General features: G+C 48.0%; 45 protein-coding genes (2 of these 45 running past the window's edge). 31 read left to right on the top strand and 14 right to left on the bottom strand.

Annotated features, from left to right (window positions below; all coding sequences use genetic code 11):
* On the top strand, positions 1-184 hold the end of the coding sequence (locus MHI37_RS27700) for a GntR family transcriptional regulator (protein WP_076336717.1). Its footprint begins 953 nt before the window's first position; 184 of the gene's 1,137 nt are visible here — the last part of the coding sequence; its start codon lies off the left edge, out of view; its stop codon occupies positions 182-184.
* A gap of 113 nt (positions 185-297) precedes the next feature.
* Here the strand turns inward: MHI37_RS27700 and MHI37_RS27695 are convergent, their stop codons facing one another.
* Together MHI37_RS27695 and MHI37_RS27690 are read right to left on the bottom strand one after the other, a co-directional pair.
* Positions 298-1,287: a zinc-binding dehydrogenase gene (locus MHI37_RS27695; protein ID WP_076336716.1), complete on the bottom strand. Its 990-nt coding sequence runs from the start codon at positions 1,285-1,287 to the stop codon at positions 298-300.
* Positions 1,284-2,264 (bottom strand): zinc-binding dehydrogenase, encoded by a 981-nt coding sequence (locus tag MHI37_RS27690; protein WP_076336715.1) that lies wholly within the window; start codon positions 2,262-2,264, stop codon positions 1,284-1,286. Before MHI37_RS27690 ends, MHI37_RS27695 begins: the two co-directional genes overlap by 4 nt.
* Before the next feature lie 262 nt (positions 2,265-2,526).
* Between MHI37_RS27690 and MHI37_RS27685 the strand changes: the two genes are divergently transcribed.
* From MHI37_RS27685 to MHI37_RS27645, 9 genes are all read left to right on the top strand, one after another.
* A complete protein-coding gene (locus MHI37_RS27685; RefSeq protein WP_076336714.1) occupies positions 2,527-3,390 on the top strand; it encodes an AraC family transcriptional regulator in 864 nt (287 codons plus the stop codon).
* A gap of 84 nt (positions 3,391-3,474) precedes the next feature.
* Positions 3,475-4,185, top strand: coding sequence for a GDSL-type esterase/lipase family protein (locus tag MHI37_RS27680; RefSeq protein WP_076336713.1), 711 nt, complete (start codon positions 3,475-3,477; stop codon positions 4,183-4,185).
* Between the two features lie 52 nt (positions 4,186-4,237).
* Positions 4,238-5,638, top strand: a complete 1,401-nt coding sequence (locus MHI37_RS27675; protein WP_076336712.1) for a sialate O-acetylesterase — start codon at positions 4,238-4,240, stop codon at positions 5,636-5,638.
* Positions 5,639-6,001: 363 nt separating this feature from the next.
* Complete coding sequence (locus MHI37_RS27670) at positions 6,002-6,844, top strand: aldolase (RefSeq protein WP_076336711.1); 843 nt, start codon at positions 6,002-6,004, stop codon at positions 6,842-6,844.
* On the top strand, positions 6,844-8,010 hold the full coding sequence (locus MHI37_RS27665) for a Gfo/Idh/MocA family oxidoreductase (protein WP_076336710.1): 1,167 nt from the start codon (positions 6,844-6,846) through the stop codon (positions 8,008-8,010). The genes MHI37_RS27670 and MHI37_RS27665 overlap by 1 nt, the downstream gene beginning before the upstream one ends.
* Positions 8,007-9,221 (top strand): carbohydrate kinase family protein, encoded by a 1,215-nt coding sequence (locus MHI37_RS27660; RefSeq protein WP_076336709.1) that lies wholly within the window; start codon positions 8,007-8,009, stop codon positions 9,219-9,221. Before MHI37_RS27665 ends, MHI37_RS27660 begins: the two co-directional genes overlap by 4 nt.
* Before the next feature lie 35 nt (positions 9,222-9,256).
* Positions 9,257-9,811 (top strand): D-lyxose/D-mannose family sugar isomerase, encoded by a 555-nt coding sequence (locus tag MHI37_RS27655; protein WP_076336752.1) that lies wholly within the window; start codon positions 9,257-9,259, stop codon positions 9,809-9,811.
* Between the two features lie 194 nt (positions 9,812-10,005).
* Complete coding sequence (locus MHI37_RS27650; RefSeq protein ID WP_076336708.1) at positions 10,006-10,776, top strand: DeoR/GlpR family DNA-binding transcription regulator; 771 nt, start codon at positions 10,006-10,008, stop codon at positions 10,774-10,776.
* Positions 10,777-10,924: 148 nt separating this feature from the next.
* A complete protein-coding gene (locus MHI37_RS27645; RefSeq protein WP_179090206.1) occupies positions 10,925-11,092 on the top strand; it encodes a hypothetical protein in 168 nt (55 codons plus the stop codon).
* 249 nt (positions 11,093-11,341) lie between these two features.
* On the opposite strand, the gene MHI37_RS27640 is transcribed toward MHI37_RS27645, so the two are convergent.
* Positions 11,342-11,473 (bottom strand): hypothetical protein, encoded by a 132-nt coding sequence (locus MHI37_RS27640; RefSeq protein WP_256710507.1) that lies wholly within the window; start codon positions 11,471-11,473, stop codon positions 11,342-11,344.
* A 380-nt stretch (positions 11,474-11,853) separates the two neighbouring features.
* Here MHI37_RS27640 and MHI37_RS27635 point away from each other — a divergent pair, with 380 nt between their 5' ends.
* Positions 11,854-13,413 (top strand): glycoside hydrolase family 28 protein, encoded by a 1,560-nt coding sequence (locus MHI37_RS27635; protein WP_256710511.1) that lies wholly within the window; start codon positions 11,854-11,856, stop codon positions 13,411-13,413.
* On the opposite strand, the gene MHI37_RS27630 is transcribed toward MHI37_RS27635, so the two are convergent.
* From MHI37_RS27630 to MHI37_RS27610, 5 genes are all read right to left on the bottom strand, one after another.
* A complete protein-coding gene (locus MHI37_RS27630) occupies positions 13,410-14,252 on the bottom strand; it encodes an AraC family transcriptional regulator (RefSeq protein WP_076336707.1) in 843 nt (280 codons plus the stop codon). The genes MHI37_RS27635 and MHI37_RS27630 overlap by 4 nt on opposite strands.
* 110 nt (positions 14,253-14,362) lie before the next feature.
* The gene (locus MHI37_RS27625; RefSeq protein WP_076336706.1) at positions 14,363-15,871 is read right to left on the bottom strand and encodes an ABC transporter substrate-binding protein; all 1,509 of its coding nucleotides are present in this window, start codon (positions 15,869-15,871) and stop codon (positions 14,363-14,365) included.
* 121 nt (positions 15,872-15,992) lie between these two features.
* The gene (locus tag MHI37_RS27620) at positions 15,993-16,880 is read right to left on the bottom strand and encodes a carbohydrate ABC transporter permease (protein ID WP_076336705.1); all 888 of its coding nucleotides are present in this window, start codon (positions 16,878-16,880) and stop codon (positions 15,993-15,995) included.
* A gap of 12 nt (positions 16,881-16,892) precedes the next feature.
* Positions 16,893-17,849: an ABC transporter permease subunit gene (locus MHI37_RS27615; RefSeq protein ID WP_083676232.1), complete on the bottom strand. Its 957-nt coding sequence runs from the start codon at positions 17,847-17,849 to the stop codon at positions 16,893-16,895.
* A 361-nt stretch (positions 17,850-18,210) separates the two neighbouring features.
* On the bottom strand, positions 18,211-20,472 hold the full coding sequence (locus MHI37_RS27610) for an AraC family transcriptional regulator (protein WP_076336704.1): 2,262 nt from the start codon (positions 20,470-20,472) through the stop codon (positions 18,211-18,213).
* A 197-nt stretch (positions 20,473-20,669) separates the two neighbouring features.
* Here MHI37_RS27610 and MHI37_RS27605 point away from each other — a divergent pair, with 197 nt between their 5' ends.
* From MHI37_RS27605 to MHI37_RS27555, 11 genes are all read left to right on the top strand, one after another.
* Positions 20,670-22,241, top strand: a complete 1,572-nt coding sequence (locus tag MHI37_RS27605; protein ID WP_076336703.1) for a glycoside hydrolase family 43 protein — start codon at positions 20,670-20,672, stop codon at positions 22,239-22,241.
* Positions 22,242-22,274: 33 nt separating this feature from the next.
* Positions 22,275-23,171, top strand: coding sequence for a pectinesterase family protein (locus tag MHI37_RS27600; protein ID WP_076336702.1), 897 nt, complete (start codon positions 22,275-22,277; stop codon positions 23,169-23,171).
* Between the two features lie 33 nt (positions 23,172-23,204).
* The gene (locus tag MHI37_RS27595; protein WP_076336701.1) at positions 23,205-24,254 is read left to right on the top strand and encodes an alpha/beta hydrolase family protein; all 1,050 of its coding nucleotides are present in this window, start codon (positions 23,205-23,207) and stop codon (positions 24,252-24,254) included.
* The gene (locus MHI37_RS27590) at positions 24,254-25,384 is read left to right on the top strand and encodes a glycoside hydrolase family 88 protein (RefSeq protein ID WP_076336700.1); all 1,131 of its coding nucleotides are present in this window, start codon (positions 24,254-24,256) and stop codon (positions 25,382-25,384) included. Before MHI37_RS27595 ends, MHI37_RS27590 begins: the two co-directional genes overlap by 1 nt.
* Before the next feature lie 494 nt (positions 25,385-25,878).
* On the top strand, positions 25,879-27,681 hold the full coding sequence (locus tag MHI37_RS27585; RefSeq protein ID WP_076336699.1) for a sensor histidine kinase: 1,803 nt from the start codon (positions 25,879-25,881) through the stop codon (positions 27,679-27,681).
* Positions 27,678-28,880, top strand: coding sequence for a response regulator (locus tag MHI37_RS27580; RefSeq protein ID WP_076336698.1), 1,203 nt, complete (start codon positions 27,678-27,680; stop codon positions 28,878-28,880). Before MHI37_RS27585 ends, MHI37_RS27580 begins: the two co-directional genes overlap by 4 nt.
* A 194-nt stretch (positions 28,881-29,074) precedes the next feature.
* A complete protein-coding gene (locus MHI37_RS27575; RefSeq protein WP_076336697.1) occupies positions 29,075-30,337 on the top strand; it encodes an extracellular solute-binding protein in 1,263 nt (420 codons plus the stop codon).
* 74 nt (positions 30,338-30,411) lie between these two features.
* Complete coding sequence (locus MHI37_RS27570) at positions 30,412-31,305, top strand: sugar ABC transporter permease (RefSeq protein ID WP_076336696.1); 894 nt, start codon at positions 30,412-30,414, stop codon at positions 31,303-31,305.
* On the top strand, positions 31,302-32,138 hold the full coding sequence (locus MHI37_RS27565) for a carbohydrate ABC transporter permease (protein ID WP_256710506.1): 837 nt from the start codon (positions 31,302-31,304) through the stop codon (positions 32,136-32,138). Before MHI37_RS27570 ends, MHI37_RS27565 begins: the two co-directional genes overlap by 4 nt.
* A 7-nt stretch (positions 32,139-32,145) precedes the next feature.
* Positions 32,146-34,287 carry a DUF5054 domain-containing protein gene (locus tag MHI37_RS27560; RefSeq protein WP_076336694.1) on the top strand — a complete coding sequence of 714 codons (2,142 nt, stop codon included), beginning with the start codon at positions 32,146-32,148 and terminating at the stop codon, positions 34,285-34,287.
* 215 nt (positions 34,288-34,502) lie between these two features.
* Positions 34,503-38,870 (top strand): glycoside hydrolase family 2, encoded by a 4,368-nt coding sequence (locus MHI37_RS27555; RefSeq protein ID WP_076336693.1) that lies wholly within the window; start codon positions 34,503-34,505, stop codon positions 38,868-38,870.
* Between the two features lie 147 nt (positions 38,871-39,017).
* On the opposite strand, the gene MHI37_RS27550 is transcribed toward MHI37_RS27555, so the two are convergent.
* The 4 genes from MHI37_RS27550 to MHI37_RS27535 form a co-directional block, all read right to left on the bottom strand.
* Entirely contained in the window at positions 39,018-39,860 is an 843-nt protein-coding gene (locus MHI37_RS27550) for a sugar phosphate isomerase/epimerase family protein (protein ID WP_076336692.1), read from the bottom strand.
* Between the two features lie 12 nt (positions 39,861-39,872).
* Positions 39,873-40,688: a carbohydrate ABC transporter permease gene (locus tag MHI37_RS27545; protein WP_076336691.1), complete on the bottom strand. Its 816-nt coding sequence runs from the start codon at positions 40,686-40,688 to the stop codon at positions 39,873-39,875.
* A gap of 18 nt (positions 40,689-40,706) precedes the next feature.
* The gene (locus MHI37_RS27540) at positions 40,707-41,591 is read right to left on the bottom strand and encodes a sugar ABC transporter permease (protein ID WP_076336690.1); all 885 of its coding nucleotides are present in this window, start codon (positions 41,589-41,591) and stop codon (positions 40,707-40,709) included.
* Positions 41,592-41,669: 78 nt separating this feature from the next.
* Entirely contained in the window at positions 41,670-43,007 is a 1,338-nt protein-coding gene (locus MHI37_RS27535) for an ABC transporter substrate-binding protein (protein ID WP_076336689.1), read from the bottom strand.
* A gap of 187 nt (positions 43,008-43,194) precedes the next feature.
* Here MHI37_RS27535 and MHI37_RS27530 point away from each other — a divergent pair, with 187 nt between their 5' ends.
* The 8 genes from MHI37_RS27530 to MHI37_RS27495 all read left to right on the top strand — a co-directional run bounded on the left by MHI37_RS27530 (position 43,195) and on the right by MHI37_RS27495 (position 54,005).
* Positions 43,195-45,015, top strand: coding sequence for a sensor histidine kinase (locus MHI37_RS27530; RefSeq protein ID WP_256710505.1), 1,821 nt, complete (start codon positions 43,195-43,197; stop codon positions 45,013-45,015).
* Entirely contained in the window at positions 45,012-45,767 is a 756-nt protein-coding gene (locus tag MHI37_RS27525) for a response regulator (protein WP_076336687.1), read from the top strand. The genes MHI37_RS27530 and MHI37_RS27525 overlap by 4 nt, the downstream gene beginning before the upstream one ends.
* Positions 45,768-45,958: 191 nt before the next feature.
* Complete coding sequence (locus MHI37_RS27520; RefSeq protein ID WP_076336686.1) at positions 45,959-48,076, top strand: DNRLRE domain-containing protein; 2,118 nt, start codon at positions 45,959-45,961, stop codon at positions 48,074-48,076.
* Positions 48,077-48,108: 32 nt separating this feature from the next.
* On the top strand, positions 48,109-48,906 hold the full coding sequence (locus tag MHI37_RS27515) for an inositol monophosphatase family protein (RefSeq protein WP_076336685.1): 798 nt from the start codon (positions 48,109-48,111) through the stop codon (positions 48,904-48,906).
* Positions 48,907-48,910: 4 nt separating this feature from the next.
* On the top strand, positions 48,911-49,627 hold the full coding sequence (locus tag MHI37_RS27510) for an MgtC/SapB family protein (protein WP_256710504.1): 717 nt from the start codon (positions 48,911-48,913) through the stop codon (positions 49,625-49,627).
* A 193-nt stretch (positions 49,628-49,820) separates the two neighbouring features.
* Positions 49,821-50,849 carry a LacI family DNA-binding transcriptional regulator gene (locus tag MHI37_RS27505; protein ID WP_306010670.1) on the top strand — a complete coding sequence of 343 codons (1,029 nt, stop codon included), beginning with the start codon at positions 49,821-49,823 and terminating at the stop codon, positions 50,847-50,849.
* 4 nt (positions 50,850-50,853) lie between these two features.
* The gene (locus MHI37_RS27500) at positions 50,854-50,988 is read left to right on the top strand and encodes a hypothetical protein (protein ID WP_256710503.1); all 135 of its coding nucleotides are present in this window, start codon (positions 50,854-50,856) and stop codon (positions 50,986-50,988) included.
* An 80-nt stretch (positions 50,989-51,068) separates the two neighbouring features.
* Positions 51,069-54,005 carry a DUF4832 domain-containing protein gene (locus tag MHI37_RS27495; RefSeq protein ID WP_076336683.1) on the top strand — a complete coding sequence of 979 codons (2,937 nt, stop codon included), beginning with the start codon at positions 51,069-51,071 and terminating at the stop codon, positions 54,003-54,005.
* 133 nt (positions 54,006-54,138) lie between these two features.
* Here MHI37_RS27495 and MHI37_RS27490 read toward each other — a convergent pair whose 3' ends face one another.
* Positions 54,139-55,425: a Gfo/Idh/MocA family oxidoreductase gene (locus tag MHI37_RS27490; RefSeq protein ID WP_076336682.1), complete on the bottom strand. Its 1,287-nt coding sequence runs from the start codon at positions 55,423-55,425 to the stop codon at positions 54,139-54,141.
* Between the two features lie 25 nt (positions 55,426-55,450).
* Entirely contained in the window at positions 55,451-56,989 is a 1,539-nt protein-coding gene (locus MHI37_RS27485; RefSeq protein WP_076336681.1) for a glycoside hydrolase family 31 protein, read from the bottom strand.
* A gap of 240 nt (positions 56,990-57,229) precedes the next feature.
* On the opposite strand from MHI37_RS27485, the gene MHI37_RS27480 reads away from it, so the two are divergent.
* Positions 57,230-57,671 carry the 5' end (the start) of a sugar ABC transporter substrate-binding protein gene (locus MHI37_RS27480; protein WP_076336680.1) on the top strand. The gene runs 881 nt beyond the window's last position, so only the first 442 of its 1,323 coding nucleotides appear in the window; the start codon lies at positions 57,230-57,232; its stop codon lies beyond the right edge, outside the window.

Below are 57,671 nucleotides of genomic sequence, written 5' to 3'. Positions count from 1 at the left end.
CCTGATGATTTCCAGAGTAGGTAGAGTTTCGCTAACGACCGTAATGAAATCTCCAGAACAATTAGGCAAAAAAGCTTTTGGCTTACTCCTGCAGAAGATGGCCTCAGAGGGTAGCAGAATTGAAAGCGTTAAGCTTCCTACCCAGATTATTGAACGTGGAAGTGTTCGGAAATTGAACATGTAATTAACAAACCCGCCAATGTAACATGGCGGGTTTGTTGTTGTGTAGCTATAAATACAATGGCTTATGAATTCAGCCAGATCGATTAAGATGACCATTGCATGTGTTGCTCCCGATCAAATCCAATCTAAAACAACGCCAAGCTTCGCCTGTTTCGAATCCAATAGTAAATCCCATGCTTCCTTTGCCTGCTCGGTAGGAAAGCGATGAGTAACAAGCGATGTGGTTTGAAGCCAACCTTCTGCGATCCCTCGCAAGGTCGCATCCATATCTTCTTGGCTCCAGCCGGATGGACAATGCAAGGTGACCTTTTTGGTACGGAGCATTTGGATATCAATCCGGCCATCCTCGCCGAGAAATCCAGCCGAAACCAAGTGGCAGCCGTACTGCGCGAAAGAAATTAATTCCGTTACCGTTGCTAATGATCCCACCGTATCCACTATAATCGAGAAGGTATCCCTGACATCCTGAAGGGCTTCCTTCATAGAAGATACTTTCGTGTTTACTTTGCGAATACCTTCAGGAAGCAGGTCCAAGCGGTTATTATGTCTACCAAGTACAATGACATGAGCTCCGCGATGCATTAGCGTTTGGGCAGCCCATTGCCCAACCATTCCATCTCCAATAACGACTGCATAATCGCCCTTTTTAACGGGTGGACACATGCCACAGCTATAACCAACCTGAGTCAATACGAGCCCTGAATAAGCAATGGGTTCCGCTTCAGCCGGTAGCTTCCAAACCTGGCTTTCATGGGTGACAGCAGGACTGACATGTCCTCCAGTAGAATAAAACATCCCATTCACCTTGCTGATCGTAGCAAAGACTCGATCGCCAACTGCAAAGCCTTGTACGCCTTTTCCCAGAGAAGTGATTGTGCCAACCTTTTGATACCCTGCTACCTGCGGAAAAGGAAGCGGATCACCGTCCCTGAACGGTGTTTCCCCATCGGTTCTCTCCCCACGGAGAAACGAGGACTCCGTTCCATTGCTAATCCAAGAATGCTCGACGTCTATCATAACCTCATCATCCTGTAGATCGGGAATGCTGACATCTTGATAGGCTACCTTCAGTTTCTCAGTAAAAACGACCCCTTTTCCTATCATAGGGAATCACCGTTAACGGAAGCTTCTTCGAAGTCCTCTTGGGGGTGGAAATAAACCTTAAGCGCTTTTTGCTCTCTTAGTAGCTGCACCGCTTCATCATATTTAGTAAACCAACCATGATGGGTTTGGAGGCACTCCATGTTTAAGCCTTTATTCGCCACCAGATCTATCAACAGATCATGATCTCTTTGAATGAGTCCCCGATATTTGTAAGACTCCAGCTTAAAGCCTTTAAACCATAAATGGTCGGCGTATTTCAATTCCCCTCTTAATACGCCAAAAATAACGATATGCTCCCCTACGAAGTTGAATAGATTTTGCACGGAAGGTGCTGCTCCCACACAGTCGTAGCCAAAGTCGAACTTTTCATCGGTCAAATCGCTAACTAGCTTGGCTTCAGCAAGACCAAGATCATGGATAAACTGAACGCGTTCTTGGTTCAAGTCTATCCCTACAACACGGGCGGCTCCCCATAATTTAGCCATTTGTACGGCCAGAATCCCTGCAGGTCCAAGCCCTGAGATAAGTATGGTTTTCCCTTTCAAATCCCCAAGCTGCAGCATTCCGATCATGACGCATTTAAGCAGCTCGAATGAAACCGCTTGTTTATAAGTAATCGAATCGGGCAGCTTCAGTAAATCCTCTTCTCTAAAGCAAACATATTGCGCATAAGCACCTGGAGCATCGCCAATATGTTCAAGCGCCGCAACACGATCACCCACTTTAAATTTACGGATCCCGCTTCCGATCGCTTTTACTACACCCGCCATTTCATGTCCGGGAAAACCGTATGGCAAAGGATACTCGGGAGCAAGCGAATAATCGAACATATTAATTCCGCCAAGCATATTCATATCCCAGCGCGGACAAGTCGAAACAATTTGAATCTCCACCAGTATTTCAAAGTCTTTAGCATCAGGGATTGCAGTCTCGATAATTGAATATTGCTCTTTTCCAGAAATTTGCAATGCTTTCATATCAAAGCTCCATTCTATAGTTGAAGTGTGAATATCATTCCACCTTCATTGTAAGAGATATATCCTTCGAAGTATTTGTTAAATCTTACTTGGATTCACGTAAGCAGCAGTTAAATTGTACATATTCAACACCTATATACACTTTTGATTTATATAATATTTCACTCTTTCGAATATATTCAATTGAAAAGGGTTTACAAGCGATTCGGCTTTAACTAATGTTAGGCATATGGACGTGTACGGAAAAGGGAGGCGGGATGAATTGAGGATAAGAAATTATGGTAAGGTCTATCATGATTCTACGGTTACGACTAGACCTGAATACAGAACGGGTGGCATACATCCGACCTATGAATTGCTTTTTCTTGCGTCGGGTTCTTACCAATTGCATTGGTTGGGTGAACAATACGAGGTCTCAACGTCATCATTATTTATTTTAACGCCCAATACCCCGCATGATTTAATCATCCACTCCAAAAATGCTGTTTTTTGGTATATCGAATTAACGGGCATTGAGGAGGAGCCTTATCTCTCGAAATTGCAAAATATTTTATTATGGAATAGGCTGCAATCCGGATTAGATCCCCATTTCACTTCGTCCCCTCTCATGCAGCTATGTTTGAGCGAAGTCAGCCAAATGCTGGACATGAAGCTTCACGATCAACCCTATGGCGAACAATTACTGCTGCTAAACGTGCAAAAAATTTTACTTCTGGTTAAGGGTACGCTCGAGTTGTACGGAAAAGATAGGAAGCTGAGTAACAGCAGCACGGCACTCTCATCAGGTTATTCTTTAAGCAAAGAAGTAATCAAAGCGTTAGCAGGTTACATGGAATCCACCTATAAAAGCAAAATTACATTACATGATTTAACGCGTATTAGTAATTTTCAAGCTACCTATTTAATTAAAAGATTCAAAGAGGAAACGGGATTTACTCCGATTGATTACTTATTGGAGCTGCGCATGGAGGCAGCGAAAACGTACTTATCCACTACGGAAATGCCGATTCAAAAGGTGGCTGAGGAAACAGGGTATCCCAATATCCATCATTTCAGTGGAGAATTCAAACGGAAAACAGGTCTAAGCCCAACGAACTGGCGAAAGCAGAAATCAGCATCGGAATAGCTAATATTCTGTAAATACTTCCCTAGCCTATTAAGGTAGACTGATCTTGATTTACGATCAGATAACTAAGGGAGAATGCCATTTATGAGTAAAGATGAATTCCCACGTCTTCATCAACGGCTGCAGGAGAAGTCCGAGAATCCGGGAGCAAGAACGGTGATCTATGTTGCCATTGGGGACAGTGTGACCCAAGGCTGCCTAGGCCCGAATGAGATTGAGCATGAACAAGTCTATCATGAGCTTCTGCGTCGTCGAGTAGAGAAACATTATCCCGAGGCTAATTTTAATGTCATTAATTCAGGAGTCGGCGGGAATACGGCGGAGCAGTCCAGATCACGCTGGGAGCGTGATGTCCTTCTCTACAAGCCGGACTTAGTAACGATTTGCTTTGGTCTCAACGATTGTCATGGGGGCGAAGCAGGAATAGAAACGTATATAACGGCTATTGGTGACCTTGTTAATCGGATACGGATAGAGACAGAAGCGGAAATACTAATTTTATCCACGATTATGATGCTCAAAACCGGTAATCCAAACGTACCAAACCTTTATCAAGCTATGGTTCCTGATTTTATCCTCCTATACGAAGAGGGTACCTTACTAAAGTATAACCAGGCGCTTCGCAGCTTTGCTGCTGATCATGCTATACCTTTGCTTGACGTATATGCGATCTGGGAGCAGATGGAGCAAGCAGGTGTTGATATTCATACACGCTTGTCGAATGGAATCAATCATCCGGATATTGCCTTCCATCAACAGTTGTCTGCTCTGCTTGAAGCTAGGCTTCTGGAGTAATCAATCCTATGCGTATGATCGAGAGCTTTATTAGAAGGAGCTGGGTATTTAAATGGCGCAAATAGGCGTGATCATTCAGCAAGGCCCACAGCATTGGGCGATTATTCAGCAGGAAAATGGCTTTGGAAGCGTAGCTTTATCGGGAGTCTGGGCGGGCATGATCGATCGGGTAATTACCCACGCTCAGGTTTTGGCTCGAATCGTTAACGAAGCGGATGGAAGAATAGCTGTCCCTTGGCGGCCCTGTAAGATGCAAGAGGGGCAGGCTTGGGAGATCATCTTGGATGAAATTCCGGCAGGAGGATTATATCGACTTGAAACCTGCATGCAAATCGATAACCATCCGGCTTTGGAATGGGCTGCCCGAGGGGATATGATCCACCATATCGGAGTGGGAGATATCTGGGTTATAGCTGGGCAAAGCAATGCTGCTGGTTATGGCAAAGGTCCTATTCAAGATGCGCCGCAGCTCGGCATTCATTTGCAGCGACATAACGGGATATGGGGTTTGGCATCCCATCCGTTTAACGAGTCTACAGCTTCCATTCACTATGAGAATAGAGAATTTGCGAATCCGGGCCATTCCCCGTTTCTAGCCTTTGGTAAAATGATTCAGGATAAAACGAGTCTACCAATCGGATTCCTGCAAACCGCATTTGGCGGATCGCCTTTAAAGGCTTGGAATACGGATGAGGATGGTTTTTTATACCGCCATATGATGAAAATCATTGCATCCGCAGGAGGCAAAGTTCGCGGTATATTATGGTATCAAGGCTGTTCGGACTGCAATCCTGAGGAATCCTCCAGCTACCTAGTACGATTTGAGAAGATGATTCAACATATCCGTCGAGATCTGAACGTTATGGATTTGCCTATATTAACGGTTCAGCTTAATCGATGCACGGATGCAGCTACCATAGAGGGTAATCAATCATGGGGAAGAGTGAGGGAAGCCCAGAGACAAGCTGCTCTTACCATCCCTGATGTGTACACAGTCCCTGCCTTGGATTGTCCGTTGTCAGATAGCATACATAACAGTCCTGCCGGAAATATAATCATTGGCGAGAGATTGGCTAAGGTTGCATTAGCTCATATATATACGAATGCACGTGTATCCGCAGCCGCCCCTAATCTATCATCCGCTGTTTGGCTCCATGAAGGTAAGATTGCTAGTATTTGCTTGAGGTTTGCCAATGTGGCTGGTTATCTTATTGCCATTGGCCCGACGGATAAAGTGTTCACTGTTGAAGACGCAAACGGAGAAATGGCGTGTACCCAGTGGGAAATAACGGCTCGCAATGAGATCACGCTGCGCTTATCTAGGGATCCCGAAGGGGATACTTTCGTTCATGGTGCATATGAAATGAATCCTTCCAGTCATTTGCCGTTGGATACGGGCACTTATATGCCGATGCTTGCCTTTTATAAACAGCAAGTAAAGTTAGGTGTGTAATCTCAATTCATTGTAAATGAATATATCTACAAAACTCGAAGAGCCCGTCAGGACAAATTCCTGACGGGCTCTAAGCAATTTACGTAATATTCAAGAGTTTAATGTGTAAGTCAAACACAATCTCCCTACCAAGTTCGGACGATTAATAGATACCGCAAAGAATCTTCATGGTTTCTATGTCATCCTGTACTAGACTAAGCGGCGTGCGGTTCTCGTGGCAGTACGCGATACAGTAACTGCTTTCGTTCTGGAAGCCTTCATATCGGTCTGAATTTTTTTAAGTAGACAAAAATGTTTGTTTATTATAGTGTTATGTTTAAAACGAACACAACAAAAAGAAAGCATAAGAGGAGATGTTAAGGAATGTCTGCAAAAGTTAGATTAAACCGAATGTTCAGCGCTCAAGGGAAATGTTTTGATGTTGCCATAGACCACGGATTCTTTAATGAGTTTTCTTTTCTTTCCGGTATCGAGAATATGAAAAACGCAGTTGAAACAGTCGTTCAAGCGGCGCCGGATTGTATCCAGCTGAGTGCGGGGCAGGCGAGGCACCTGCAGGAAATTCCGGGCAAGCAGAAGCCGGGACTTGTGCTCAGGACGGATGCTGCCAACATTTATGGAAACGTGCTTCCGCGCTTCCTGTTCAGCGAGCTGATTGATCGGGCGATTGAGCAGGCTGTACGTCTTGATGCCGTCGCAGTGTGCGTCAATCTGCTTCTGCTCCCGGGCCAGCCTGAGCTGCACCATCAGTGCATACGCAATATTACGCTGCTAAAGACGGAATGCGAGAAATACGGAATGCCTCTGATGGTAGAGCCGCTTGTCATGCTGCCGAATGAAGAGAAAGGCGGCTATATGGTGGACGGAGATCTTCGCAAGATAATGCCCCTTGTCCGTCAAGGCGTAGAGCTCGGCGCGGATGTCATCAAGGCGGATCCTTGCGACGACGTGACGGAATATCATCGTGTGATTGAAGTAGCCTCCGGTATCCCGGTACTGGTTCGGGGCGGCGGACGCGCAAGCGACGAGGAAATCGTCGGCCGTACGGTCGAACTGATCAAGCAAGGAGCCTCCGGGATCGTATACGGCCGTAACGTCGTTCAGCATCCCAACCCTGCGGGCATGACATCCGCTCTAATGAGCGTTGTGCATAACGGAGCGACAGCCGAGCAAGCTCTGGCTATTCTGAAGGGAGAGCAAAACTAATGGCTAGAAAAACTATCTCGTTTGGCGTCATTGGCTGCGGCCTAATGGGCAAGGAGTTTACAAGCGCTGCGGCGCGCTGGTGCCATCTGACGGATGTAGGCTTCGAACCGCATATCGTAGCCGTCTGCGATGCCAATCCTGCCGCGACCCAGTGGTTTCAAGACCATGTATCGAGCGTCAGGAATGCGTACACGGATTATAAGGAGCTGCTTGCGGATCCTTCCGTAGAGGCGGTTTATTGTGCGGTGCCGCATAATCTGCATGAGCAAATTTATATCGACATTATCCGCGCAGGCAAGCATTTGCTGGGGGAAAAACCGTTCGGAATAGATCGTAAAGCCAATGCCGCGATAATGGCCGCGATTAAGGAAAACCCTGGAGTGGTCGTGCGCAGTTCTTCCGAATTTCCGTTTTTCCCTGGAGCGCAGCAAATTGTACAGTGGGTGAACGACGGGGAATTCGGGAAAATCATTGAAGTCGAAGCGGGTTTCTGGCATTCCAGCGACCTGGACCCCACCAAAGCGATCAATTGGAAAAGACGGATTGCAACAAATGGAGAATATGGCTGCATGGGCGATCTTGGCCTGCATGTGCTTCACTTACCGCTTCGGTTTGGCTGGAAGCCCGCGAGCGTTCGGGCTTTGCTATCCAAAATCGTTGAAGAAAGACCGGACGGAAAAGGCGGAACCGCGCCTTGCGAGACGTGGGACAACGCGATCCTCGCTTGCGACGTTAAGACGGACGATCAGCAATTTCCAATGGTTCTGTCCACGAAGCGGATTGCGCCGGGACATGCCAACACATGGTTTATTCGTATCCAAGGTACGAGAATGTCAGCGGAGTATACGACGAAAAATCCAAAACAGGTGTCCTCCCTTCCGTATGAACCGGGCGGGCAGCAGGCTTGGCATGTCATCGATATGCCTTACAAGTCCGCTTACGGTACGATTACCGGCAGCATCTTCGAATTCGGATTTTCAGATTCCATCCTGCAAATGTGGGCGGCGTTCTGCGATGAGATAGTGAACGGCCTTGAAGGCATGAGTCAGCCGTTCACATGCGCATTGCCCGAAGAAGCTGCAGGTAGCCATTGTCTGTTCACTGCGGCACTGGAATCCGATAAGTCGGGCGGAACAGCGGTTATTGACTGGGGGGGCTTGGCGTGAGTGGCTGGGATGGTGCCAATCCGGAAATTATCGTAGCAGGACATATTTGTCTGGATGTTATTCCATCTATGAATGGCATGAGCCATGGACAAGGCATAGGAGAAATACTCGCTCCAGGCAAGCTGATTGGCATCGGTCAGGTCCATTTGTCTACGGGCGGGACGGTTTCCAATACGGGGTTAGCCTTGCATAGGCTTGGCCTGCCTGTCAAGCTGATGGGAAAGATCGGCAATGATCTGTTCGGTGATGCAATATTAAATATTCTCAAGAACTACGGAGAATCTCTTGCCGATGGAATGATTGTCGCCGGGGGGGAGCACAGCTCCTATTCGCTTGTAATCAGCCCGCCGGGAGTTGACCGGATATTCCTTCATTGTACCGGAGCCAATGATACCTTTACGGCAGAGGATGTACCAAACGTCTCCCTGCCGGGAGCGAGGTTATTCCATTTTGGCTATCCTCCGCTCATGCGCAAGATGTACCAGCAGGAGGGAGCCGAGCTCGAGCGCTTGCTGTCTAAAGTCAAGGAGGCAGGATTGACCGTTTCGCTGGACATGGCGCGGCCGGAGCCTGACTCGCCTGCCGGGCAAGCGGATTGGTTGAAAATTCTTATGCGCGTATTGCCGTTCGTGGATGTATTTCTTCCAAGTTTTGAAGAAATCCTGTACATGCTGCGGCCTGAGAAGTATCGAGAGCTATGCGAGCTTTATGGAACGACTGAGCTGCTTGCCTGGGCCGACGGAGCGCTGCTTAACTCGTTATCCGGCCAACTATTGGGCATGGGGGCGGCTATCGTCGGGCTAAAGCTCGGCGATCATGGGCTTTATTTGCGGACGACGGCCAGCGTTGAACGTCTCCGAGGAATGGGGCAATGTGCCCCAGATGCCGAACGGTTGCAGAACTGGAGGGAACGGGAACTGCTTGCACCGTGTTACATAGTGGAGTCCGTGGGTACAACAGGAGCGGGAGACTGCACGATTGCCGGATTTCTTGCCGGGCTTGCCAAGGGGCTGACGATAGAGGAAATGGCACTGGGCGCGGTTGGTACTGGCGCTTGCAATGTAGAGCAGGCCGACGCGGTTAGCGGTATTCCGAGCTGGGGGGACGTGCAGGGACGAATCGCTGCGAGCTGGGAACAACGTGATACCGTTCTGTCGCTGCCAGACTGGTCTCATCGTCCAGGGGCGGGCATATGGGAACGGGATGCATAACGAACGAAGAAAATGAGGAAACGGGAGGGAATGACATGTCGCTTACAAGAAGCGAAGTGAGGCAGGCGCAGGTGCGCGCGTCAGGGATGATTGCGGAGGCAGGAATTGTGTTGAGTGATGAGGAAAAGGAAAACATTGAGGTCGCCGGCTTTGGACTGGGCAATCTCCATGTGCAAGGCCTTGAGCTGATTACTTATATCAATACGGATCGCTACTGTGCCAAGGATCTTGTCCTGTTTCCTGGACAGACATGCCCCGAGCATCGGCATCCGACCATAGACGGCATACCAGGCAAGATGGAGACTTTTCGCTGCCGCTGGGGCAGCGTGCTGCTGTACGTTGAAGGTGAAGCTACTGTCGATATTCAAGCGGTTGTACCGCCCGAAAGCGAGGCGTCCTATACCGTATTTCATGAGGTTATTCTCTTGCCTGGTGAGCAATATACCATCCCGCCGAACACGAATCATTGGTTCCAGGGTGGTCCGGAAGGCGCGGTCGTATCGGAATTTTCGAGTACAAGCCGGGATGAACTGGATATTTTCACAGATCCGCTGATTGCGAGAATGCCCATCGTCATAGAAGATGAATAGTTCGGGTAAAATGCAGGCAGCGCTTGGGTACTGCTATGTGGGGATAACAGGACGCACAGTTCAACGGAGCTGCGAGGGATAGCCCGTGATTCAGCCGAAAGAATCACTTTCTTACCGGCTGGAGTTGAATATCGCTACATGAGCGTGGATAATAGAGGCATACCGGAAATTGAGGTCATCGGAGGCCAGTACTTATGAAACCAAGTTTATATCAAGGATTAAATGCTCGACAGCAGCAGATGCTGGAGCATTTCTCCCGCGAAGGCGAGCTCCGTATCGCAGCTTTGAAAGAAACGTATCAAGTAACGGAAATGACCATACGTCGTGACCTCGAAAAGCTGGAAGAAGCCGGGGCGATCAAGAGAACCTTTGGAGGCGCGATTTTCGTCGGCAAAGATATCGCACTGCAGGAGAGGGCCGGTATTCTGACGGAAGAAAAGGCCAAGATCGGCCGATATGCCGCAAGCCTAATCTGCACGGGAGAATCAATCTTCATCGATGGGGGAACGACGACGCTGCAGCTGGCCAAATTTTTGCCGTCCGGCATGAATATTACCGTCGTTACGAATGCGTTAAACGTAGCAGCGGAATTGTCCGGCAAGCAAATTCCGGTGCTTGTGACCGGTGGCATGCTGCTGGAAGCAACGAACTCGCTCGTCGGTCCGATCGCTGCGCAGAGCTTGGCGAGCATGGCGTTCGATCGTGCTTTTCTTGGGGCGACCGGCCTCAATATCGAGCATGGTTTTAGCAATTCCAATATTTATGAGGCTGAGATCAAACAGACAGCTATTCGCCAAGCCTCGGAAACGAATATTTTGTTAGATCATTCCAAATTCGGAGCTAAGGTGCTCGTATCATTCGTATCTTTGTCCGGTGTAGATCGGATCGTATCGGATCAATGGCCGGATGAGAGTCTGCAATTGGCGTGCCGAGAGGCGGGGGTCCGACTGGAAGTGGCGAATTAGTTGATAGTTGCAGACTTGTGTCCTGGGCGAACTGATATCAGAACATGAAAAGAACCGCCAACACTAACCACCGTGGTACCCATTGTCTTGGAAATATTAGAGATGAAAAAGAATTTTTTTCTTCAGATGATCTTGGGAGCACTGAAGAATGTCACAATACACGAAATTTTTTTTTGAAACCGACCTGGAAATAAAGATACCAAAAGGAAATGTTTTTATTTTAGCGGACAACGCACTAAGAGGCCTTGGAAGTCTTAATTTTGGTCCTTTACCTATAGAAGACATCATTGGTAAGGTTCTTGGATATAGCAAATGAGTAATTTGTGTAATTGATAACCTATAGCTTGAACAATGATTTTTCCTACTGAAGTAAAGTTCATTCCGTCAAATAAAACCTGGCATAATTGTTGGGTTTTATTGCGTGGTTATTCAATTAATAACAACGAAACATTTGCTCTAGTGGGTCTGATGAAATCATGGATCTCAAAAACTTTCGCCGAGCGATTTTCAGGACTTCCCCCCTGAATCTCGCTTGGCTTTTTTTCTCGCTCTTTTCTCCTGCTCTTCAGCTCATTTGGCAAGCGCCTGGGGGCGCCTTAATCCGAAAAGCCATCCCGAAACGATTATAGTCGTCCTGCCCGAAGCCAGGCCTCTCAGCGAATTGTCCTTCCGAGACGACGGAGCCACTTTCGTTCATCCGCTTGCTCTCCTGGTGCACAATTCTGTGGGGGATCGCGCAGGTACGATAGACAAAGCCGTAGCCCAATTGATCGTCATATAAAGGGACAGGTCTGTCTTCTTCGCACTGAATTTGGGTGTAACCGATCCGCGTTCCTTCCTTTCTAGGGAGTTAGTTTCTTATTTCCTCTCATTTTTGACGACGTGCATAGCGCCGTCAAGCAAGGCAGGACAACTAGATGTAATTCCGAAGCAATTGGACATGTATTTGGTAAGTAAGCAGGAATGTTATTGTTCTATAATGAGGAGGCGATCATCGGAATCGACAGAAGAGGATGGGATGTGTTGGCAATGACATCGAAATGGGAGAGTACGAATCATACAGATTGCCGTTGGAGCATGCCGGAGGTGCTATTGCCGGAAATACCGGATTATGCGGTGGTGATAACCGACTTCGGCGCAGTTGGCGATGGACGAACCGACAATACGGATGCTTTCCGCCAAGCGATCGCCTGTTGCGTGAACGCGGGGGGAGGGAAAGTGGTTATACCGCCGGGCATCTGGTCGACGGGCCCGATTAAGCTTGCGAGCCGCTTGGAATTGCATGCGGAGGCTGGGGCAGTTGTACAGTTCAGCAAGCGATCGGGTGATTATCCACTCATAGCTTCCCAGTTCGAGGGCAAGCCGTCAATTCGCTGCCAATCGCCGCTCGATGCAGAAGATGCGGAGCACCTGGCCATTACGGGAAAAGGCGTATTTGACGGTGGAGGGGATGCGTGGCGTCCGGTCAAGCGGTTGAAAGTGACGGCAAAGCAATGGGACAATCTTCAGCGCACCGGCGGCGTTTTGGATAAAGAAGGAGACATATGGTGGCCGTCTGTAGCGGCGATGGAAGGTGCCGCCCTCGTAGAGCGATTGATAGGCGAAGGGAAGCGGGAGCCGAAGGATTATTTGTCTTGCCGAGACTTCTTGCGTCCGAATCTGCTTAGCTTCCGCAGATGCGGACGCGTCTTGCTTGACGGGCCGACCTTCCAAAACTCACCGGCATGGAATCTTCATCCGTGGGCATCGGAGCATGTGACGATCCGCAACATAACGGTGCGCAATCCGTGGTTCGGACAGAACGGCGACGGGCTCGATATCGACTCATGCCGTTATGTCGCTGTGGAAGGCTGTTCCTTCGACGTAGGCGACGACGCCATCTGCTTGAAGTCGGGCAAGGATGAAGCGGGGCGGACATTAAGTATGCCGAGCGAATATATCAGCATTAACAATTGCACTGTATACCACGGACACGGTGGCTTCGTGATTGGCAGTGAAATGTCCGGAGGCGTCCGTTATGTCCATGTGAGCGACTGCAATTTCATGGGAACCGATATCGGGCTTCGGTTCAAGAGTGCCAGGGGGCGTGGAGGAGTCGTCGAGGATATCGTCATCGAACGTATTCGTATGACGGACATTGCGGGCGAGGCGATCTCCTTCCACCTCTTTTACGAAGGCGTCGAGGGTTCGGGATCCGCGCGCGATGAATGGTTTCCGGCTACGGCCCAGACGCCGGTGTTCCGCGGCATTCAAATTCATGATGTCTATTGCGATGGAGCGGACATAGCGTTGCTTGTAAATGGGCTGGCGGAAATGCCGCTTGAGGGAGTGGCGGTGCGACGGTTTACCGCATCCAGCCGGCAAGGTGTCATTTGTCATCACGTCAATCGCCTGACGCTCGAGGATGTTGCGCTCTACACGGAAGAAAGCCCGCTCGTGAGGCTGCACCAGAGCCGGGATGTAGACATTATTCGTCTAGACGGAACGGGAGCGAATAATGACGGCATGATGCTAGCGTTATCGGGCAGCCTCACAGCGGGAATACAATGCCGTGACCCGCGAACGGCTGTCACGCAGCGGGCTGTATGGGCAGCCCCAGACGTTGACAGGAACGCGGCGATTGTTCGCCCCGTTTAATATTTATGGGATTGCCTGTAGCGTATGGGCGCTACGCCCGCGAATTTTTTGAACGTTTTGTTGAAATGGGAAATATGCTCGAAGCCGACCTGCTCCGCTATGGCATGCACCTTCTGGCGGGTCGTTCGGAGCAGCTTCTGCGCTTCGCGGATGCGGATCACCCGTACGTATTCGCTGATATGGAAGCCAGTCAGCTTCAAGAAGACGCGGCTCAAGTATGCCGGGCTAATGAAAAAATGTTTGGCCAACTGCTCCAGCGTCAGCGCTTCGCGGTAGTGTGCTTCGATATAAGCCATTATCTCAGCAACCTTCTCATGCATCGGATGGTTCGAGCCTGGCGCTTCGGGACTGACCGCATGCAGGCGGTTCAGCCGAATCAGCAGCTCAAGGAGCAGATGGCGTACGTAGCTATCGTAAAGAGAATTCTCTTCCTTGCATTCGGCAACCATTTGGACAAGGAGACGCTCAATCTCGGGCTGCTCCTTCACGGGAGTCCGCAGCAAGGTCGATTGTTGAAAGGGAGGAAAATTCAGAACGTTGCCGTCCGATTCGCGAAGAAATTCAGGCGCGAAATGAATAAGCACCCGCTCGAAATACTTCACCTGCGAGCTCGCGGTGGAGTGAAGCTCGTGGGGGACGATCACGACGATATCGCCTTTCTGCGCGGTAAATATTTTGCCGTTTACAAGATACACCCGCTCTCCCTCCAGCAGGCAATACAGCTCGTAGCAGGCATGAGAGTGGGCGCGAGGCATGGCGGAGGAGCTAGTGCTGCGCATATGCTGAATGACGAACGAAGCATCACCGATCATATGTTTCTTGCCGATTAGGTCATTCATCCTTATAGTGCCCCCTTAGTCATTCTATCAAGTATCGCTTTGCATGGCCGGTAAGCAAGAGGCGAAACAGAGCTTGGATAAGCTGCTGTTTCGCCTTTTGGTTTTATTTTTTAGTTTGCTGCGTACCATGCCGAGAATTGCTTTTGGTATTCCGCGAGATAGGTGTAGAAGCCCGCTGCCTTTAGCTTATCAAGCGCTCTCGGGAAGTTTTCCTCGTAGTCAAGGAAGCCGCTGGCGATCGGCGCCAGAAACTCGGAGAAGACGCCGTTGATCTTCGTTTCTTCATTTTTGACCGGAGCATTGTCGAAGTTGAAGCCCGCGCCTTTGGAAATGATCGCTTCGTCGTCCCATACTTTGTATTGCGCAATGAAATCGTCGGGTACGGTTTTGTCGAAGCGAATAAAGTTTTTGTTCATCAGCAGCCAGTCGGGAATAAGGGAATCGGACGTAATTCGCGTCAGACGGCCGTTTTCGTCAAGTGAGTAGTCTTTATCCAGGATGCCGTAAGCAAACAGGTCGTATAGCTCCTGATTTTTTTGCAGCAGATTGAAGAACATCACATAACGTTCCGGATCGGCGGCATTGGAGGATACGAACCAAGCGGTGCTGTACGTGCCGCGGCTGATCTTAGGCAAATCCTTGCTTAGGAAATAGTTCGTGAGCTTGGCTGTCGGGACGGCTTGGGAGATCGTCGCTGCGCCTTCGAACGGACGCGCCGCCGTACCTGCCCAGAACATCGCTTTGCCCGAGTTCCAATCGGATTGCAGCTGCGGCGTATTGGTCGCGGCGTACCTTGGAATAATCCCCTTCACGTACCAGCTTCTCATAAGCTGGGAGTAGGCTTTGAACTCTTCGCTTTCGAACCAGCTAATCAATTGATCGTCATCGCTCGATTCGTCAATCGCAAGGAAATCGTTTTGCCAATACAGATTTTTGTCCGTATATTCGTACATCAGCATTCTGCGGGCATCCGTGCTTGCATAGCCGACCAGCTCCGGATGAGCGGCATGCACTTTATCGTAAAATTGCTCAAGCTCCGCGAGCGACGACACACTGCTCATGCCAACCTCCTCGAGAAGATCCTGACGGACGAGCACGCTGTAGAATTCGCCAGAGTTTGGCTTGTTGCCGACCGGAATGGCATATTGCTTGCCGCCTAGCTGGAACGCTTTGAATGAATTGTCGTCGACTGTTTTTTTCATATCCGCGGCAACGGTTTCCATATAAGGAGTCAGGTCTGCGTACATTCCTTTGGCTACGGATTTGACCATATAGTTCGTATCGGTGTAGGTTGCGAAATCTTCGCCGGTCGACAGCATGAGATCGGTTTTGCCGCCGCCGTATTCGGTCCATGGGATAAATTGAAACTCGATGTCGGCGTTAATTTCTTTTTTGACAAGATCCTTGAATTCGGCTTTCGCAAGCGCCTTCATACGTGGAGATTCCTCTCCATAGAGAATGATCTTCAGCTCGGCAGGCTTAAGCTCCGTGCCAGCGCTTTCATTATTTCCGCCGGCAGTGCTTCCCGGCGTTCCACCCGTCTCGCCGCCCTTGCTGCAGGCAGAGAGGAGAAGCAGCGTTGCGAGGAACAGACTTACCCATACTCGTTTCTTTAACATGCGTGAACCCTCCTGTTATGTTCTGTTTATTTATTGTTTAATGGCATGAGGGAACGGCCCCGATACTTATCGCTTGGATGGTTCCATCATACCATGTACAACCAGTTCGATGATGAACAAGCTAGCCCTTAACGGAGCCGACGATAATGCCCCTGACAAAATAACGCTGGAGGAACGGATACAAGATGGCGATAGGCAGCACGGTCAGGCAGGTCATGGCCATCTTGGCGGTTTCGAGCGGCGGGGCGATTACAGCGCCGCCGATCTGCGTACTGTTTCCCGACGCAAGATATTGAATGTTCGACATCATGAAGTACATCATGTATTGAATCGTGTACAGATTCTGGTCCGAGATCAGCATTAACGAGAGGTAGAAGTCGTTCCAGAACTGCAGCGCGTAGAACAGCGAGATGGTGACGAGGCCGACTTGGCCGAGCGGCAGCATGATCCGGAAGAAGATGCGGATGTGGCCCGCCCCGTCGATTTGCGCCGATTCGACAATCTCGTGCGGAATGCTTTTGAAATAGTTGGCTTGCAGGTACATGAGAAATACGTTGAGCAGATAAGGAACGAACAGCCCCGCAAGCGTGTCGTCTAGATGATAATATTTGGTGCTCAAAATATACCAAGGCAGCGTGCCCCCGCTGAAGAGCATTGTGAAATACGCCAGAAAGGCGAAAAAATTGCGATAGCGGAAGCCTTTGGCCGAGATCACGTAAGCATAAGCGGTCGTAACGAGCACAGCGCATGCGGTGCCGAGCACCGTGACGACGACGGAGGTCAAGTAAGCCTGGAAGATCTGATCTGCCTTCGAGTTGAACATGAAGGCGTAAGTGTCCAGGCTGAATCCGCGAGGCAGGAAGGAGTAGCCTTCCGCTGCGAGCTTCGATTCCGTCGACAGCGAGCCGGATAAGGCAAGCACGAACGGCGCCAGACAGATGAGGGCGAATATGCCGATGCAAATGTAGAAAATAATGATAAGCGTTCGATTTTCTTGCATAGTAGCCATAGCGCATGTCTCCTAAAATAGTTTGCTTTCTTTGTCATACCAGCCTGCGAGCTTGTTCGCGACCAGGACAAGGATAAATCCGAATACGGACTGATACAACGTAATCGCCGAAGCGAAGCCGAACTCCCCTGATCGGATCGCCGTCCGATACACGTACACGTCGATAATGTCGGTCGTCGGAAGCAACAGCGGATTGAGGAACGTAACCCCCATAATCATGCTGAGGTCGCCCTTCAGCATGCCGCCGATGCTGAGCAGCGTCAGTAGGATAATTGATGGAATGAGCAGCGGCAGCGTAATGCGCGTAATCAACTGAATTCTGGATGCGCCGTCTATTCGGGCTGCTTCATAATAAGACGTATCGATGCCTTGGAGGACCGCGTAATAGATGATTGCTCCATAGCCCGCGCTCTTCCAGATGTTCGCGGCGACCAGAATGACGACGAACATCCACGGATCGGAATACCAGTCGACTGGCGCCATGCCGAACGTGCTGAACAGTCGGTTGATCAGCCCCTTATCGTAGTCCAGGAGGGAGAACAGAATGGCGCCGATGACGATCCAGGAAATAAAATAAGGAAAAAACATGACGCTTTGCGTGATTTTAATGAAGGACTTGCTTCTCAGCTCGTTCAATATAATGGCGATCGAGACCGAGAAGAACGTGCCAGTCAGCATATACAGTACGTTCAGCATGACGGTGTTGCGAGTCGCGCGAATCGCGCTGTCCATGCTGGAGAAGAAAAAATTGAAATTTTCGAAGCCCGCCCAAGGGCTTCCGAATATGCCTCCATTATAATTGTAGTTTTTGAAAACGAGGATGAGGCCGCTCATAGGCAGGTAGGCGAACAGAATCAATACAATAACTCCGGGCAGCGCAAGCAGCAGAAGCGGGCTGTCGTTGCGCAGCGCTTGGAGTCGGCTCTTGCGGCCTGCGGGTCTGGACGCCTGTAACGCTTCGTCTGACATCGTTAATCACTCCTTCAAGATCTCGGTAAAATGGAAGCCTGCCGTCGCTTGATGTAACGAAGAGGCGGTGTGCTTACCTGAATACAGCATATATCCGCCGGAAATGTAAACGCTATCATAAAGAAGTGAAAAAGCTTAAATATGACGGGTTCAGATGGCTTAAAAAAAGTGAAAAAGCTTAAATAACCATTTGGACAATCATTTTTGACCATAAAAAATCCCTCCAAGCATCCTTTGGAGGGATTTCTAAAAATATAGGAAAGTATATCATTTGGCCATACTTTCTCTATATTTCTCCGGAACGAAACGCGCACCGCCATAAGGACGGCGACAGCCGTTCCACCTTGCAAGCTATGGTTAATTAATCATTTTGCTGTAGGATATGATTCAAGCGCCATTTGGAGGGTGTAACGCCGTAACGTTTTTTGAACAAGGTGGTGAAATAGGTGCTGCTGCTGTAACCCGATCTTTCCGCGATCTCCCGAATATCGAGCTCAAGCTCGGACATGAGCAAGGTGCGCGCATGCTCTAGCCGGACGAAGTTGACGAAGTCAGGGAAGCTGCTGCCCGTCGCCTCGGTTATGAGGCGGCTCAGATACGGAGGGCTGATCGCCAGCTTGTCGGCTAAGTTGTTGAGCGATAACGTCTGGTCGCCGTAGCGCTTCTGGATATAGTCCATCGCTTCGTTCGCCAAGTCGCGGGTCTGCACCGTATTTAGCTCCTTCAGCTTCGCGCAGACACTCAAGCAGAGCTGCTCCAGCCAGCCTCTAAGCTCTTCATAACTCGTGATGCGCCATATGCGCTGGTAATGCTCCAAAAAGTCCGAATGTCGTTCGGCTCCGTCTGTAAGGCCAGCAACTCCGATTTTATTCAGCCCCGAGGCAAGTCTGGATAGAGCAATCGTTACTTGTTCCGCTCGGTAGCTGCCTGCCGCGGCCAGCAGCCGCTCGATTGCTGCGGGAATCAGCTCAAGCTCCTGGTTTCGTACGACCTGAAGCACAGCCTCCAGCGTAGGATCCGGTATCGGACTGCTGTTCAGGTGAATCGAGTCATCCGCATAAATAACGGTTGCGTGATATTGAAACTTCATATATTGCAAGCAGCCGCTTGCTTCGTCATACAACTGCTTCAACTGGGCGGCGTCCGTTGACAGTCGGCTGATGCCGATCCCGCATGTCATTTCCGGCCATGAGCGTATTTGTTTCTCTAGCTGTGCCCATCGTTCGCGCGACAGGCCGTAATCGCCGAAGCTGCCTGTGGTCGTCTCGCTGACAATGAGGACAGCGGACTCCGGATGAGGGAAAAACCCTCGGCAAGCGGCCATATTGCCGAACAATTGCTCGGTCAGCTTAGGCAGCCGTTTGATCTGCTCCATCCATGCCTCGTCATTGACGCCGCTCGTAAAGACGGAGCGATTCAACTGCAGCACCGCCACGACAAATGCAGCATTGCCCGAAGAATCTTCGGTTGGCGGAAGCGCGGACGGCAGATGCTCACCGGAACGGTAGGGCGAAGTGAGCCAGCGAAGCAGTTCGCTGTCCTCGTTCTCTCGCTTCAGCTCCCCGAACCGGCCGGCGATTCGCTCCAGCTCCCGATTTGCCTCTTCGAAGCCTCCACCATGGGCGAAGGCCGGCCGATCGCCGGTCAGATTGCGGATATTGCCGAACAAACGACCTATAGGCTTGTACATGCGATGCGAGACGAACGCGGCGACGGCCGCAGCGGCGGCGATCAGCGCCAGACAAAGCCCGATCATCAAGTTCAAGGCGTTCGATATGTCGCGGATGCTGTCCTTGTATGACGTTTCCGAAAGAAACCACAGTTCGCCCTGCTGCGCCTTGCGAAACGTAATCATCTCCTTGCTCCCGTTGCCGTACTTCCATATAAGCGTACCGATATTGTCCTCACCGGTTACGATCTGCCGCAGCATGTCGGTGTCAAAATTCGTTCCTGACGGTCCGTTCTGCATGAGGAGTAGGCCATTCGCATCCAGAACCGCATATCGCGTACCGCCGTCATCGTTGCTTCGGAACACGTTTTCTTGAAGCTTTCGCAAATTGATGGTCATAGCAATCGCTCCGTTATATTCGCTGCTGGTGAAAGCCCGGTCATTAAAGAAGGTCGTCATCAGCGTCTCCTCCGCGCCGCTGTTCATCGTAGCCGTCCATACATACGGCGATTGTTTGATCTCGCTGTCCTTGACACGCCGATACAGCTCTTCCTTTGCCGGCACGCTGAGCGGATTGTTCTCGAACATGAGGACCGGACCGTTCTGTCCCATAATATAGGCATTTTCCAGAAAAGCGTTGACCGTCAGCGTGCCGCGCATTTGGCTTAGCGCGCTGTACAGCTGGTCGCTCCAGCTGTTGTCGCCGCTCTGCATCACTGTATTAATGTTGGGGTTGCGATAGAAGTCCATCGTATAGTTTTGAACCAATTCCATGTACTTCGCAAATACTGTCTCCGTATTCAAGAGAACGCTTTCATTTACTTGATTGACATTGGCGATCGTTTTTTCCCGGAACCACAAAAACAAGGCGGTAGCCAGTACAAGCACCGAACAGATCGATATTAAGGTCAGACTCATAAAAAATCTGATTTTCAGCTGCCTTTCTCCCCTCATCGCAATCACTCCTTTACGCTCATAACTATACACATATTTGCAAGGAAACGTAACTGCTTGATTGTCTAATCAGCTTGTCTAGATAGCAAGGATCTATAAGAAATCGGAAAGTAAGCAAGGATGTTCGAACATTCTAACGTTTTCTTGAACTATACTTGTTAATGCTTACATTTCATACCGTACAGGGAGGCAGAGACATGCGCAAGTTTCAAAATCCGATTTTGTCGGGCTTTTATCCAGATCCATCCGCCATACGAGTCGGCGAGGACTATTATCTGGTAACGTCCAGCTTCGAGTTTTTTCCGGGGGTGCCGATATTCCACAGTAAGGATCTTGTGAATTGGCGCCAGCTTGGCCATGTGCTTGACCGTCCGTCCCAGCTCAATCTGGACGGTATTCAACCCTCAAGAGGCATATGGGCACCTACGATTCGCTATCATAACGGCATTTATTATATGATCACGACTTTCGTCGATAATGAGAAGGAGTGCCATAACTTTTACGTTACGGCAACCGATCCAGCGGGCAATTGGTCCGATCCGGTATGGCTGGATGACGCGCCAGGAATTGATCCGTCGCTCTTCTTTGACGAAGACGGCAAAGTGTATTATACCGGCAACAGGGTTCCTCCGGAAGGTCAGCTGTATCCGAAGCATATGGACATTTGGCTGCAGGAGCTGGATTTGGCGAGCGGACGTCTCGTCGGGCCGAAGACGAGCATTTGGCAGGGAGCGCTCAAGGTTGGACATGCCCAAGAAGGGCCGCATTTGTACAAAATCGGCAGTTGGTATTATCTATTGATCGCGGAGGGCGGCACGGGCCATACCCATGCCATTACGATTGCGCGCAGCGAGTTGCCGGGAGGCCCGTACGAGGGCTACAAAGGCAATCCGATTTTAACTCACCGGCATTTGGGACGGAGTTATCCGATCGTGAACGTCGGCCATGGCGAGCTGATCGAGACGCAGAAGGGCGACTGGTGGATGCTATGTCTCGCTTCGCGTCCGTACGGCGGCTATTATCGAAACCTAGGGCGCGAGACATTCCTTGTTCCCGTTATTTGGGAGCGCGAGTGGCCGGTCGTCAGTCCGGGAAAAGGAATGGTAGAGCAGGTAGCCGAAGCACCGGACTTGCCGGAGACTGCATGGCCGAAGCTTCCTTCGCGAGACGACTTCGATGCGCCGGAACTGTCGCCGATTTGGAACTTTATTCGCACGCCACGCGACGAGTTCTGGAGCTTGAGTGAGCATGTCGGTTTCTTGCGACTGGCACTGAAGCCGGTGTCCATGGCCTCCGTCGACAATCCGTCTTTTGTGGGACGGCGGCAGCAGCATATGAGCTTCCGCGCCGAGACGTCGTTGTGCTTTGCCCCGCAGGAAGCGGGTGACACGGCGGGAATCGCGCTGCTTCAGAACGCGGATTTCCAATTCCGTGTGGAATACGGAAACTTCGACGGCGTAACGGAAATCCGTCTTACGCAGCGAAGGGACGGGGAAGAAAGTGTACTCGGGGCGAGCGCGTACAGCTGGGAGAGCCTCTTCTTAAGAGTGGAGGCGCGCGGTCAGCGATACGGCTTCTACTGGCGCCCGGTCGAGTCGGAGCAATGGCAGCCGCTTTGCGAGGATGCTGACGGCACCGTACTAAGCACCGATAAGGCCGGAGGATTCACCGGCGCGTATATGGGGATGTATGCGGCTGGAGCCGAGGAAGGACGCGTCCATTACGCGGACTTTGATTGGTTCAGCTATGAACCGCTTGACTATGATTAGGAAACGTATCTCTGCTCAGGAAGGAGTGCAGCCATGGTGATTACCGTATCTATAGACGAAAAGGAGAGAGCAGACTACAGCCGTTTACAGGAGGCGATCGATGCCGTTCCGGAGGGAAGCGATGCAGCGGTCACGATCCGCATCAAGCCTGGCATTTACGAGGAGAAGATAACGATTCCTGCATCCGCTCCACCTATTCTGCTTCTTGGTGAAGACCAAGAGCGAACGATATTGACTTGGTCGGATAACGCCCATACGCTGGGTGCCGACGGCGAGCCGCTAGGGACGTTCCGTACGGGTACGCTGAACGTGCTCGCAGAAAGGTTCACAGTGGAAAACATCACGATCCGTAACGCCTCCGGACCGGGGACGGGCCAAGCGGTGGCTGCCTTCGTTGACGCCGGCCATGTGGTATTCCGCCGCGTCAGGCTGCTGGGAGATCAGGATACGCTGTATACGGGCAAGGGCAAGCAATACTATAACGAATGCTACATCGAAGGCGATGTGGACTATATATTCGGGGCGGCCACGGCGGTATTCGATCGATGCCAGCTGCATAATAAGCGTTCAAGAGGTTATATAACGGCTGCGTCTACGCCGCATGGCGAAGCTTTTGGTTACGTGTTCCTCGATTGTACCATTACGGGCGGCGAAGGGGTGCGGGACGTTTATTTGGGCAGGCCTTGGCGGCCATACGCTCATGTGGCATTCATCCGCACATCGATCGACGGATCGATTGCGGCGGAGGGCTGGCATAACTGGGGACAGCGGGATCGCGAGACGACGAGCCGTTATGAGGAGTACGCCAGCACGGGAGATGGAGCGGCAGCCGACAAGCGCATATCCTGGTCGCGACAGCTGACATCGGAAGAGGTGGCGAACTATCGGATTATTCGTATTTTCGGTGGCTGGCATCCGGAAGGGAATTAATGTTTTGTTGGAGCCGGATGGGAGAAGGCGATAATGATGGACGTTGAACATTATTTAAATACGCTGATAGAGCAGGCTGCGATGAGTAGGACAGCCGGCCCGGTGCCCGGCAGCGAGGAGAGAAGACAAGAGCTTTCTGCGGCTTTCAGTCGGCTGATTGGTGAATTCCCCGCCGACGGGGAGCTCCAAACGCGCCTGCTTGAAATAACAGAATGCGAAGGCTACGTGCGCGAGCATATCGAAATCGCGACAGTGGAAGGGCTGTGCATGTCGATGTACATTCTCGTTCCGGAACAGCAGGCTGCTGATCCCGTGCCTGCGGTCATCGCTCTGCACGGTCATGGCTACGGGAACCGGGAGATTGTCGGGCTGGAGCCGGACGGCTCGGAGCGCGTAGGCAATCCCGGGCTCCATAAGAATTTTGCCGTCTCGCTTGTACGGGAAGGCTACGTCGTTGCCGCGCCTGAGTTGATCGGCTTCGGCGGTCGGAGACTCGCTGAGGACAAAGGGGAAGGCCCGGGCAGGAGCTCTTGTTTCCGGCTTGCCGCCCATCTCCTTATGACCGGCCGGACTCTCCCCGGCCTTCGAGTCCGCGAAACGTCGAGAGTCGTCGATTATTTGGAAAGCCGGGCAGGCGTGGACGCAGACCGGATCGCGATCATGGGCATCTCCGGCGGTGGACTTGTCGCAGGCTTTACAGCGGCGCTGGATGCGAGAATAAGATGTGCGGTCGTCAGCGGATATGCCAATCTGTTCGAAGACAGCATATTGGCCCGCAATCATTGCCTGGACAATTACATTCCGGGGATTTTGCAGGAGGCGGAGTTGCCCGAGCTGCTGGGCTTGATCGTGCCAAGAGGTTTGTTTTTAGAATCGGGAGAGATGGACCGAGTGTTCCCGCGCGAGTCGGCGGTGAAGGCGTTCGGCGAGCTGCAAAGCCTGTACGCGGCGGCAGGAGCACCAAATGCCGTGCTTTGCGATTATTTTCAAGGCGGACATGAAATTAACGGGGCGCCGGCATTTGCATGGCTGCGCAGCCAGTTGACTGCGGATCCAACCGGAACCATTGGAGGAGAGACATAATGACGACTGAACAGAAGCACATTCAATTGAAAGGCTGGTCGCGTAAGATCGCTGATACGATTCTAGGCCAGTGCCGGGAAGACGGCTTCCATGACTATACGCTGGAACGATGGGCTTACGTGCCGGGCATGCTGCTCATGGCGATGGCGCGTGCGGGGAATCAACTGAACGATAACCGCTATTATTCCTTTATGCAGCGCCATATGGACCACTTTGTTGTGGAGGATGGAACGATCCGCACGTATATGCTGGAGGAATATAATCTCGACCAAATCAATCAGGGAAAAAGCTTGTTCTTGCAGTATGCGGGCACCGGCGACACTCGTTATGCCAATGCTGCGCATATGCTTGCGACGCAGCTTATGAGCCAGCCCCGCACCTCGGAGGGCGGCTTCTGGCACAAGAAGGTGTATCCGTTCCAAATGTGGCTGGACGGACTTTATATGGCATCGCCGTTCCTAGCGGAGTATGCCGCTGTATTCAATCGTCCGGAACTGCTCGACGAGACGGCCCATCAGTTGATACTCATTGAACGAAGAACTCGTGACAAGCGAAGCGGCCTTCTCTATCACGGCTGGGACGAGTCGGGCGAGCAGGATTGGGCGGACTCGCTTACCGGCTTGTCGCCGAACTTCTGGAGCCGGGCGATGGGCTGGTACGCTATGGCGCTCGTCGATTCCCTGGAGCATTTCCCAGTTGCGCATCGGCAGCGCGGCACCATAATCGGCCTGTTTGAGCGCATGTGCCATGCGCTTGTGCGCGTACAGGATTCGTCCAGCGGACTATGGTATCAAGTGCTCGATCAAGGCGACAGGAAGGGCAATTATTTGGAGGCGAGCGGTTCGATCATGTTTGTCTATGCGATGGCCAAGGGGCTGCGGCTCGGCTATCTCAGTCAGGTCTTCCAGCCTGCTATGCTGAAGGGCTACGAGGGTATTATCGGAAAGCTGGTTACGGAGGATAAGCAAGGCGTACATCTTCATCGGATTTGCAATGGCGCGGGACTCAGCAAGGATCGCAACGGCTCGTTCGATTACTATATTTCCGAAGAGATCGTCTCCGATCATTATATGGGTGTAGGCCCGCTGCTGCTCGCGGCGCTTGAAGTGGAACAAATCATTCATTCATAACGCCTGCTCTATTATCCCAAAAGTCCATATGTAATTATTTGAGCTCTGCTTAGAACCAAATACTTTCGAACAAAAGGACCTCTACCTTCCCTTTACAGTGGAATTAGGGGTTCTTTCGTGTATAAATCGGGATATTCCCATGTCGTGCGAGCACTTTTGGAACAGACCCTTCATCCGTTCGTTGCCACTCTTTTGAGTGGAATTCGTCCAGCCAAATCTCTTGCGGAAGACGAATCAAGCACCCGTGCGTAGAAACGGTGGAACTGCTCGCCAGATTTGAAGATCATGCTACAATCAATGGGATCACAGAAGGAATCGACAAATTTCAAGCTGCGAAGTTTGAGTTAGTTAACCCCCTCGAATACAAGATCATTCCTTCAACAGTAATATTGGATTAGAACTTCGGAATATCGGATGATAAGGATTCGACACAATGCCTTATAATAAGATTAATAGTAAACGGTTTCAAAAAACCACCTGAAATGAGGTCTTACGTGATAAATCTAATCCCGTTCCGTTTCCAACTTCGGACTATTCGTAGCCGCATCATGGTTTATTTTAGCCTCATTTTCGCAATTGTAATTCTTTTAGTAGGCTTTGCTGGCTATCGTTATATTTCCAACACGCTGATGAGCGAGATCGGTCATTATTCAGAGAAAATAGTCGAGGAAAAGAAGGGGAATATTGATTCTTTTTTCTCGCAAATCGTTACTCTGCTGCAGATGAGCGCCAGCAACTCCCTGTTGGCTGACGCCATGCTGCAGGTAAATCGCACCGATTATAGCAAGCTGCTCGTATACCAACGGCAGGTGGAAGCGTATCTTACGGATATGCAGAAATTCAATACAAAAATTAAAGATTTAATTGTCATTGATAGGAACGGCATCGTTTATGATCAGACGGGGCCGGTGGTAAGTAAGGATTACCGATTTTACGAACAGGCTTGGATGGGAGACGCGCCTTATCCGTTTTTTAAAGTCAAATTTCTGGGTATGCATGTCCAAAATTATTACAGCAATGAAGACGATTCCGAGCTTATCATTTCAGCGGTAGCGCCAATTTACGACTTCAACCGCTCCGTGCCTAATACGCGTGCCACGCTGCTTCTCAATTTAAACGTTAGCGAAATCGAAGCCGTAGCTAAAGAGACTCGGTTGGAGAAATCGGGATTCTTAATTATTTTAGACGAGAATGGAGCACCTATCTATCTTCCGCATACGGATCACCGCATTGAATCCATCCCGCGTTTGCTTAAAGAAAAGATATTACAGCCATCCGGCGATTTTATTCTAAACGACAATTCAGAATCCTACAAAGTAGTATATACAACATCTAAAGTGACTGGTTGGAAAATTGCCGCATTTATTCCCATGCGGGAAGTACAGAGTCATATGCAGAACATCGGGACCTACATTATATGGGGATTAGCGGCTTCGATCCTGCTCGTAGCATTCGCTTCTTATGTTCTTTCGGCGCAAATTACGCGTCCATTTGCCACTCTCATGAGAAAGATGCAGCGTATCGAGAGAGGAGATCCGGATGTGCACTTGCTGGACGACAGCTCGGATGAGATGCATAAAGTAACGCTGCGCATGGATTCGATGATCGAAAACATTCAGAGCTTGACCCGGGATATTTATGCTTATCAAATTCACGGAAAAGTAATGGAGCTGCAGGCATTGCAGAGTCAAATTAACCCTCATTTTTTGTATAACACGCTACAATCCGTTAAGGCTTTGGCTGTAACCGGCCGAACCGCTGACATCAGTACCATGGTAACTTTGATTGGCGGGATGCTTAGATATGCGATCAATAACGTGCAGGAGTCCGTTACGGTAGAACAGGAGCTGCAGCATTCGGAAACGTATATGAAAATTCAGCAATATCGTTATCCCAATCAATTCTTTTACGAGGTTTATTGCGAGAATGGCTTAGAGGGTACGAGGATGCCCAAGCTTATTTTGCAGCCCGTTATTGAGAATGCCATCCTACATGGCTTCGAAGGCGGTATGAAGGGGGGAATTTCGGTTCGGGTGGAAAACACGGAGGCGGGAGTGCTGATAAGCATTAGTGATAATGGAAAAGGAATGTACCCTGAAGAAGCAGCGAATCTGCGAAGCAAACTAGAAACGAGAGCAATATCGAACCCAGATAGTGTCGGAGGTGTTGGCTTGATCAACGTCCATCACCGCATTCGGATGAAATATGGCGAAGGCTATGGAATTTTTTTCGATACTGCTTTGGGCCGAGGAACCTGCATGAAAATTCAACTCCCTTGTTTGGAGGAATCAATATGAAAATGATATTAGCGGACGACGAGGTTTTGAGTTTGCAATTAATGGAGCATGTCATCGATTGGCGTTCCATCGGAATCGAGATTGCTGGGCTGGCCATGGATGGTTTGGAGGCGCTAGCGCTTATAAAGAACAAGATGCCCGACTTGCTTCTAACGGATATACGAATGCCAAACATGGACGGAATGGAGCTCATCCGGCAGGCGCTCCGTATAAAGCCAGATCTGCATATCGTCATCATTAGCGCATATGCCGAATTTGAACTGGCCCAGGAAGCAATTCGTCAAGGCGCCAAGGATTACTTGTTAAAGCCGCTTGACGAGGCTGTTTTGTTGACTCTTGTTATGCGTATCAGACAACAATGGTTGGAGCAAATAGAACGAGAGAAGGAGCAAACTAAACTTCTGCGGATTGCGCAGGAGAGGGAGATGCGCGATCGCTTATACGTTCCATTACTGATTCAACACGGGAACGAAATGATTGCGGGTAGGTTTCGGTTAACTGTTATTCAAGCGGAGAACGTCACATATAGCGGTCACATACGCTGGGAACAAAATGCCTCGGATTTGTCTGACAGCTTGAAAGCATCCTTTAGCAAATCGCTTGGCGCATTTCTCGTCAAAGAATTGCTATTCGAGCATCATCCTGGAGAATGGGTAGCCGTCGTTTCGAGCAAAGCAACGGATGAACAAATCAGACAAGCTGCCGAAGAGGCTTTGATAAATACCGGTCTAATCATCGTTGTAGGAATCAGTGGTGAGAGAGATGATCTGCAGGAGATGCCCCCAGCGTATCATGAAGCGCTAGCCGCCATTAAAAAGAGAACCACGGAGCAAACAGGGCCAATCTTTTCCTATTTGGAACGTGGCGATCAAAATCCGCTTATTCAACAAGCCAAGCAATACATGATGGATCATTTCAATACGGATCTATCATTGGAACAAATTTGCGAGAAGGTTAACGTTAGCAAGAACTATTTTAGCACGTTATTTAAGAAGGAAACCGGTAAAAATGTTTGGGATTTCCTGAGCGAGTATAGGACGGAGCGTGCTAAGGAGCTGCTGGTATCAACCCATCTGAAAAACTATGAGATCGCTCTAGAAATCGGCTACGAGAATCCGAGCTATTTTACGAAGACGTTTAAGAAGTGGGTTGGAATCGGACCTCAAGAGTACCGGCTGCAGCACGGAAGAAAAGTGTGATGGCAGATAGGAACAAAGTAATATTGGATTATAAAGTGGAGAATAGTGCGTCAGCCCCTACCTGCATACAAGACTATAATCAGAATTGTAAGCGAATAATGAAAGCGCAAACAAGTTGCCGCGTTTTCGAAACATAAAATGAGGAGGGGTTTCAACTGAAGAAATCATTAGCAGGGGTCATCGCATTATTATTTTTGTTTACAGCTATTTTATCTGCTTGCGGAGGCAATGAAGGCAACAAGGCCGGCGATAACACCGAACCGACCAGTCCTTCTGCAAATGACAACACCGAGAAGGCAACGGTCAAGATTATTGGTTTTAACAAAGAAGAGGTGCGTAAGACCTACCTCGAATTGCTCCGCCAGCAATTCCCGAATTACGACATTCAGTATCAATTCGTCGACAACAAGCAATTCACGAACGTAGTGACGACGTACCTGGCTAGTGGCGAAGGTCCGGATATTATCGAAGGAGCTGACGCTCGCTGGATCGCGGCAGGCTACTTGGAGGATCTTACGAGCCAGCCTTTCGTTTCCAAGTATTACGAAACGGGACTCAAGTCGTCTACGATAAATGGTAAAGTGTATGCAATTCCATTGCAATCGTGGTTCGAAGGCATTTGGTACAACAAAGATATATTCACGCAGCATAACCTGACGCCGCCTAAATCGTTCGACGAGTGGATGGATCTACACGATAAGCTGCGGGCAGTCGGTGTAAAGCCACAAGCAATGGGCGCCAAATCTTGGGAACCGATGGATAAACAAGCGATGGGCGTCGCTCTTAACGACTTCTATTCGAAACCAGAGAACAAGGACTTCGATGAGAAGTTCGGCAAGGGTGAAGTGACTTTGTCGGAAGCATGGTTGCCGGCGTTTACGAAATGGGACGAGACCATTGCGAAGAAGAATCTAACTCCCGATATGCTTGGCGTGGAATACGATCAGGCACTCGACGAGTTCGCCACTGGCAAAGCGGCGATGTGGGAGAGTGGTCCTTGGGCATACGATACGATGATCCAAAAGAACCCGGATCTGAAACTAGGCATGTTCCCGATTCCAGGAACCGCGGAAGGTAGCGGTTGGTTGGTCGGAGGTCCAGGCAGCGCTTGGGCGCTTAACAAGAACGCTAAGAACAAGGACGCGGCGCTCAAGGTGCTGGATTTCACCTCTACGCCTGAAGCGCAAGCGGCACTGATTAAAGACAGCTTCGGTACTTCTTTCCTGAAGGGGGCCGACAACAGTGAGCTTCCAGAACAATATTCGGATTCGAAATCGGCATTCGACGAGGGGAATGTATACGCACCTTGGGCCAACTGGGGGATGCTTTCTGGAGCCGACCTTATCTTGGAGCTTGGAAAACAACTACAGGATCACCTCGCTGGTGGAACGAGCATCGAAGAGGTGCTTAAGAATACGGACAAAAAGGCACAGGAAATTAGAGATTCGATGAAATAAAGATACTAGATAGGAGGATGCGGCGATATAAACAGTCGCCGCATCTTTTTATTGGGATAGGAGTGGGATAAAGCATGAACACAACGAAATGGAATTTTAGACGCAATGTCGTGTTCCAGTTATTCGTCCTGCCGGCTTTGATCGGCTACTTAATTTTCTATATCTATCCGCTTATTCAAACGGCTATTTACAGCTTCACGAATTATTCCATGTACCATCCAAATATGAAATGGATCGGGATTGACAATTATATCAGGTTGTTCAAGGACGACACCGTGATTATAGGCATTAAGAATACGGTCATCTACGCTTTGCTTATGACCTTGCTTCAGAATGCACTTGCCATCCCGCTTGCGATAGCACTGAATCGACCTTTGAAGAGCCGCAATGGGCTCCGACTTGTCTTCTTCGCCCCTGCGGTGCTAAGTCCGCTAGTGGTGGGCTTCCTATGGTCCTATCTGATGAGTTCTTCTGATTACGGATTGATCAATCAGGGATTGCGTGCGATTGGTTTGAACAATGTCAATTGGCTCGGCAATCCGAAGCTCGCTTTATATTCAATTCTGCTTACTCAGGTATGGCAATGGACGGGTTATGCAATGATCATTTATCTGGCCAATTTGCAGGGTATTTCCAAGGACTACTATGAAGCTGCATCCATCGACGGCGCGAAAGCTTGGACGGTATTCAGCAAGATTACGCTTCCTCTATTACTGCCGTCGATTAGCTTCAATACGGTAATGGCCATGATTGGCGGCCTGAAGGTATTCGACGTCATATTTTCCATGACGGGTGGCGGTCCGGGACATTCTACGGAAACTATCGTCATGACCCTTATCAACAAGGGGATTACCGAGTCTCAGTTCGGATATGGTTCTGCATTCGCAGTAGTCTTCTCATTCATGATCATGATTGTCGCCTTTGTACAGTTAAAAGTACTTAATAAATGGGAGGCGAAATTATTTTGAAGACATTGGACTCCTATAAAAAAACGGACTTCATTCTGGAAGCCCTCTTGGTTATACTGGCAATCGGCATGGTTATTCCCATCTACTACTTGTTGATTACGACGTTCAAGAGCTCAAGCGAGGCTACTCTGCATCCATTGTGGCTCCCCGCTGATTGGAAATTCTCAGGGTATGCGGATGCATGGAAGGCAATGAACTATCCCCGCGTCTTCTTGAACAACCTGTTCATAACGGTCAGCTCGGTGCTCGGCGTTCTACTCTTTGCATCGCTTGCAGCCTACTCGTTCGCTCGTAGACAGACACGGCTAAATAACTTAACTTTTTATTTTATTCTCATAGGTGTTACGATCCCCTTCCAGGTAGCGACGATTCCTTTGTTCCGTCTTATTCGCAATCTTGGATTAATCGATAATCCATTATCCGTCATTTTCATTTATATTTTTACACTTATCTCTTTTAATATTTTCTTGATTAAGAACTTTATGAATACGGTGCCTATCGAATTGGAGGAGTCTGCGTCGATCGACGGCTGCGGTGTCGCAGGAACGTTCTTCCGGATTACGTTGCCGCTGCTGCTCCCGGTAATCGCTACGGTTGCCATTCTGAACACACTTACGACCTGGAACGATTTTTTTACGCCATTATTGTTCCTTCAGAGCCGAGAGAAGGGCGTGATTTTACTAGAGGTGTATCGCAATATCGGTAAATTCGCGGTTGACTGGACGGCATTCTTCCCAATGATGGTGCTGGGCATTGCGCCGCTCTTGTTGTTTTACGTTTTCATGCAAAGATTTATTATTAGCGGTATCGTCACCGGAGCTGTGAAAGGGTGAGAAGCATATGTCGATATCAAATGATGCTAATGACCGAATAGAAACCGTACATGTTGTGTTCAAGACGCATCTAGATATTGGCTTTACGGACCTGGCTGCACGTGTCATTGAGAGATACAGATGCGATTTTATTCCCAAAGCGATTGCGCTTGCAGAGAAGCTCGCGGAACGCAATGGGGCTGAGCGCTTTATCTGGACGACAGGCTCGTGGCTGATTCACTATGTATTGCGTTATGGTACATCCGAGGAAGCCGAGAGACTTAGGAAAGCTATCGAAGCCGGGCATATTGCATGGCACGGCCTTCCATTCACGACGCATACCGAATTGATGGATGCCTCCTTATTCCGATACGGACTTTCCTTATCGTCCACAATGGACGCCAGCTTCGGGAAAAAGACGATCGCAGCCAAGATGACTGACGTTCCCGGACATACGATCGCGATGGTTCCTCTAATGGCGCAAGCGGGTCTTCGCTATTTGCATCTTGGAGTAAACCCGGCGTCTAAGGTGCCGTCTGTTCCGAAATTATTTCGCTGGATGAACGAACAGGATGGCTCTGAACTCATCGTCAATTATGCTTCCAATTATGGAGAAGACCTTGTCTTAGAAGGAATGAATGATGTCCTCGTCTTCGCGCATACCGGAGACAATTGCGGGCCTCCATCCGCAGAGGAAATCGTTCGGCAGTTCGCGGCACTTGCGGCCAAGTACCCGAACGCAGAGATCAAGGCATCGACTCTCGATGCCTTCGCGGAGAAGCTACTGCCGCATAGAGAGCAGCTCCCCATCGTTTGCGAGGAAATCGGGGATACGTGGATTCATGGAGCGGGAACTGATCCTTTTAAAGTTTCGCGTTACCGTGAGCTGCTGCGCTTGAAGGACAAGTGGCTCCAAGAGGGAAAGTGGAGTGAAGAATCGGAGGAATACAAGTCTTTCTGCGAGTCGCTGCTACTCGTTCCCGAGCATACCTGGGGGATGGACGAGAAAAAGCACTTGTGTGATTTTCGCAACTATTCGAAATCTGACTTCCAAAGCGCAAGGGAGGTAGACCTGATTGCGGAAAACGCCGTACCTGCTAAATATAGTTATATTGGAGCTTTCGCAATGGATGAAGCGGATCGATTGTCAGAGGGTCTCTTTCAGGAGGAAGCTTCAGCCCGATCATATTCCCGGTTCGCATCGTCATGGGACGAACAAAGAAACTACGTAAATGGCGCGATAGAAGCATTAAGCGAGCCGAAGAGAGAAGAGGCGCTTTTCTCGTTGAAATCTCTATCGTACACGACTCAAATACCTTCAGATGCACAGTGGCTGGCGGCAAACACAAATTACAAGCTTGGTGTCTTCGAGATTGCTTTCGGGTTAGATGGTTCGATCCGTCACCTCAAAGACAAAGGAGGAAAGCGATGGGCTGACCAAGATTATCCGATCGGGCTTTATGCATATGAGACGTTCGGCCCAGCCAATTATGAGCATTGGTTCGCCTCCTATTCTGAGAATCTGGTGGTTACCCATCCTTGGGCGGACGCTGACTTTGGAAAGCCGGGAATCGAGCTTCTCGACCCACGGCCGTCCAATCTGATTTATATCGGTGAAGTTGTAAACATACGCTATCATTCATTAAACGTTGAGGATGTTGTCTACGTTGTTCTCGCCATGCCCGAAGAAGCGACGGAATGCTTTGGAGCACCGCGCACAATACAATTGGAATACCGTTTCGACAAGCACAAACCGACGATTAATCTCGTTCTTTCGTGGAGCAATAAGGATGCGAATCGTCTGCCTGAGGCTTCTTGGCTGTCTTTTGTTCCGAGATTGGACAACGCGAGCAGATGGCGATTAGATAAGATGGGCCAGCTGGTCAATCCGCTAGACGTTGTTAAGGACGGCAATCGCTATCTTCATGCGGTGAATCGGGGAATAACCTATCAGGGGGCGGACGGATCGCTAGCCATCGATACGCTTGACGCGGCGCTTGTTGCACCGGGAGCAAGACGGCTGCTGCGCTTCGATAACGTCTTTGTTCCTCTTGACGGCGGCATGCATTTCAACCTGCATAACAATGTATGGGGAACTAATTTCCCAATGTGGTATGGAGATGATGCCTCATTCCGCTTTAAGCTTGATTTCAATGCAGACGGTTCATGAAACAGTATGATGCAGGAGGAATCCAAGACCAGGAGGCTTGGACGATTATTAGACAAGTACGTTGGATAAGATGAACACGAGATTCCAGTCAATCGATTCGAATTGGATGCTGGAATCTTGAATTTTTAGATTATTGTAAGTGCTTACATTCTTGGGTGATCACCGCGCTCCTGCGTTTACATAGATATTTGTAAGATCGATGAGGAGGGAATGTAATGAAAAAAATAGCAATGATGTTTATGTTTGTTGCTTTATTAGCAGTCATAATCATAAAGACAGGTTCAGTTCAAGCAAACACGGTGTGGCCGCGCCCGATCGTACCGCCTATACCAAGCACGGTAACAGGCGTAGCCAATCCGGAGATAAGCCTAAATGGGACATGGAAATGGACGAAAACGCCGCCGGCTAATTTTTGGCTTAATACGACCAATCCTGCTGCTTGGAACGATGTTCAGATTCCAAGTGATTTGCTGGTGCAAGATTTATTGAGCTTTTGCAGTTATCCTTGCACGACGGATAAAGACATTGAGTTTCCTTTTAAGAAGCAGATCACTATTCCATCCGATTTCACTGGCAAGAAAGTATTTATTCGTTTTGAATCTGCTTTCAATTATGCACGAGTTTGGGTAAACGGTAATTTGGTCAAAACCCATCGCGGGGCTTTCTCACAATGGGATGCGGATATTACGGATTACGTAACACCGGGTTCAACGGCATGGATTACGATAGGTGTAACTGCTGAAACGGATATGATTGAGTTAAGGCATGTAAGGGGAATTCCGCGTGATCTGAAATTATATGCAGCACCGCTAAATTATGCAAAAAGGCTGCATGCAACAACGGATTTCGATGTCTCCTATAACCATGCAACCTTAAATGTTGAAAGCGGCATTGTTTTTAACGGGGGGACTAATGCGAACGTTAACTTAAACCTGAAGGATCCATCTGGTAATACCGTAGCCATTAGTCCGAGTACGATTAACGTAAACGCAACTACACCGGAAGGAAGCGTCTCGATTCCGGTAACTTCTCCTCTCAAATGGGATGCAGAGCATCCGAATTTATATACACTAACAGCTACTTACGTGGTAGATGGAGCAACTGTAGAGACCGTGACCAAAAAAATTGGTTTTCGTGAAATTGTCGTAAGCGGAAACCAGCTTCTGGTGAACGGCAAACCTGTCAAATTGCGCGGCGTCAACTATTTATTCGGATCTGCCACCAAAGGATTGATCGCCTCCGATGCTGAGCACCTCCATAACCTAACCAAGCTGAAGGCTGCCAATGTTAATTTCATTCGGACCGCTCATATGGCGCCGCCCGGGTATGTATTGGATTTGGCGGATCAGCTGGGTTTATACGTTGAATATGAGACATCCGTGACCTTTATCAATTCCGATCCGAATGCCCCTACACAAAATGATACAACAAGAACAGCGGAATATATGGATCAATTATCTGAGAATATCGAAGCCGATAAAACTCATCCTAGTATTCTATATTGGTCCATTGGCAACGAAAGCTCATGGGGAACCAATATGCAGAAGATGCTTGATTACGTAAAACTGGAAGATCCGACCCGGCCCAACAAGTTCAGCTGGGGATATAATGCGGTTGGAACTTCGATATACAGCTCGCATTATGGAAGCAGCTTCAACAATCCCGTTCAGCCAGAAATAGTGGATGAATACGCACATGGTTTTTCGGGCGGCGTCAACCTCGGATTCGATCCTGGATTACGGGATTGGTACGGCCAATATCTAAAGAGCTCGTGGGAAAGCATATACAATGGACCTGGCATTCTTGGCGGAGGCATATGGAATGCTATAGACAGCTATTTTGAGACGCCGGGAAGTAATGGCGGCAGTAGCAACTGGGGGACACTCCTGGATGCATGGGGAAGAGAGAAGACAGAATACTACAATGTGAAAAAAGTGTACAGTCCGGATCATATAGAAGAAGGGCCTTTACAGAACCCGGGAGTAGGCAATCCGCTTAACATCAAAGTAACAAACCGACATGATCATACCAATATGAACGAGATGACAATCTACTATAGCGTGGGGGAGAATTCAGGAACGATCACTGCTAATATTGCGCCTCATCAAAGCGGATTTATTACCATTCCAGCCCGCAACTGGACACTCGGGGAGAACGTATACCTGAGGTTTACTAGTCCGCAAGGCATTATTGAAGACGAATATAACTTTAGTATCGGCACACCGGAGTATTCATTCCAAGCCCCAACAGGTCCAGCGCCGACGATTACAAGCAGCGGGACAGAGATTTCCGTGACCGGTTCCAATTTCGAGGTCGTTTTTAGTAAAAGCACGGGTATGATTTCATCAGGTAGCTATGGCGGAAGTACGGTATTAACAGGTGGGCCTTATTTGAATCTGGGTAATGCTACGTTAGGTACCTGGGGGCTTGCATCAATAAACAGCACGACCAGTGGGAATGAAGCTGTCATTACGATTGTTGGAAGCTATGGCGGAACATTAGGAACCACATTTGTTGTGAAAATTGATGGGGAGGGCCATATTGCAACCACGTATACACTTGCGAATAACCCGCCAAGCATATATACAGAGGTTGGGGTTGCCTACAATGTTTCGGGAACGGCTTCTACTCTAACATGGAAGCGCCAAGGAATGTGGTCCTCATATCCAGCGGACAACATTGGCCGTAATCAAGGAACAGCCTCCAAAACGAAAACAGCAGGGCTTATTGATACTTTCGGAGTGCAACCAGCTTGGTCATATTCTCTCGACGAGAAAACGTATGCGGATTTTGGTCCGAGCGATCCTGGAAATAAAGGAACAACCGATTTCAGAAGCTCTAAAATGAACTTTATCTATGGATCTCTTGTATTGGCTGGGTCAAATAACCGTCTTCGTGCGGAGGGGGATGGGACAGGATCTGTTCGTGCCGCAATAAGTGGTGACAACGTCCGTTTCAATATCAATAATCTTTGGTCGGTCACCGACATGACACCATGCTGCAACGGTCTTTACAAAACCATTTCGATTTCCAGCGGATACAGCAATACGGTACACATGAGGCTTACGAATAATGATTCGTTTACTACCGTATATAAAGCGAATTTGGCATCCACAGCTACGCCAAGTACAACAAGCAATAATGGGGTCGCCTTACAGCAGCCGGCACAAGCCATCGATGGGAATGCAACCACAGGATATGTCAGCGCCAATAGTCCAGGCTTCCCACAATATTTCACCTTGAATTGGGCATTCGGACAAACGTTTAGCAGGATTGCGATCTCATGCTCCTTTTGTATCGGACAGGGTATAACTGACTTCGATGTTGAAGTGTCTACCGATGGACTCACAGGTTGGACTAATGTTGCTTCATCCGGGGTATTTAACTACACAACGAATGGTTCTAACATAGAAACGAAAGTACTAACTTTTGCCCAGGTTGCTAATAAGAAAGGCGTGCGGATTAAGGTCAACAATGCGAACCTAGCTTGGAATCATTATGTTATTAATGAATTTGCTGTCTATAACGATCCACTAGCTTCATTGGCGACGGCAAGCGCAACAAGCAACAATGGCGTCGCTGGACAGCAAGCGGCACAAGCCATTGATGGAAGCACAGCCACAGGCTATGTCAGCGCAGATAGTCCTGGCTCCCCGCAATACTTCATGCTAAATTGGCCATCTGGACAATCGTTTAACGGGATTTCGATTTCATGCAGCTATTGCCAGGGACAGGGCATTACGAACTTTGACGTTGAAGTATCGGAAGATGGGTCCACAGGCTGGACTAACGTTGCCTCATCAGGAGCAATTAGCTACACGACGAACAGTACGAATATAGAAACAAAAGAGCTGACCTTTGCCCAGGTTACCAATAAGAAGGGGGTGCGGATCAAGATCAATAACGCTAATTTGACCTGGCAGCATTTTGTAATTATTGAGTTTGTTGTATCTAACAATCCTTCTGCAGTTGTCTTAAAAAAAGTGATGCCTTTGGGAGATTCAATTACAGACGGATATAACGTATCTGGGGGTTATCGAATAAAGCTTTGGGATCGCATTGTAAATAACGGATTGGGTATAGATTTTGTGGGATCATCCTCTAATGGACCATCTAGCTTAACGGATAAAAATCATGAAGGCCATACCGGATGGAGAATAGATCAAATAACAGAACATATTATGGGCTGGATGGACGCGAGCTTGCCGCAAATCGTGCTTTTACAAATAGGCACCAATGATATTGCGCAGAATTACGAGCTTGATGCTGCTCCTGATAGACTGAGCAATGTGATAGATTTAATAGTCAGCAAGCTGCCATCTGGCGGAAAACTGTATGTGGCCACCATTACACCATTATCCGATCCTACGCTGGACGCAAAAGTTATAACCTATAATAATGCATTGATAGCCGTTGTCCAAGGGAAAGCAAATCAAGGGAAGCCAGTGCATGCGGTAGACGTTTATAATGCTTTGACAACTTCAGATTTGGCTGATGGCATGCATCCTAATGCGAGCGGTTATGATAAAATGGGTGACCTTTGGTTTGATACGATTCAGGCGGATTTAACAGCAGCCTTGTAAATAACCATTAACATTTAGAATGCTGCACAGTCCGAGTGACTTAAGTTTGCTAGAATGGATCACTATTGAAAAGGATCGCTTCTTCATAGCCATAGTGGCTTAGAAGAAGCGATCCTTTACTTGGAGCTATAGTCTGGTACACGATCTCTACTCAAACAACAATAGATTTTCCAAATTTCTCAACCTTGAAACGGATTTCTCAGCATAGTCAACCTGGCATGTCTCCATCGTCCAATTTCCTTTGAAGCCTTGTTCTCTCAAAAGAGCTACGATGGCAGGGAACGGAATGTTTCCATCTCCAACTGCGAGATGGCTGTCAATATCTCCGAGATTATCATTAATATGCAGGCCGATAAGATGAGGGATAACCTGCTGTAGTGAATGTAAGCATTTTCCCTCACCAAGTAAATGAGCATGCGCCACATCAAAGACGATTTTCAGTCTCGGATCATTAACGGCTTCAACGATCGCATTAATGAAATCAACCTTAGTTCCTAGAACATTTGGGTATGGCGGTACATTTTCCAATGCGAATTTAACTTCTTCACTTGCCGAGAGATGAAGAATATCCTTCATAAATGCCGTGCAGCGTGAGAGTGCTTCCCTATCATCTTGGGAGTCCCATCCTCTCTCTTCCGCAGGTGGAATTTGTCCGCAATGGAGAACGACATAATTACAATTCAAGTATGCAGCTATTTTCGCAGCTTGGAGCAAGCATTGCTTGCTATCTGCTATCGACTGTTCCGATGCGGCACCGGGGTTTAAGCCATGGATTGGAGCGTGTATTGTCCATGCTATCCCTTTACTTATGCCGAGCTTCTTAAGCTCCAAAAGTTCCTCGGCTGACCAGCTGAGCAGCTCACGATGGCCGTCTTCACACATTAGCTCAATCGATCGCCAACCTGCTTCAATAAGTTGATTGATTGCTTCCTTTAAGGGTTGGTTGATAAGCGCAAACGTGGATATCGAATATTGCGTGAATTCCGCCATAACAAATCCCCCTTATTTAATTCCTGATTGCATAAAGCTGCTGATAAATTGCTTCTGGAAGAAGAAGAACCCAATTAACAATGGTGCGGAGACAAGTAAGGTTGCTGCTGTAACTTCCGACCACTGCGCGCCGGTCTCCGAGGATTGGGCGAATAAGGATAAACCAACCGTAAGAGGTCTCTTTTCAACCGAATTGGTAACAATGAGTGGCCAAAGGAAGTTGTTCCAGTGATAACTAATGGATACGAGCGCGAACGAAATATAGGCTGATTTACCGAGCGGAAAATAAATTTTCCACAAGATCGCCCATTTGGAGAGGCCTTCTACTTTGGCGGCCTCCTCAAGCTCGACTGGAATTGTTTTGAAAAATTGTCTTAGCAGGAACACGCCGAACGCCGAGGCGAAATAGGGAATCATGATTCCCGTTCGCGTATCAAGCAAGGATAGCTCCTTCAGAATGGAATAATTAGGGAATATTAACACATCGTTCGGAATCATGATTTGCATAAGGAATAATGTGAAAAATATCGATTTTCCCCAAAATTGTAATCTTGCGAACGCATAAGCAGCTAGTGTGACTGTGAAAATCTGAACCGCTAATACACCCAGAACGATTATAATCGTATTCAGGTAATAAACAGAGAATGGGGCTCCTTGCCATACATTCACGAAGTTTGCGAGTGTAAAATCAAAAGTGAATTTAGGAGAAAGCGCAAGTTCCTTGGGACGAAACGCCATATAAATCACCCAAATAAGCGGGATTAGCCAGAGAACAGCAATGGAGTAGATAACGCTATTAACTATTCGATTAGAAATGCGCGCTGACATGTGGAAGAACATCCTCCTTTATTCATAATGAACCTTCTTGTCCATCCAGAAAAATTGAACGGCCGAAATGATCAGCAGCAGCACAATCATTACGATGGTTAGAGTGGATGCCTTGCCCAAATCCCAGAAGGCAAAGGCCTGTTCGTAAATGTAGTAGAGAAGCAAGCTGCTTGCATTGTCTGGACCACCCTTGGTCATGATGAACAAATGGTCTACAAGTTTGAATGAATTGGTAAGCGCAACGATCATTACGAATAAGGTTGTCGGCATTAGCAGAGGAAACGTGATTTTGCGGAAGACAAGCCAAGGTCTCGCTCCATCGATATCGGCTGCTTCATATAGGTCAGGCGATACGTTTTGAAGCCCGGCCAGATAGAAAATCATGAAATAACCTGCCTCACGCCATACGATCATAACAATAAGAGCCCACATGACTAGGTCCGGGTTGCCCAGCCAATTCAAATCACCCTTCTCGACATATTTCATTGCTCGGCTTAACAGCCCGTATTGCGGTGTATAAATGAATAGCCATACATTTGCGATAGCAATCATAGGGATGACATTCGGATAGAAGAAGGCCGTTCTGACAAAGCCTTTACCCCGCAGCGCTTTATTGGCGAATACCGCCATAGCTAGAGCCAATGCGATAGAAGTGGGGATTGTACCGATAGCAAACCAGAAATTATTCGTCATGACTTTCCAAAAAATCGAATCGCCAATAAGTGATTTATAATTGTCAAGACCGATGAATATGGGTTCCCTAGCAGCCAAGTCGGATTGTTGCAGGCTTAGGATAACAGTCTTGCCTATGGGATAAAACGTAAATAAGATTAGAAAAACCAAGGAGGGGAGCAGCAAAAGCCAAGCAAAGCTGTTGTCCCTCCAGAATTTCGCACTAAGCACCTATCCTCACTCCTCGCGTTCTATCACTGGTAGTAACATGCAAGGGAATCATCAATAGTAACGACTCCCTTGAATGTGTTATTTATTAAAGGGCTCCAAGGCTTTATCAGCTTCTTCTTGTGCTTGTTTCAATGCTGAAGCGGGATCTGAATTTCCTGTTACTACCCGCTGAATAGCGTCACTTAGCGCCTTCACTGTTTTGCCTACATTATGGGTAGCGAGTTCACTATCTGCATATTGGAGTTGATCTTTAGCGACCAACGCTTCTGGGAAATCGGTAGTATAGGCTTTCATATTTTCTGTTTCATAAGCTGATTTGCGGACGGCTACATAACCTGTATCGATGCTCCACTGAGCGGCGCGCTCGCTTTCGGTAAGGAACTTAATGAATTTCCAGGCTGCCTCTTTGTTTTTCTCAGGAATTCCTTTGAATATATACAAGTTCCCCCCGCCGGTAGGCGAGCCGTACTGCTTCTTCTTAGGCAGGAAGCTAACACCGAAATCAAAGGTTGAATTTGCCTTCACATTCGTTAAATTTCCTGAGGTATGGTACATCATCGCTGTTTTTCCTTGAAGGAAATCGGATGGAGTCGTTGCCCAGTCGATAACACCTTTAGGCATTGACTTGTATTTTGTGGACAGATCCAGCCAGAATTGCAAGGCTTCTACATTTTCCGGAGTGTCGTAGATCGCTTGCTTGCCATCGCTTGTCATCACATTTTTACCGTTCTGCAAGGCGAAAGTCTGGAAGAGCCAGGTTGCAGGCGTTGGCGCAGTTGCCGGAATCTCAATTCCCCATTGCCCCTGTTTGGTAAGCTTCACGGACATCTCAGCCAGCTCATCCCAGGTAGTTGGTGGTTTGTTCGGATCAAGGCCGGCTTCTCTGAATGCATCCTTGTTATAGTACAGAAGAACTGTACTTCTTTGGAAAGGAATACTGTAGGTCTTGCCATCTGTCTGTGCGTTCGCCATGAATGCAGGGAAGAAATCGTTCACGTAGGTATCGTCAGGATCTTTGTCAATGAAACTATCAAGTGGCGTGATGGCATCCATATCCAATAAAGTATAGAGCTCATTCGCTAGCAGAACAGCTATATCTGGAGGAGTTCCTCCCTGCACTGCTGCTTGTGTTTTTACGGCAGTATCGCTGTAGTTACCGGTATACACAGATTTAACCGTGATGTTAGGATTCTGTTTGGTGAATTCTGCGGCCATCCCTTCGATAGTTGCTGTCAAAGGACCTCCAACTTGCACTGGATAGTAGAAGGTGAGCTCAATCTTCTCTTCAGCATTACCTTCTGTGTTCGTTTGGGAAGCAGGCAATTTATTTGTGTTGTTCTGACCTGCATTCGAGCATCCTGCGATGAAGCTGGCAGCTATTAACGTAACACCAATTAGTTTGATACACGCTTTCATTTGTATTCGTTTCCCCTTTCGATTTGTAATACCCTAAGTATAGGTGATTGCATTATTCAATATAAATCCTCTCGCATTAAGGTTTAGTTCGAATTATTAGGAACGTTTAAGTTTAGGGATCTAAATTATTAACGGATATGTTATATTCAACAAGCGTTGATATCATCATAGAACGGAGAGGGAAACATTGAGAAGTATCCGATGGTCATCTATGAATCTGAGTATAAAGATGCTCATTGTTTTTCTATTATTAATAGCCATTCCTCTTGGCATCCAAGGGTATGTCACTTACAAGGATTTCTCAAATGCATTGGAACAGAAAACAATAGATTATGTGGTTCGAATCATTCGGCAGATCAATATTAGTCTAGAGCAGGCTTTAAAAGAGGAGATGCAGAGCCTATCGCTGCTGCCGCTCTATAATGAAGATGTCCGCAAGCTGTTAGAGAAATATTCTCTGCCTGAATACGAAGGAATCGCCCCGACCTCGGAAGAGAAGAATCTGGTATTCCGTCACATAGCGGGCTCTACCTTCTACAAGCCCGAAATACGCGGGATACAGATTATCGCGAACAATGGGTATATTTTCACGAATATGGATCCCTACATCGTCCGTTCATTTATTGATTACCATAAAGAACCATGGTACGAAAAAGTAAAGCAAGCGGATGGGAAGTGGGTTACCCTCCCCCAGCATAAGCCTCACTATCTAAATGAGAGCACACCAGAGGTCTATGTATCGATTGCCAAGTTAATTCGGGACCCCAGCTCGACACAGCTTATGGGCATGATCAAGCTGGATTTAAGGCTCGAGCTTTTTCAGCAAATTACATCGAACTATCAAGCAGGAGAACTTGGTCATCTACTAGTCGTTAACGACCAGCAGGAGCTTTATTACGAACAAAATATTGAAATGCCATCATCTGTGACGCAAGAAATTATTAGGACTTTGCCTGCACACGAAATGAATACGAGAATGAGCATAGAAGGTCAGCGTTATCTAGTTGTTACCAATCACTCTGAATTTTTGAGTTTGAAAGTGGTAAGCATGATCCCGCTGAAAGTGCTGCTCAGCAAATCGATTGCATTACGCAATTTCACTTTTGTAATCGCTTTCGTTTGCTTGGTATTTTCGGGTTTGCTTGCGCTTTTTTTCTCCAATCAATTGAGCAAGCCTTTAAAAATATTGAAAAATAAAATGCGACTCGTTGAGCAGGGGAAATTTAATACCAATTTAGTTATCAATGTCGTATCCAATGATGAATTCGGTCAACTGGCAAGAGGGTTTAATCGAATGACTGAAGAAATCGAGTATTTGATCAACGAGGTATATAAAATTGGCCTCAAGGAGAAGGAAGCGGAATTAGCCGCATTGCTCTCCCGTATTAATCCTCATTTTATCTATAATACACTGGAATCTATTAATATGATGGCGATTCGCCATCAAGCATACGACGTTTCCGATATGGTATCCGCCTTCGGGAACCTGCTCCGTTACTCTGTGGACAAGCATGATCGAATGGTGCAACTGCAGGAGGAGCTGCAATCGCTGCAATCCTATGTCAAGATCCAGAAAATCCGGTACGGAGAGCGATTGAACGTGATCTTCGAAGTAGAGGAGGAGTTACTCGGTATGCCTATTCCGAAGCTGCTGCTTCAGCCATTGGTCGAGAATGCGATATATCATGGACTTGGTGAGCATGGAGAAGGCGGTACAGTATGGGTTTCAGCAGTTTTGTTCGAGAAGGATATTTTGTTAACCGTTAGCGATAATGGAAAAGGCTTGTCAGAAGAGGATATTCAAGCGCTGCGATCCTCGCTCTACATACCGATCATACATGTCGACGGCATGGGTATGGGCAGGGGCATGGCGCTCAGAAATATTAATGATCGAATGGTACTCATGTTCGGCAAGGATTACGCTATCGATATTGATGGAGGAGAGGGAAAAGGAGCTGCCTTTACACTCACGATTCCTATAGCAGATGGAGGGGAAATGAATCTATGAACATTCTGTTGGTAGAAGATGAAGATATTATTCGTGATGGAATAGTTAAGTTGATTGAGCTGATGCCCGACTTCAAAATTGTGAAGCAAGCGAAGAATGGCAAGGAAGCGTTGGCGTATTTACGCTGTGAGCTGCCGGATTGCATTATTACCGATATACGCATGCAGGAGATGGATGGCTTGACACTGGCTGGCAGGACCAAAGTATTATATCCGCATATTCCCGTCATTATCATAAGCGGTTTCAGTGATTTCAAATATGCGCAACAAGCGCTGCGTCACAATGTACATGATTATCTGCTTAAGCCGATCGACCGGATCGCATTAATTACCTGCCTTCAGCAAATGAAAGCACGTCTAAGAAGAGGGGAGTCCTCCCATACAGAGAAGGAACAAGATGCCGCCGGTATGACGGCTGTCAGCGGGGAAAAAAGCTCTTCTATGATCCGTAAAGTAAAGGAATATATCAATGAGCATATTCAAGATGACTTGAGGCTGCAGGTGCTGGCAGACCATGTGCATCTCAATTCGACCTATCTCTGCCAATTGTTCAAGAATGAAACCAAGATGAACCTCTCCGAGTATATTGCCGAAATGCGAATAGGACGGTCCAAATATTTGTTGTCTACGACACAATTGAAAATTTATGAAATTGCCCGTTTATCCGGCTTTCAGAGCCCGAAGCATTTCATGCTTATTTTCAAACAAAAGGTAGGAAAAACAGCGATTACGTACCGGGAGGAATCCGACTGATCCTTGGCGAGTGACTCTAATCTTCTTAGCATGCTCTACTTCCTAATAATTCGAACTAAACCTAAAGATGAGAGGATTTAGATTTTAATCGAATACCTCTATAGTAAACCTTAACGTTGAGTAATAACAAAATTGAAATGAAAGCGTTATTCTCAAAATGGTCTTACCATCAATATTATGGAGGAATGACTATGCGTAGTTTTTATTTTCGAAGTCTGATTGCCAGAAGAGTGATGCTGTATTCGTTCGGTTTGGTACTAATTGTAGGAAGCTTGGCAACATTAGGGGCTGGGATAGCGGAAGCTCGCTCCAGCAGCGAGCTATTGGAACAATTGCAAAATCCAAACGGTCCTGTCATGGTGGTATCGCACAAAGGCGATTGGAGGAACCATCCGGAAAATTCCTTGTCGGGCATACAGGCCGCGATCGACATGGGCGTTGAGATCATTGAAATCGACATTCAACGAACCTCTGATGGTGTACTTGTACTGATGCACGATACAGACGTTAATCGTATGACGAATGGTACGGGAAATGTCAGCAGTAAAACCTTGGCACAGATTAAATCCTTGAACCTTAGGAAAGGCGAGGGGGGCGGGGGCGCCGCACTGACGAGTGAAACTGTACCGACGCTTGAGGAAGCGATGTTGCTTATGAAAGGGAAAGTATTGGTCAATCTGGATAAAGGGTGGAGTCTGCGGGACGATATTTGGAATGTTCTAGTCAGCACGCAGACGGAAGAACAAGGGATTTTCAAGGGCAGCTCAGCTAATTCAGAAGTAGATGCATGGTTGGATTCCAAGTCACCAAGACCGCTTTATGCAGCGGTAGTGGATGACTCCAATGTTGGCAGTCTAGACACCTTAATTGCGGGAGCACAGCCTGACATTTACGAATTGATATTCGATGCTGAGTCAGATGCAGTGATTTCCGAAACGAATTTGAATAAGATCAAAAATGCGAATAAAAGAATTTGGGTGAATACATTATGGGCGTCACTTGCGGCTAATCATACGGACCAAGGTTCTTTAACCGACCCTGAGAGCGGATGGGGCTGGGTGATCAATAAAGGCGCGACGATGATTCAAACCGACAGATCTCGAGAGCTGATCAACTATCTGAATCTGCGTGAGCCTATGTCTGGCGTCTGGGCTCATAAGGATATCGGCGCTGTTGCCCTTACAGGCAACGCAGGGTACCGCAATGGTCAATTCACCATTTCCGCGGCAGGCAACGATATATGGACAGCAGCCGATGAGTTCCATTATGTCTATCAGCCTATAGAAGGTGATGTGACCATTATTGCAAGAGTCGCGCATCTAGACCATACGAATGATTGGGCAAAAGCCGGGGTCATGATAAGAGAGACGCTAGATGCGGATAGTACATTTGCAGATGTTGTTGTCACACCATCCAATGGCATTAGTTTTCAAAGGAGAGTAACAACAGGACAGAACTTGTCCAACACGACAGGATATTATGATACGGTTGCCGGTGGTGCTTACCAATACGTTAAGCTTGTTCGCAGCGGCGACTCCTTTACCGGGTTTAAATCAACGGATGGTTCAGCTTGGACCCAGATTGGGAACGCGGTTACAGTCAATATGAACAGCAAGGTATATGTCGGATTGGCAGCAACCTCTCACCATGCATCTGTCTTGGGTAATGCGACATTCGACAAAGTTTCGTTGAGCGCAACAACCCCCTATATCTTAACCACAGCTTATCTCCGTCAGGGCCCAGACTATAGCTCTGCGACAGATGCGCATATTCTTAAGTATAGTACTTATTCAGGCCGTAATACGGGTGGTCATGATGTGTTCGAAGTGACCTCCTACCGAGGAACGGCAGAAGATGAGAAGCATGCTCTGCTTAAGTTTTCTTTGCCGGTTTCCATTCCATCCAATGCCATTATTACCAGCGCCGAGCTGCGCATTAAGTTAATGGGGACGCGCAACGGAATGGTGAGCAAGACCGTTAATCTACGTGAAGTAACCGGAGCCTGGAGTGAAGGTGAAGGAACGGGGATAGACGGTCAGGCGGTTGCGGGCGTGAACTGGAACAACAGGCCTTCCTATGGAAATGTCTCCATAGACAAGCGAACGATTCATAATGTAAAGAACGGCTGGTATACCTTTAATGTAACGGATTTGGCTCAAGATTGGCTGGACGGCAGCAAGACCAACTATGGAATTGTATTGCTGGAGGATTCTGTGAATCTCTCGACAGGAGCTAAAGATTTTGCTTCATCTGAAAATACGGATTTAGATAGCAGGCCGAGCCTTGTTGTAACCTATCGATTGCCATAGGAATTTGAATGTGCTTAAGGAGGGCTTACGTCTTGTTACTAGAACACGAGGTTTATAGTTATGCGACACAATGGGTCATTGAAGCGGGTGAAATGATTAGGAACTTGATGCGAAATGAGCTTGATATTCGTATTAAGCTCAGTCACTCGGACTTGGTTACCCGCATAGATGAAGAGGTGGAAAGATTCCTTGTCGAAAAAATAAGAGCCTATTATCCTGATCATAATATTATCGGTGAGGAAAATATTCATAACGTTAAATCCTCCTCTACGTATATGTGGATCATAGATCCAATCGATGGAACGACTAATTTGATTAATAGAAAACAGGATTTTGCAATCTCGGTTGCCTTCTGCGAACAAAATAGAGGGATTTTCGGTATCGTAAATGCAGTTATGAATGACATGCTGTTATGTTCCTTTCATAAGGAAGGAGCATATATGAACGGCAATAAGCTCGAAATGCTGCCTCTTGATAACAGGCTGGAGAATGAGCTGCTGGCCGTTACGCTTCCTTGGAGCGAGATACATGATCAGGATACATGGAGGCCTTATTCAAAGCTAATCGCTGCTGCAAGGGGGATAAGAGTCTATGGAGCCAGCACTTTGGAACTAAGCGATATTGCGCTTAGCAGATCGGGTGCCTATGTACATCATGATATTAAAGCCTACGATTATGCCGCATCGAGAGTCATATTAGAAGAAATAGGGTGCAAATTTACGGATCTGTCTGGCCAGGAAATTAACTGGACTTATAATGGCGGTATCATCGCAGCGATCCCTACTATTCTTGAACAAATCGTGTTCTTATTAAAGTCGGAAGCAAGGTAACACGATGGATAACATTATGGACACTATTTCAGTTTATTTGGTTGATATGGAAGTCATTATTAGGCTAGCGATTGCTATGGTGCTGGGGTTAGTGCTTGGCATGGAAAGAGAATTGAAAAGAAAGCCAGCGGGGCTGAAGACGAGCCTTGTTATAACGTTAGCGAGCTGTCTATTAACGATTGTGTCGAATCATTCGGCCTATGAATTTCCTAAGGTCAGCGGTATCGTTATGGATCCAATGCGTCTGGCCGCGCAAATTGTTACAGGAGTTGGGTTTCTCGGAGCTGGTGTTATTTTGAAGAGAAATCATGATATGATTAGCGGCCTAACGACGGCGGCAATGGTGTGGGTCGCATCAGCAATTGGGATTGCGGTTGGTGCAGGATTTATCGGAGAAGCGATCATTGCCGTTGTTTTCTTATTTATTAGCATCAAGCTAATACCTGCGATTATCTGGAGGATAGGCCCGAAATCCCTGCATCAGAAGGAAATGCTAATAGAGCTCGTAGTAGAGAGGTCAACGAATATGACAGGGATTATCAAAGAGCTGCAGGAGCGGAATATAATGATTAAAAATGTAAGAGTTAAGGATCTACAGGCAGAAGAAACCTATCAGCTCGATATTCAAGCCAGAGTAAACGATAAAACATATGCCACTGACGTATATATGGATTCCAAGAAAATGAGTAATGTCATATCCGCCAAGGTTGAAAGTTTTTAAAAGGGTAAATAGATCCACGCCTTCATGACTTGAAGGTGTGGATCTGTTGTATATAAGAGTTGAAGAGAGAGTCAGCAGATTTGGCATTCAGATATAAAGTAATAAATCAATCTAAATCCAGTACCTGCATATGATTGACTGAGAACATGAATAAACGCTATAATTTCCTTGTTGTGCAAAAAGTTTCGTAAGGATTGGAGGGGCGCGTATCAAACTTAAAGAAATTGCAAAAAAGGCAAACGTTTCGATTAGTACAGTGTCCAGGATCATAAACAATCAAGGCAATTTCAGCGAGGAGACCCGCAGAAAAGTGTTGGACATTGCTAATGAACATTTAAAACCGGGCGTCTCTCCCTCCCAGCTGGCAGGCATCCCCTATACGATTGCCGTAATCATTCCAGGCCATAATGATTTCTTCGATAATGACCCTTCAACCTCTGCCGACTTGAATCACTTAAAGGAAGAATTTGAAGCATATGGTCACCAGATTGATATTGTGAAGCACAGTACAGATTTGCAGTCCTCTCCGGCATATAGACTTTTGAGCGAGGGGAAAGCGGACGCAGCCATCATATTTGACCCCATTGTCAACGACAAGTTGTTTGAAGAGCTTGAGAGACTCGAAATTCCGTACTTGCTTACGAATGGAAGAACCTACAAAATCGGCCATAACTATATTGACTATGATAACCGTAAAGGCGCTTATGAGGTGATTCGATATCTGCATAAGTTAGGTCATCAGAAAATTGGGATTATAGCTGGGCCAAAAAACCATCTCGTGAACGTAAATCGTCTCGACGGTTGCAAAGATGCATTTCGCGATTTTAAGCTGCCGTGGATGGAAAGCCATGTCGTATTAGGAGCATTTGATCCTGCTCATGGATATGAGGCGGTGAAGCAATTGATGAGTGAAGACCCGTCTATAACGGCTATTTTTACGTTGAACGATATCATTGCTTTTGGAGCTATGAAGGGTTTGGCCGAGCTGAACATCCGTATTCCTAAGGATATCTCTTTGGTTGGTTTTGATGATTTGAAGCTATCGGAGTTCATGGTTCCACCGCTCACGACCGTTCGAAGGTTTAGATACGATATTAGCTCCATCATTGTAAAAGTACTTACAGAATTGATCACGAACAAAAATATCTCGGAAGTTAGCATCAGTATAAAGACGGAGCTAATTGTAAGAGAATCATGTGCTAGCGTGTTAAATAAGGAGTAAAACAATGAAAAATTCCGAAATAGCCGTCCTCAGCTATCATTACAGTCTGAGTGACGGCTATTTGGCATTCAAAACTACAATAAATGGATCAATGAGTCATGATAATCGGGAGTCAGTATTATTTAGATTGACGGAGTGAGCGAATTTAGAATATACTAAAAACGCAAAAGTTTGCGCAATTAATTTGCGCAAACTTTTAAAATATGGGAGGGATGACTGATGAAAAACAGTTTTTCAAAGCCATTTATGAAAGCGTTTACCATGTTGTTATTGTTTATTTTGCTAACAGGAGGTTCTTTGGTAGTACCGTTAAGCGAGTCGGTATCAGCAGCTGTTGGTCCGATCAGCGTTACTCTGACAGAGACGCAAGAGGCTTACAAAAATCCCTTTAAAGGATTTAGGCCTACTCGGTTCATGAACGACACCAGCTTCTCGAATCATGAGTACGGAACTGTGTTTAAGCACTATATCAAATACACCGATTTGGAGAATGCGGCGTCGGACTCCGTTCAGAAGATCAAGGATTGGAGCAATACGGCGTGGGCAGGGATCGAAAACCAGAATAAAAAGGTGATTCCTCGCGTGTTCATCGTCTATCCGAACGGAGGAGAATATTGGCCCCAAGGCGTACCTCACGGGGATGTGACGACGCAATGGACGTCGGAAACATTAAAAAACCGTCTTACAGCTTTCATCCAGAAGCTTGGCCAAGCTTGGGATAACGACCCGAGAGTTGCCTATATCGAGCTCGGGTTGTGGGGGAATTGGGGCGAGCATCATATTTGGCCGGATAAGATGACGGACAATACGGACAGAATTCCGCTCAGCTTCCAGACGGCATTAGGCGATGCCGCTACGCAAGCTTTTCAGAACAAGAAGGTCCAAGTGCGGTATCCCGATACATTCCAAAATTATAACTTCGGATTTCTATGGGACTCATTTGCCTTGATTGACGATCTGTCTGGAGGAGAAGGCATTGTCGCAAGGGATGTCTGGAGGACGCAAATTAATGGCGGCGAGGTTGCCTACGATTGGGGGCAGAAGGATATTCAGCCGGGTGATTCCCCTAACGACACGTTAAGCGATCCGAACCATCGGAACTTTGTCATCGATTGGATCAAAAAAACACATACAACCAGTCTGGGCTGGATTGATCTGTACGATGCCGGCAATTCGAACGTATCGCAGGGAGCAGCTTTGATGCAGAAGGAATTCGGATACCGCTTCGTCGTCAATCAAGCGACATTCTCGGGAAGCGTGCAGCCTGGCGGGTCAATGGATGTATCCTTTCAAGTCGTGAACAAAGGGTCGGCTCCGTTCTATTATAACTGGCCAGTGGAAGCCAGTTTGCTGAGAAGCGATCGTACGGTAGCTTGGAAAGGTATTTTTAACAACGTGGACATACGGAATTGGATGCCGGGTGACAATTGGAACAGCACGACGCGCCAATATAATCAAGCGCCTGCCGTTCAGCAGGTTTCCGGTGCGTTTACAATCCCTTCCAATGTTCCGGCGGGAACCTACACCTTGGCCCTTTCCATTCTTGACCCATACGGGCATAAGCCAAGCGCGAGATTTGCCAATACCAACTATTATACAGGCGGCCGAACGCCGCTCGGCAAAGTAGGAATCGGTATGGACCCTGCCAATCAGAACATCGGGCCCTTCGATTTGTTAAAGTCGGACAATACGCTTTCGTATAACCTGACCCAAACGGCATATGATGGCAGCTATAGCGGCGGAGGAAGCACAGATACTCAGGCGCCAAGCACGCCAGGGAATCTGGCAGTAAGCGAGACGACTTCGAGCAGCGTCAGTCTGACGTGGTCGACTTCAACCGACAACGTAGGCGTGACCGGTTACGATATTTACCGCGGAAGCGTATCGGTAGGCTCTTCGAGCACCAATAGCTTTACGGATACAGGGTTAAGTCCAGCCACGAATTACAGCTACACAGTCAGGGCGAAGGATGCAGCGGGGAACGTATCAGGCAACAGCAGCTCTGTAAGTACGACTACAAACGCTTCCGGAGGGGGCGAAACCGGTACAGCTTATGAAGCGGAATCCGCAAGCAATACGCGGACTGGAGCAGCTATCGTTTCCTCGTGCGCAACATGCTCAGGAAGCTCAAAGGTAGGGTATGTCGGGAATAATGACGGTACTTTGCAATTTAACGGAATAAGCGTGTCAGCTGCAGGAACGTATACGATGACGGTATCTTATCTAAGCGGCGAGGCTCGTTCCGTACAGCTACGCGTAAACGGAGGATCAGCTTCCACGCTTAATCTGCCGAGCACGGGAGGCTGGACTGCGGTTGGCACCGTTCAGGCCCAGGTCCAGCTGAATGCAGGCAATAACACGATCCATTTCTCTAATCCGACAGGCTGGGCGCCTGATTTTGACCGCATTCAGATTTCCGGAGGCGGCAGCGCCGGCGATACGCAAGCACCGACTGCGCCAACGAATTTGAGCGTACCGAGTAAAACATCGAACAGCGTAAGCTTGTCATGGAGCGGTTCGACGGACAATGTCGGCGTAACGGAGTATGTGATCTACAGAAACGGCAATCAAACGGGCACATCTGCGGTGACTAGCTTTACGGATAGCGGATTAAATGCCAACACGGCATACGCGTATACCGTGAAAGCAAAAGACGCGGCCGGCAATCTATCGGCTGCAAGCGCAGTAGTTAATGTAACAACAAATGCCGGAGGAGGCGGGACAACCGGCTTGCTGTTAGATAACTTCGATAACTCGCCGAGCTGGCCGGGAGCCAATGATCTTGGCAAGTGGTCAAGCGCAAATGGGTTTGTCAATAACGCAGGCGTAATTGAATCAGGGGCATTGAAGCTTCAGTATAACAATGACGGATGGTTAGGCACGGATATCAACCAGAACATAGGAAGCTACTCGAAAATGGTGATTCGTATCAAAGGCGCTAATGGGGGTGAGCAAAGCCACTTCGAACTCACGATCGGCGGAGTGACCAAAACATTGGCGGCTTTCAGCGGAGATGCGATAACGACCAGCTACAAAAATATTGAAATTGATTTGGCAGCGAACGGCGTAGATCGCAGCACCCCTGGCCAACTGTCGATGACGTTTTGGCATGGGGGCAACAGTTCAGTCTGGATAGATGAGATTCGTTTCGAATAAGTAGTAAGCTGATCGCCATCCGATTAGCTTAAACCTACAAAACAAGACCGACCCGCAGTTCTGCGGGTCGGTCTTGTTTATACCTTCTTAGATTCTTGAATAGATTGATAGTCGTTCACGAATCTTAATTCGTTCAACGAGTGTTGCCCCGTGCAGTTGATGAAAGAGATTTACGAAAGAGCTTCATATCCATAACCGCACCTTCTCTCAGCCTAGATTCTTCAGCGGCAAAGGCCATAAGATGACTTTCCAGAGAGGCTTCCGCAGAAGTCAAGGTGTCAATATATCGTCCATTCCGAAGGTCGGACAGGAACTGTCGCATAATTCCATCGTCGCCTCCTTGATGACCGCTACTACTGGTTTGGGTTTGAATAACAGATTGATTGCCTGACGAAAACTCGAATAAATCGATATGGCCGCTTAGCAAATCGCCGCGAACTTCCCCTTTGGTCCCCATGACTTGGACGATGCGGTTCATATCACGCGTAAACCCGCACATGCTGAATATAACGGTAGCCCCATTTTCAAATTCCATATTCACCGTTTGATGATCCACCACATTATTATCGGTCCGATAGACACATTTGCCATAGGGACCTTCCATGATGGCGTTCATTCTATTGGTTTCGGTAGGCGGATCTGCTATGAGTGCAGCAAAGGGATTTAACACAAGGTCTTGCATGTAAAATCGCAGTGCGGAATATGGACAGGTATGTTCCACCGCGCAGCCATCCGTACATCGGTCGGTTGAGCCTGCTGGAGCATTGTCGATATGAAAATGACCCAAAGAACCAAACGAGCTGACCTTCGTGCAATCCGCATCGACAAGCCAACGGATCAGATCCATGTCGTGACATGATTTGGCCAATATCATTGGACTTGAGAGAGCGTCATTCCGCCAATTGCCTCTGACAAAGCTATGAGCATAGTGGAGGTAACCAACGTTTTCGTTGTGTTGAATGGACATTATGTCACCAATAAGACCGTCATGAATGATTTGCTTCATTTTTTGCCAAAAAGGCGTGTATCTTGAGACGTGGCAGACCGAGAGCAAGCGTCCTTCTTCACGTGCGATTCTTTCCATTTCCACGCACTCCATCGGATTGTTGGACATCGGTTTTTCAAGAAGGACATGATATCCCGCTCTAAGAGCGGCAATCGTAGGTTCGTAATGCATCTGATCTTGTGTGCAGATGAGGAGCGCGTCACAAAGCTTGGGCTGGCTTAGCAGCTCTTCCCATGTTGAATAGATTTGTTCCGAGCTTAGATTCAATGCTTCCGCAAACCTCGTTCTTCTCTCGTCGTTTGGTTCGGCCACCGCGACTACCTCTGCCTCGTGAGGAAACCTCTGAACATATGGCATATAGGATAAGAAGCCTCTAGCTCCTGCTCCTATAACAGCTAATTTGATTGTTTTCATAAGAAGCTCTCCTTAACGTAAGGATTCAAATTTTTCTATACCAGGGCAATCGAGACAGAGGCGCATGGACTTCGAGCTGGATAGGGCCTTCGACTACGCTTCCGTCATCTCCCAGCCATCGGCCATCCGGAAATTGTATGCTTCGTACGATCTGTCCCTTATTCACGACTGGTGCTACCAGAATGGACTCGCCAACCATGAATTGATCCTGAACAGCATGGAAGCCTTGCTGCGGGAAAACGAATTCCAGACTGCGCAGGATTGGAAGCCCTTCTTCGGCAGCTTGGTCTGCAAGCTCGGAGAGTAGGGGGCCTAATTCCGTTCGGATCTGTACCGCATCCATACACCAAGCCAGCTCATCGCCGTTCAAAACTCGCCATGGCGCCATGGAAAACTGCATCGCGGGAAATAAAGCCGAGCATTGAACAAAACGGATAAATAACTCGGAATCAAAACGGAAATTCGGTGAATTAATATCTCCATCCATTCCTCCGCCAACCATGTCAGGGCAGCTAAAAGCGTATCCCATCAGGCCCTGTGCGATCGCGTTGGGGATTAGTCCCCTCAGTCCGGTCGCAGCTTCCCACGAGTGCGTTTTATCCCGTTGCCGCTGGATTAGCGCTTGTCCCCCAAGCTTCCAGCACATGCGCAATTCGCTAAGCGCGTATCCAATTCCGAGTCTGGCGTAGGATTCGCAATCTTCCATCGGGCGGACAGGACGTGACCATGCGACTTCTGCTGTAACGTCATCCATCAGATCAGGCAAGAGAGGTTCTCCTGCGTCCAGCTTGAATCCGTCCACCCCGTAATCTTCAACCAGCCTGTCTAGCTGTTGTTTGAACCATACGGCTCCGTCTAGGCTGGTATAGTCGATGACCGCACTATACCCGTTCCACCATCTTCTCAGGACAGGGGTGTCATCAGCATGCTTCATCAGGAGTCCAAGATCACGCAATTTCCGGAAGGTGATGCTGTCGGGACTTACATACGGGCATACCCAAAGCATGATTTTAAACCCTAACTCATGCAAATCTTTGATCATACCTGCGGGGTCGGGAAATCTATGCTTATCAAAGTCCCAGGTCCCATAGTCTTGCATCCAGTTATCATCAATGATTAACACGCCCGGGGGCATGCCGTTCTCGATAATGGATCTCGCATAGTGGAGAAGCTTCTCCTGAGTAGGTTCATAAAACATTTCTACCCATGTGCAGTATTGCGGTGCTTCAAAGGCTAGTTTGTCAGGTGTAACGCCGGAAGGGGGGAAATGGTTATGGCATGCATGCCTGTAAGCTCCTTGAAGGGTTTCGTTCCCGTCTTCAATCGCTATCTCCTGTTTGTGATGGATGGTAATGGTGCCCTCATTAAATGAGAAGGTAAACGGCTCTTCGCTCCAAATATACCTTCCTAGATTAGATAGTAATAAGGGTGAAGCTTGATTATCATCCGTCAAACGCAAATCACGCGTATGTGGATGGTCGCCAAAGGGCATTAAATGGCCTTCGTTAATAACCCCTCCCCACCAGTACTCTCCAAGACCTCTTTGCAATTCAGTGATCTTCATAGCAGACACTCTCCATTCATTATTAAGAAATAATTTGCGCAATTATTTACTAGTATTATGGATGAATCTTTATTCGAATGCAAACCCTTTTTATCTTAATAATTAGGCATGCAATCTTTAAAATGAGGCATATAAAGCGTTTGTAGTATTCGATTAAAATGAAGTAGTAAAGAGGCAAGGTAATCTGCGTAATAGTTTACGCAAATAATTTGCCTAAACTAATCATTAGGGGGATATAAGATGGGAAAAAGAAACAAATTTTCATTCATGCTTGCAACTGTTTTTATCGTTATTGCTTTGTTCGCTGCTGCTTGCAGCAGCAACACAAACAACTCACCGGATAATAGTCCGAACAACAATGCTGGGAAATCGACTGATGCTCCAAAAAAGAACGTAACACTTACCTATTCCATTTGGGATAAAATTCAGCAGCCGGCAATGGAAGCGATTGCGAAGGAGTTTACGGCAGAAAATCCGCATATCAAGATCAAGGTAGAAGTTATCCCATGGGGGGATTATTGGACAAAAATGTCCGCTGCTGCTCCATCCGGCACATTGCCTGATGTTTTCTGGATGCATGGAGGCCAATTCGTCAAATATGCATCAGGTAATTTCCTGGAGCCGATCACAAGCAAGGTGCAGGCCGGAGAAATCGATCTGAATAATTATGCGGCAGACCTTG

The sequence above is a fragment of the Paenibacillus sp. FSL H8-0548 genome, assembly GCF_038630985.1.
GTDB lineage: Bacteria > Bacillota > Bacilli > Paenibacillales > Paenibacillaceae > Pristimantibacillus.
This window is presented reverse-complemented; position numbering and strand designations above follow the sequence as displayed.

Excerpts from the sequence above, each read along its gene's own strand:
- MHI37_RS27695 (WP_076336716.1), bottom strand. The coding sequence starts at position 1,287 with ATGATAGGAAAAGGGGTCGTTTTTACTGAGAAACTGAAGGTAGCCTAT.
- MHI37_RS27690 (WP_076336715.1), bottom strand. The coding sequence starts at position 2,264 with ATGAAAGCATTGCAAATTTCTGGAAAAGAGCAATATTCAATTATCGAG.
- MHI37_RS27680 (WP_076336713.1), top strand. The coding sequence starts at position 3,475 with ATGAGTAAAGATGAATTCCCACGTCTTCATCAACGGCTGCAGGAGAAG.
- MHI37_RS27675 (WP_076336712.1), top strand. The coding sequence starts at position 4,238 with ATGGCGCAAATAGGCGTGATCATTCAGCAAGGCCCACAGCATTGGGCG.
- MHI37_RS27670 (WP_076336711.1), top strand. The coding sequence starts at position 6,002 with ATGTCTGCAAAAGTTAGATTAAACCGAATGTTCAGCGCTCAAGGGAAA.
- MHI37_RS27665 (WP_076336710.1), top strand. The coding sequence starts at position 6,844 with ATGGCTAGAAAAACTATCTCGTTTGGCGTCATTGGCTGCGGCCTAATG.
- MHI37_RS27655 (WP_076336752.1), top strand. The coding sequence starts at position 9,257 with ATGTCGCTTACAAGAAGCGAAGTGAGGCAGGCGCAGGTGCGCGCGTCA.
- MHI37_RS27650 (WP_076336708.1), top strand. The coding sequence starts at position 10,006 with ATGAAACCAAGTTTATATCAAGGATTAAATGCTCGACAGCAGCAGATG.
- MHI37_RS27645 (WP_179090206.1), top strand. The coding sequence starts at position 10,925 with ATGTCACAATACACGAAATTTTTTTTTGAAACCGACCTGGAAATAAAG.
- MHI37_RS27640 (WP_256710507.1), bottom strand. The coding sequence starts at position 11,473 with ATGAACGAAAGTGGCTCCGTCGTCTCGGAAGGACAATTCGCTGAGAGG.
- MHI37_RS27635 (WP_256710511.1), top strand. The coding sequence starts at position 11,854 with ATGCCGGAGGTGCTATTGCCGGAAATACCGGATTATGCGGTGGTGATA.
- MHI37_RS27630 (WP_076336707.1), bottom strand. The coding sequence starts at position 14,252 with ATGAATGACCTAATCGGCAAGAAACATATGATCGGTGATGCTTCGTTC.
- MHI37_RS27625 (WP_076336706.1), bottom strand. The coding sequence starts at position 15,871 with ATGTTAAAGAAACGAGTATGGGTAAGTCTGTTCCTCGCAACGCTGCTT.
- MHI37_RS27620 (WP_076336705.1), bottom strand. The coding sequence starts at position 16,880 with ATGGCTACTATGCAAGAAAATCGAACGCTTATCATTATTTTCTACATT.
- MHI37_RS27615 (WP_083676232.1), bottom strand. The coding sequence starts at position 17,849 with ATGTCAGACGAAGCGTTACAGGCGTCCAGACCCGCAGGCCGCAAGAGC.
- MHI37_RS27610 (WP_076336704.1), bottom strand. The coding sequence starts at position 20,472 with ATGAGGGGAGAAAGGCAGCTGAAAATCAGATTTTTTATGAGTCTGACC.
- MHI37_RS27605 (WP_076336703.1), top strand. The coding sequence starts at position 20,670 with ATGCGCAAGTTTCAAAATCCGATTTTGTCGGGCTTTTATCCAGATCCA.
- MHI37_RS27600 (WP_076336702.1), top strand. The coding sequence starts at position 22,275 with ATGGTGATTACCGTATCTATAGACGAAAAGGAGAGAGCAGACTACAGC.
- MHI37_RS27595 (WP_076336701.1), top strand. The coding sequence starts at position 23,205 with ATGATGGACGTTGAACATTATTTAAATACGCTGATAGAGCAGGCTGCG.
- MHI37_RS27590 (WP_076336700.1), top strand. The coding sequence starts at position 24,254 with ATGACGACTGAACAGAAGCACATTCAATTGAAAGGCTGGTCGCGTAAG.
- MHI37_RS27580 (WP_076336698.1), top strand. The coding sequence starts at position 27,678 with ATGAAAATGATATTAGCGGACGACGAGGTTTTGAGTTTGCAATTAATG.
- MHI37_RS27570 (WP_076336696.1), top strand. The coding sequence starts at position 30,412 with ATGAACACAACGAAATGGAATTTTAGACGCAATGTCGTGTTCCAGTTA.
- MHI37_RS27560 (WP_076336694.1), top strand. The coding sequence starts at position 32,146 with ATGTCGATATCAAATGATGCTAATGACCGAATAGAAACCGTACATGTT.
- MHI37_RS27555 (WP_076336693.1), top strand. The coding sequence starts at position 34,503 with ATGAAAAAAATAGCAATGATGTTTATGTTTGTTGCTTTATTAGCAGTC.
- MHI37_RS27550 (WP_076336692.1), bottom strand. The coding sequence starts at position 39,860 with ATGGCGGAATTCACGCAATATTCGATATCCACGTTTGCGCTTATCAAC.
- MHI37_RS27545 (WP_076336691.1), bottom strand. The coding sequence starts at position 40,688 with ATGTCAGCGCGCATTTCTAATCGAATAGTTAATAGCGTTATCTACTCC.
- MHI37_RS27535 (WP_076336689.1), bottom strand. The coding sequence starts at position 43,007 with ATGAAAGCGTGTATCAAACTAATTGGTGTTACGTTAATAGCTGCCAGC.
- MHI37_RS27525 (WP_076336687.1), top strand. The coding sequence starts at position 45,012 with ATGAACATTCTGTTGGTAGAAGATGAAGATATTATTCGTGATGGAATA.
- MHI37_RS27520 (WP_076336686.1), top strand. The coding sequence starts at position 45,959 with ATGCGTAGTTTTTATTTTCGAAGTCTGATTGCCAGAAGAGTGATGCTG.
- MHI37_RS27510 (WP_256710504.1), top strand. The coding sequence starts at position 48,911 with ATGGATAACATTATGGACACTATTTCAGTTTATTTGGTTGATATGGAA.
- MHI37_RS27500 (WP_256710503.1), top strand. The coding sequence starts at position 50,854 with ATGAAAAATTCCGAAATAGCCGTCCTCAGCTATCATTACAGTCTGAGT.
- MHI37_RS27495 (WP_076336683.1), top strand. The coding sequence starts at position 51,069 with ATGAAAAACAGTTTTTCAAAGCCATTTATGAAAGCGTTTACCATGTTG.
- MHI37_RS27490 (WP_076336682.1), bottom strand. The coding sequence starts at position 55,425 with ATGAAAACAATCAAATTAGCTGTTATAGGAGCAGGAGCTAGAGGCTTC.
- MHI37_RS27485 (WP_076336681.1), bottom strand. The coding sequence starts at position 56,989 with ATGAAGATCACTGAATTGCAAAGAGGTCTTGGAGAGTACTGGTGGGGA.